The 56,518-nt window shown below is 65.6% G+C and carries 55 protein-coding genes and 2 pseudogenes (1 of these 57 cut by a window edge); 21 read left to right on the forward strand and 36 right to left on the reverse strand.

Annotated features, from left to right (window positions below; genetic code table 11):
* A pseudogene (locus AAHM41_RS09400) lies at positions 1-241 on the reverse strand (hypothetical protein); the annotation flags it as partial.
* 321 nt (positions 242-562) lie between these two features.
* On the reverse strand, positions 563-1,267 hold the full coding sequence (locus tag AAHM41_RS09405; protein ID WP_342236269.1) for a FadR/GntR family transcriptional regulator: 705 nt from the start codon (positions 1,265-1,267) through the stop codon (positions 563-565).
* A gap of 297 nt (positions 1,268-1,564) precedes the next feature.
* Between AAHM41_RS09405 and AAHM41_RS09410 the strand changes: the two genes are divergently transcribed.
* The 13 genes from AAHM41_RS09410 to AAHM41_RS09470 all read left to right on the forward strand — a co-directional run bounded on the left by AAHM41_RS09410 (position 1,565) and on the right by AAHM41_RS09470 (position 16,149).
* Positions 1,565-3,082 (forward strand): ABC transporter substrate-binding protein, encoded by a 1,518-nt coding sequence (locus tag AAHM41_RS09410; RefSeq protein ID WP_342236270.1) that lies wholly within the window; start codon positions 1,565-1,567, stop codon positions 3,080-3,082.
* Complete coding sequence (locus AAHM41_RS09415) at positions 3,079-4,032, forward strand: ABC transporter permease (RefSeq protein ID WP_342236271.1); 954 nt, start codon at positions 3,079-3,081, stop codon at positions 4,030-4,032. The genes AAHM41_RS09410 and AAHM41_RS09415 overlap by 4 nt, the downstream gene beginning before the upstream one ends.
* Positions 4,029-5,870: a dipeptide/oligopeptide/nickel ABC transporter permease/ATP-binding protein gene (locus AAHM41_RS09420; protein ID WP_342236272.1), complete on the forward strand. Its 1,842-nt coding sequence runs from the start codon at positions 4,029-4,031 to the stop codon at positions 5,868-5,870. Before AAHM41_RS09415 ends, AAHM41_RS09420 begins: the two co-directional genes overlap by 4 nt.
* Positions 5,867-6,850, forward strand: coding sequence for an ABC transporter ATP-binding protein (locus tag AAHM41_RS09425; RefSeq protein ID WP_342236273.1), 984 nt, complete (start codon positions 5,867-5,869; stop codon positions 6,848-6,850). Before AAHM41_RS09420 ends, AAHM41_RS09425 begins: the two co-directional genes overlap by 4 nt.
* 47 nt (positions 6,851-6,897) lie before the next feature.
* Entirely contained in the window at positions 6,898-7,722 is an 825-nt protein-coding gene (locus tag AAHM41_RS09430; RefSeq protein WP_342236274.1) for a creatininase family protein, read from the forward strand.
* A gap of 57 nt (positions 7,723-7,779) precedes the next feature.
* Entirely contained in the window at positions 7,780-8,838 is a 1,059-nt protein-coding gene (locus tag AAHM41_RS09435; RefSeq protein WP_342236275.1) for an extracellular solute-binding protein, read from the forward strand.
* A gap of 4 nt (positions 8,839-8,842) precedes the next feature.
* Complete coding sequence (locus tag AAHM41_RS09440) at positions 8,843-9,898, forward strand: ABC transporter ATP-binding protein (RefSeq protein WP_342236276.1); 1,056 nt, start codon at positions 8,843-8,845, stop codon at positions 9,896-9,898.
* On the forward strand, positions 9,895-10,785 hold the full coding sequence (locus AAHM41_RS09445; protein WP_342236277.1) for an ABC transporter permease: 891 nt from the start codon (positions 9,895-9,897) through the stop codon (positions 10,783-10,785). Before AAHM41_RS09440 ends, AAHM41_RS09445 begins: the two co-directional genes overlap by 4 nt.
* Positions 10,782-11,570 (forward strand): ABC transporter permease, encoded by a 789-nt coding sequence (locus tag AAHM41_RS09450; protein WP_342236278.1) that lies wholly within the window; start codon positions 10,782-10,784, stop codon positions 11,568-11,570. Before AAHM41_RS09445 ends, AAHM41_RS09450 begins: the two co-directional genes overlap by 4 nt.
* Before the next feature lie 10 nt (positions 11,571-11,580).
* Positions 11,581-12,258 carry an RraA family protein gene (locus tag AAHM41_RS09455; protein WP_342236279.1) on the forward strand — a complete coding sequence of 226 codons (678 nt, stop codon included), beginning with the start codon at positions 11,581-11,583 and terminating at the stop codon, positions 12,256-12,258.
* Positions 12,259-12,268: 10 nt separating this feature from the next.
* The gene (gene ggt, locus AAHM41_RS09460) at positions 12,269-13,942 is read left to right on the forward strand and encodes a gamma-glutamyltransferase (RefSeq protein ID WP_342236280.1); all 1,674 of its coding nucleotides are present in this window, start codon (positions 12,269-12,271) and stop codon (positions 13,940-13,942) included.
* Positions 13,943-13,967: 25 nt separating this feature from the next.
* A complete protein-coding gene (locus AAHM41_RS09465) occupies positions 13,968-14,936 on the forward strand; it encodes a 2-hydroxyacid dehydrogenase (RefSeq protein ID WP_342236281.1) in 969 nt (322 codons plus the stop codon).
* A gap of 118 nt (positions 14,937-15,054) precedes the next feature.
* Positions 15,055-16,149 (forward strand): sensor histidine kinase, encoded by a 1,095-nt coding sequence (locus AAHM41_RS09470; protein ID WP_342236282.1) that lies wholly within the window; start codon positions 15,055-15,057, stop codon positions 16,147-16,149.
* Between the two features lie 591 nt (positions 16,150-16,740).
* On the opposite strand, the gene AAHM41_RS09475 is transcribed toward AAHM41_RS09470, so the two are convergent.
* The 21 genes from AAHM41_RS09475 to AAHM41_RS09575 all read right to left on the reverse strand — a co-directional run bounded on the left by AAHM41_RS09475 (position 16,741) and on the right by AAHM41_RS09575 (position 39,410).
* The gene (locus tag AAHM41_RS09475) at positions 16,741-17,409 is read right to left on the reverse strand and encodes a CpaD family pilus assembly lipoprotein (RefSeq protein WP_342236283.1); all 669 of its coding nucleotides are present in this window, start codon (positions 17,407-17,409) and stop codon (positions 16,741-16,743) included.
* 11 nt (positions 17,410-17,420) lie between these two features.
* Positions 17,421-18,695: a type II and III secretion system protein family protein gene (locus tag AAHM41_RS09480; RefSeq protein WP_342236284.1), complete on the reverse strand. Its 1,275-nt coding sequence runs from the start codon at positions 18,693-18,695 to the stop codon at positions 17,421-17,423.
* A 585-nt stretch (positions 18,696-19,280) separates the two neighbouring features.
* The gene (locus tag AAHM41_RS09485; RefSeq protein WP_342236285.1) at positions 19,281-20,582 is read right to left on the reverse strand and encodes a TadE/TadG family type IV pilus assembly protein; all 1,302 of its coding nucleotides are present in this window, start codon (positions 20,580-20,582) and stop codon (positions 19,281-19,283) included.
* Positions 20,583-20,601: 19 nt separating this feature from the next.
* Positions 20,602-21,561 (reverse strand): type II secretion system F family protein, encoded by a 960-nt coding sequence (locus tag AAHM41_RS09490; RefSeq protein WP_342236286.1) that lies wholly within the window; start codon positions 21,559-21,561, stop codon positions 20,602-20,604.
* Between the two features lie 21 nt (positions 21,562-21,582).
* Complete coding sequence (locus AAHM41_RS09495) at positions 21,583-22,581, reverse strand: type II secretion system F family protein (RefSeq protein WP_342236287.1); 999 nt, start codon at positions 22,579-22,581, stop codon at positions 21,583-21,585.
* A gap of 17 nt (positions 22,582-22,598) precedes the next feature.
* Positions 22,599-24,095 (reverse strand): CpaF family protein, encoded by a 1,497-nt coding sequence (locus tag AAHM41_RS09500; RefSeq protein ID WP_342236288.1) that lies wholly within the window; start codon positions 24,093-24,095, stop codon positions 22,599-22,601.
* Between the two features lie 49 nt (positions 24,096-24,144).
* Positions 24,145-24,336 (reverse strand): Flp family type IVb pilin, encoded by a 192-nt coding sequence (locus AAHM41_RS09505; protein ID WP_342236289.1) that lies wholly within the window; start codon positions 24,334-24,336, stop codon positions 24,145-24,147.
* Between the two features lie 126 nt (positions 24,337-24,462).
* Positions 24,463-25,143, reverse strand: coding sequence for a methyltransferase family protein (locus tag AAHM41_RS09510; protein WP_342236290.1), 681 nt, complete (start codon positions 25,141-25,143; stop codon positions 24,463-24,465).
* Positions 25,144-25,336: 193 nt separating this feature from the next.
* Positions 25,337-26,497: a hypothetical protein gene (locus AAHM41_RS09515; protein ID WP_342236291.1), complete on the reverse strand. Its 1,161-nt coding sequence runs from the start codon at positions 26,495-26,497 to the stop codon at positions 25,337-25,339.
* A gap of 114 nt (positions 26,498-26,611) precedes the next feature.
* Positions 26,612-27,970, reverse strand: a complete 1,359-nt coding sequence (locus tag AAHM41_RS09520) for a phosphatase PAP2 family protein (protein WP_342236292.1) — start codon at positions 27,968-27,970, stop codon at positions 26,612-26,614.
* 96 nt (positions 27,971-28,066) lie between these two features.
* Complete coding sequence (locus tag AAHM41_RS09525) at positions 28,067-28,471, reverse strand: TadE/TadG family type IV pilus assembly protein (RefSeq protein WP_342236293.1); 405 nt, start codon at positions 28,469-28,471, stop codon at positions 28,067-28,069.
* Positions 28,468-29,187 (reverse strand): TadE/TadG family type IV pilus assembly protein, encoded by a 720-nt coding sequence (locus AAHM41_RS09530; protein WP_342236294.1) that lies wholly within the window; start codon positions 29,185-29,187, stop codon positions 28,468-28,470. Before AAHM41_RS09530 ends, AAHM41_RS09525 begins: the two co-directional genes overlap by 4 nt.
* Complete coding sequence (locus AAHM41_RS09535; RefSeq protein WP_342236295.1) at positions 29,168-30,517, reverse strand: AAA family ATPase; 1,350 nt, start codon at positions 30,515-30,517, stop codon at positions 29,168-29,170. The genes AAHM41_RS09530 and AAHM41_RS09535 overlap by 20 nt, the downstream gene beginning before the upstream one ends.
* Positions 30,518-30,580: 63 nt before the next feature.
* The gene (cpaB, locus tag AAHM41_RS09540) at positions 30,581-31,357 is read right to left on the reverse strand and encodes a Flp pilus assembly protein CpaB (RefSeq protein ID WP_342236296.1); all 777 of its coding nucleotides are present in this window, start codon (positions 31,355-31,357) and stop codon (positions 30,581-30,583) included.
* A gap of 58 nt (positions 31,358-31,415) precedes the next feature.
* A complete protein-coding gene (locus AAHM41_RS09545) occupies positions 31,416-31,928 on the reverse strand; it encodes an A24 family peptidase (RefSeq protein ID WP_342236297.1) in 513 nt (170 codons plus the stop codon).
* A gap of 93 nt (positions 31,929-32,021) precedes the next feature.
* Positions 32,022-32,204: a Flp family type IVb pilin gene (locus AAHM41_RS09550; protein WP_342236298.1), complete on the reverse strand. Its 183-nt coding sequence runs from the start codon at positions 32,202-32,204 to the stop codon at positions 32,022-32,024.
* Between the two features lie 309 nt (positions 32,205-32,513).
* Complete coding sequence (locus AAHM41_RS09555) at positions 32,514-33,224, reverse strand: response regulator transcription factor (protein ID WP_342236299.1); 711 nt, start codon at positions 33,222-33,224, stop codon at positions 32,514-32,516.
* Positions 33,225-33,400: 176 nt separating this feature from the next.
* The gene (locus AAHM41_RS09560; protein ID WP_342236300.1) at positions 33,401-35,959 is read right to left on the reverse strand and encodes an ATP-binding protein; all 2,559 of its coding nucleotides are present in this window, start codon (positions 35,957-35,959) and stop codon (positions 33,401-33,403) included.
* Positions 35,960-37,011: 1,052 nt separating this feature from the next.
* Positions 37,012-37,785, reverse strand: a complete 774-nt coding sequence (locus AAHM41_RS09565; protein WP_342236301.1) for a tetratricopeptide repeat protein — start codon at positions 37,783-37,785, stop codon at positions 37,012-37,014.
* A 436-nt stretch (positions 37,786-38,221) separates the two neighbouring features.
* Positions 38,222-38,662 carry a hypothetical protein gene (locus AAHM41_RS09570; RefSeq protein WP_342236325.1) on the reverse strand — a complete coding sequence of 147 codons (441 nt, stop codon included), beginning with the start codon at positions 38,660-38,662 and terminating at the stop codon, positions 38,222-38,224.
* Positions 38,556-39,410, reverse strand: coding sequence for a DnaJ domain-containing protein (locus tag AAHM41_RS09575; RefSeq protein WP_342236302.1), 855 nt, complete (start codon positions 39,408-39,410; stop codon positions 38,556-38,558). The genes AAHM41_RS09570 and AAHM41_RS09575 overlap by 107 nt, the downstream gene beginning before the upstream one ends.
* Before the next feature lie 342 nt (positions 39,411-39,752).
* Here AAHM41_RS09575 and AAHM41_RS09580 point away from each other — a divergent pair, with 342 nt between their 5' ends.
* The 3 genes from AAHM41_RS09580 to AAHM41_RS09590 all read left to right on the forward strand — a co-directional run bounded on the left by AAHM41_RS09580 (position 39,753) and on the right by AAHM41_RS09590 (position 41,196).
* Complete coding sequence (locus AAHM41_RS09580; RefSeq protein ID WP_342236303.1) at positions 39,753-40,055, forward strand: hypothetical protein; 303 nt, start codon at positions 39,753-39,755, stop codon at positions 40,053-40,055.
* A gap of 154 nt (positions 40,056-40,209) precedes the next feature.
* A complete protein-coding gene (locus AAHM41_RS09585) occupies positions 40,210-40,518 on the forward strand; it encodes a c-type cytochrome (RefSeq protein WP_342236304.1) in 309 nt (102 codons plus the stop codon).
* A 375-nt stretch (positions 40,519-40,893) separates the two neighbouring features.
* On the forward strand, positions 40,894-41,196 hold the full coding sequence (locus AAHM41_RS09590; protein WP_342236305.1) for a hypothetical protein: 303 nt from the start codon (positions 40,894-40,896) through the stop codon (positions 41,194-41,196).
* A 575-nt stretch (positions 41,197-41,771) separates the two neighbouring features.
* Here AAHM41_RS09590 and AAHM41_RS09595 read toward each other — a convergent pair.
* The 5 genes from AAHM41_RS09595 to AAHM41_RS09615 all read right to left on the reverse strand — a co-directional run bounded on the left by AAHM41_RS09595 (position 41,772) and on the right by AAHM41_RS09615 (position 45,254).
* Positions 41,772-42,023 (reverse strand): ribbon-helix-helix domain-containing protein, encoded by a 252-nt coding sequence (locus AAHM41_RS09595; RefSeq protein ID WP_342236306.1) that lies wholly within the window; start codon positions 42,021-42,023, stop codon positions 41,772-41,774.
* A gap of 180 nt (positions 42,024-42,203) precedes the next feature.
* Positions 42,204-42,752: a hypothetical protein gene (locus AAHM41_RS09600; RefSeq protein WP_342236307.1), complete on the reverse strand. Its 549-nt coding sequence runs from the start codon at positions 42,750-42,752 to the stop codon at positions 42,204-42,206.
* Positions 42,753-43,027: 275 nt separating this feature from the next.
* Positions 43,028-43,231 carry a hypothetical protein gene (locus AAHM41_RS09605; RefSeq protein ID WP_342236308.1) on the reverse strand — a complete coding sequence of 68 codons (204 nt, stop codon included), beginning with the start codon at positions 43,229-43,231 and terminating at the stop codon, positions 43,028-43,030.
* 116 nt (positions 43,232-43,347) lie between these two features.
* A complete protein-coding gene (locus AAHM41_RS09610) occupies positions 43,348-43,764 on the reverse strand; it encodes a phasin family protein (RefSeq protein ID WP_342236309.1) in 417 nt (138 codons plus the stop codon).
* 257 nt (positions 43,765-44,021) lie between these two features.
* On the reverse strand, positions 44,022-45,254 hold the full coding sequence (locus AAHM41_RS09615) for a polyhydroxyalkanoate depolymerase (RefSeq protein WP_342236310.1): 1,233 nt from the start codon (positions 45,252-45,254) through the stop codon (positions 44,022-44,024).
* Between the two features lie 1,001 nt (positions 45,255-46,255).
* On the opposite strand from AAHM41_RS09615, the gene AAHM41_RS09620 reads away from it, so the two are divergent.
* Positions 46,256-46,771, forward strand: coding sequence for a hypothetical protein (locus AAHM41_RS09620; RefSeq protein ID WP_342236311.1), 516 nt, complete (start codon positions 46,256-46,258; stop codon positions 46,769-46,771).
* 57 nt (positions 46,772-46,828) lie between these two features.
* Here the strand turns inward: AAHM41_RS09620 and AAHM41_RS09625 are convergent.
* A pseudogene (locus AAHM41_RS09625) lies at positions 46,829-46,975 on the reverse strand (ISKra4 family transposase); the annotation flags it as partial.
* A gap of 200 nt (positions 46,976-47,175) precedes the next feature.
* Between AAHM41_RS09625 and AAHM41_RS09630 the strand changes: the two are divergent.
* Positions 47,176-47,682 carry a hypothetical protein gene (locus AAHM41_RS09630; RefSeq protein ID WP_342236312.1) on the forward strand — a complete coding sequence of 169 codons (507 nt, stop codon included), beginning with the start codon at positions 47,176-47,178 and terminating at the stop codon, positions 47,680-47,682.
* On the forward strand, positions 47,657-47,914 hold the full coding sequence (locus AAHM41_RS09635; RefSeq protein WP_342236313.1) for a 2OG-Fe(II) oxygenase family protein: 258 nt from the start codon (positions 47,657-47,659) through the stop codon (positions 47,912-47,914). Before AAHM41_RS09630 ends, AAHM41_RS09635 begins: the two co-directional genes overlap by 26 nt.
* A 183-nt stretch (positions 47,915-48,097) precedes the next feature.
* Here the strand turns inward: AAHM41_RS09635 and AAHM41_RS09640 are convergent, their stop codons facing one another.
* Positions 48,098-48,799 (reverse strand): IS6 family transposase, encoded by a 702-nt coding sequence (locus AAHM41_RS09640; RefSeq protein ID WP_342236314.1) that lies wholly within the window; start codon positions 48,797-48,799, stop codon positions 48,098-48,100.
* Positions 48,800-49,216: 417 nt separating this feature from the next.
* Between AAHM41_RS09640 and AAHM41_RS09645 the strand changes: the two genes are divergently transcribed.
* Positions 49,217-49,489, forward strand: coding sequence for a hypothetical protein (locus tag AAHM41_RS09645; RefSeq protein ID WP_342236315.1), 273 nt, complete (start codon positions 49,217-49,219; stop codon positions 49,487-49,489).
* 87 nt (positions 49,490-49,576) lie between these two features.
* Entirely contained in the window at positions 49,577-51,364 is a 1,788-nt protein-coding gene (locus AAHM41_RS09650) for a tetratricopeptide repeat protein (protein ID WP_342236316.1), read from the forward strand.
* A gap of 93 nt (positions 51,365-51,457) precedes the next feature.
* Here the strand turns inward: AAHM41_RS09650 and AAHM41_RS09655 are convergent, their stop codons facing one another.
* From AAHM41_RS09655 to AAHM41_RS09680, 6 genes are all read right to left on the reverse strand, one after another.
* Positions 51,458-52,507 carry an HAD family hydrolase gene (locus AAHM41_RS09655; RefSeq protein WP_342236317.1) on the reverse strand — a complete coding sequence of 350 codons (1,050 nt, stop codon included), beginning with the start codon at positions 52,505-52,507 and terminating at the stop codon, positions 51,458-51,460.
* Positions 52,508-52,622: 115 nt separating this feature from the next.
* Positions 52,623-52,979: a DUF2252 family protein gene (locus tag AAHM41_RS09660; protein WP_342236318.1), complete on the reverse strand. Its 357-nt coding sequence runs from the start codon at positions 52,977-52,979 to the stop codon at positions 52,623-52,625.
* Between the two features lie 163 nt (positions 52,980-53,142).
* Positions 53,143-54,945, reverse strand: a complete 1,803-nt coding sequence (locus tag AAHM41_RS09665; RefSeq protein WP_342236319.1) for an arylsulfatase — start codon at positions 54,943-54,945, stop codon at positions 53,143-53,145.
* Positions 54,946-54,975: 30 nt separating this feature from the next.
* Positions 54,976-55,920 (reverse strand): formylglycine-generating enzyme family protein, encoded by a 945-nt coding sequence (locus AAHM41_RS09670; protein ID WP_342236320.1) that lies wholly within the window; start codon positions 55,918-55,920, stop codon positions 54,976-54,978.
* A gap of 69 nt (positions 55,921-55,989) precedes the next feature.
* Positions 55,990-56,211 (reverse strand): hypothetical protein, encoded by a 222-nt coding sequence (locus AAHM41_RS09675; protein WP_342236321.1) that lies wholly within the window; start codon positions 56,209-56,211, stop codon positions 55,990-55,992.
* 99 nt (positions 56,212-56,310) lie between these two features.
* On the reverse strand, positions 56,311-56,518 hold the 3' portion of the coding sequence (locus AAHM41_RS09680) for a hypothetical protein (protein ID WP_342236322.1). It continues 197 nt past the right edge of the window; 208 of the gene's 405 nt are visible here — the last part of the coding sequence; its start codon lies beyond the right edge, outside the window — the gene reads right to left on this strand; it ends in the stop codon at positions 56,311-56,313.

Below are 56,518 nucleotides of genomic sequence, written 5' to 3' on the forward strand. Positions count from 1 at the left end.
GGGCCCCGGCGCCGGGGCGGGGGGCCCCGCCCGGGGCCACCCGCCGCCGGCCGGGGGGCGCGCACGGGGCGCCCCCGGCGGCGCCCGCGGCCGCCGGCCCCGGACGGGCGACGAAGGCGGCCCGGCCGCGGTCGTAGCGGGCGCCGGTCTCATAGGAAGAGAGATCGTCGGGGGCCGCGAGCAGACCGCGCTCTCCGAGCACCGCCCGCAGGGCTTCCAGATGGCTGGCCGTGTCGTTCACTCGCGCAGGCTCTCCCGGCGCAGGCCCGGGCGGCGACCGGCCTCCCTGCCGGTCGGGCCCGCCCCGCATGGCGGATTCAGGCGACCAGGGCCGCCATCTCCCGACTCTGCGTTGTCACCACCCAACATGTCAACTTATGCTTTTTTCTGGACAAGCCAATCTCTGGCGATCATGCAAAAGACCGCCAACATATTGATTTATATATAAGAAATATCTCCAATATCCTCGCCCGTCGGCCGACCAAGCACCTGACAACCCTCACCGATCGGTATCCTCCAGGCTCCCACTTGTCTGGCACCCCGGTCTCCGGCCTAGGCCGCCCTAGAGGTGGATGCCGTCGAAGACGCGCTCCTGCGCATTGCGGATATGGGCCTGCATCGCCTCGCGCGCCTTGATCGCGTCGCCGTCCCGGATCGCCTCGTAGACCGCCGCGTGCTCGCGCTGGACCATCGCCAAATGCCCGGCCGAATGCAGCACCGAAAAGCTGCGCGCCAGGTCGATGACGTAGTCGAGATGCGGCCGCACGGCGGCAAGCGCCGCCTCGAAATACTGGTTCTGCGTGGCCCGGGCGATCGCGGTGTGGAAATCGCTGTCCTGCTGCACGCCGATGCTGCCGGTCTGGATTGCCTGGTCGATCGCGTCGAGTTCCTTCTTCACCGCGGCCAGCAGCGCCTCGTTCCGGTTCAGGGCGGCGGCGTAGGCCACCTCCCCTTCCAGCGCGATCCGGAATGCGTAGATGCGCCGCACATCCGAGATCGTCTGGATTCCCTGCGCGCCGTTCACCGGCCGCGGCGGCTGCGGCTCGGCGACACCGACGACGAAGCTGCCGGCGCCCTGGCGGGATTGGATCAGCCCCTCCTCGCGCAGGCGGCGCAGCGCCTCGCGCACGATCGGCCGGGACACGCCGAAGCTCTGGCTGAGCTCCTTTTCGGACGGCAGCTTGCCGTCCCCCGGAAACTGGCCGCGCTGGATGCGCCCCAGCATGTCGCCATAGAGGATATCGCTCAGTCTTGGACGTTGGGACACCGGAACCCTTTGCCGTGCTTCGGCCTGATTGTTTGCAGGCAAGATTACACGTTATGCGGAGAAGCTTAAAGCCCGGCCGTTCCGGAAAATGGCACTGCCACGCGACTCTCGGCCATCCCAGCCGCTGCAATCGGACTGCACCGCCCCGCCCACATGTCAGTTGACATGTAATTTTCAGCCAGATAGATGTCAAACCCAAGCCTGGACGACATCGGGCAAAAATCGACATCTCGGCCGCGGACGATGCCGTCCGCGCCCAAAACAGGGGATGGCACCATGGTTGGGGGTAGCCGCTGCATGACCACGACGCGCCGTGCGCTGCTGGGGGCCGGGCTGGCTTTGCCCTTCCTCTCGCTGCCGGGACGGGCCCAATCCGCCGACGGCATCCTGCGCTACGGCCTGTCGGCCTTTCCGCCCAACCTGCAGCCGTGGGTCAGCACCGGCGCCGCCGCCGGCACGGTGAAGCTGATGCTGCACCGCAGCCTGGTCACCTATGACAGCAAGGGCCAGCTGCGCGGCGAGCTGGCGGAATCCTGGTCGGTCGACGACGAGGGCGCCTGGGTCTTCAAGCTGCGCCCGGGCTGCGTCTTCCAGAACGGCGACCCGGTCACCGCCGACGACGTGAAATGGTCGATCGAGCAGATCGCCGGCGAGACCTCGACCGCCTATATGCGCACCCAGTTCCAGGGCATCGAGCGCATCGAGATCCCCGATCCGCAGACCGTCCGCCTGGTGACCAAGACGCCGTTGGCGACGCTGCCGACCTGGTTCGCCAACTACAACACCTTCGTGCTGTCGCGGAACTCGACGCCGAGCGAGCCGATCGGCGCCGGGCCCTTCCGCCTGGCCGGGCAGGAGCGCGGGACCTCGATCGAGCTCGCCGCCTTCGACAAGTTCTACAAGCCCGGCTTCCCCAAGCTGAAGGGCATCCGGTTCACCGTCTACGCCGACGAGAACCTGCGCGTCGCCGCCCTGCAGAGCGGCGATGTCGACATGATCGAATACGTCCCCTGGCAGTCGATGGGCACGGTCGAATCCGACCCGCGGCTCAGGCTCGACACGGTCGAGGGACCGTTCATGTGCGTGCTGTTCAACGCCACCCGGCCGCCTTTCGACGACCCGCGCGTGCGCCGGGCGATCGCCCATGCAGTGAAGCGCGAGGACATCGTCAAGGCCGCCTTCTTCGGCCGGGGCAAGCCGCTGGAAGGGGTGCCGATCACCGCCGGCACGCCCTGGTACGACGACGCGCTGGCGCATGGCTGGGCCTACGACCCCGCCAAGGCCAAGGCGCTGCTGGCCGAGGCCGGGCACGCGGGCGGATTCCAGACCACGCTGATGGCCACCGCCCAGTACGGCATGCACAAGGACACCGCCGAGGTGGTGCAGCAGCATCTCGCCGCCATCGGCATCCAGTGCGAGCTCCAGTTGCCCGACTGGTCGACCCGCGTCGCCCGCGGCACCAAGGGCCAGTACGACCTCGCCATCCACGGCCTGTCGGGGGACAACAACGACCCCGACGGGCTGACGGGCGTGATCGACACCTCGCTGGCGCCCACCCATGGCCGCTCCTTCGGCCTGAAGGCGCCGAAGACCGTTGATGCGCTGGCCCGCGGCCGGGCCGAGTTCGACCCGGCCAAGCGCGCCGAGATCTACAAGGAGATGCAGCGCGCCGCCCTCGAGGAGGTGCCGCTGGCCGGCCTGGCCTGGCGGTCGCAGGGCTACGGCCTGGACCGGCGCGTCGTCGGCTTTACCAACCTCCCCGGCGCCCTGACCACCTCCTCCGGCGCGATGCTCGAGGAGACCACCTTCGGATGATCCGAGCCCTGCTCCGCCGCATCGCGACCTCGCTGGCGCTCGCCTGGATCGTCGCCACGATCGTGTTCCTGGCGCTGCATATGGTGCCCGGCGACCCGGCGGAGCTGCTGCTGTCGACCGGCGGCGTCGCGCCCGACCCGGCCACGGTGGCCGAGCTGCGCGAAAAGCTCGGCCTCGACCGGCCGCTGGCCGACCAGTATCTCGACTTCCTGTCCGGCCTGCCGCGGGGCGACCTGGGCAACTCCCTGGTCGACGACTATCCGGTGGCGCAGGAGATCGCGCTGCGGCTGCCGCGCACGCTGGAGCTGATCGCCGCCGGCGCACTGCTGGCCGTAGTGTTCGGCATCCCGGCCGGGACCTATGCAGCGCTGCACCGCGGCGGCACCTTCGACCGCGTCGCCTCCGGCCTCGCCGCGCTGCTGCTGGCGGTGCCGGTGTTCGTGGTCGGCACCCTGCTGATCCTGCTGATGGCCCAGGCCCTGCGGCTGATGCCGGCCGGCGGCTTCGTGCCGCTGGCCCAGGATCCTGCGAAGCACCTGACCCTGCTGGCCCTGCCGGCGATCGCCATCGCCAAGGGCCTGACCGCGATCGTGTTCCGGATGACCCGGTCCTCGGTGCTCGACGCCCTGTCGCGCGACTTTGTCCGCACCGCCCGGGCCAAAGGCCTGTCCCCCGCCCGCGTGCTGGTGCGCCATGTGGTGCGCAACGCGCTGAGCCCGGTGCTGACCGTGCTCGGCCTGCAGATGGGCACGATGCTGGGCGGCACGGTGCTGGTCGAATACGTCTTCAACTGGCCCGGCCTGTCGACGCCGCTGCTGCACGCGGTCGAGGCGCGCGACTACCCGATGGTGGTCGGCATCGTGCTCACCGTCTCCGGCCTGTTCCTGCTGATCAACCTGGCGATGGACATGCTCTACGCCGTGCTCGATCCGCGGATCCGCGCGGCATGAGGCGCCTGTGGCTCCCCGGCGCGCTGGTCGCGGCCGTCATCCTGCTGGCGCTGCTGGCGCCGTGGCTGGGGCTGGTGGATCCGATCAAGCAGGACATCGCCCAGCGCCTGTCCGGCCCCATGCCGGGATCGCCGCTCGGGCGTGACGAGTTCGGCCGCGACGTCCTGTCCCGGCTGATCTGGGGCGCGCGCACCAGCCTGGGCGTCGCCTTCGCCGCTGCCGCCATCGCCGGCATCCTCGGCACCGCGCTGGGGCTGATCGGCGGCTGGTTCCGCGGCGTCGGCGAGCTGCTGGCGGTGCGCAGCATGGACATCATCCTGTGCTTCCCGCCGGTGCTGCTGGCGCTGCTGGTCGTCACCCTGCTCGGCCCCGGTGCCGGCACGCTGATCCTGGTCCTGTCCGTGCTGTACCTGCCCGGCTTCGCCCGGGTCACCTATGCCGAGGTGCTGTCGGCCCGCAGCCACGACTATGTCGAGGCGGTGCGCGCGCTGGGCGCCCCGACCGGCCGGATCCTGCTGCGCACCGTGCTGCCCAACATCGCCGGGCCGGTGCTGGTGCAGCTGTCGCTCGCCGTCGCCGCCGCCGTGGTGCTGGAGAGCGGCCTGTCCTTCCTCGGCCTCGGCGTGGTGCCGCCCGCCCCATCCTGGGGCCTGATGATCCGCGGCGCCCGCGCCACGATGGAGCAGTCGCCGCTGCTGCTGCTGTGGCCCTGCGCGGCGCTGAGCCTGACCATCCTGGCGATGAATCTGCTGTGCGACGCGCTGCGCGACGCGGTCGACCCGCGCACGCCGGCCGCCCGCCCCCGCTTGCGCCTGATCGACCGGGTCCTGCCCGGGCTGCCGCCGCCGGCGCGGACCGATGCCGTCCTGGACCTCCAAGGCTTGACCGTTGAGATCGCCATCCCGCGCGGAAGAATCCGGCCGGTCGAGGATGTCTCGCTGTCGGTCCGCCCCGGCGAGACCATGGCCATCGTCGGCGAGAGCGGCTCCGGCAAATCCGTCACCGCCACGGCGCTGATGGGGTTGCTGCCACCGGCGGCCCGGCCGGTCGCCGGCGCCGCCTGGCTGGGCGACCGCGACCTGCTGCGGCTGGACGAGCCGGCGCTGCGGGCGCTGCGCGGCGGCGCCATGGCCATGGTGTTCCAGGACCCGATGAGCAGCCTGAACCCGGTGCACCGCGTCGGCGACCAGGTGGCCGAGGCGATCCGGGCCCATCGCCGGATGCCGGCCAAGGCGGCGCGGGCCGAGGCGCTGGGCCTGTTCCGGCGCGTCGGCATCGCCGACCCCGAACGGCGGCTGGACGCCTGGCCGCACGAGCTGTCGGGCGGCATGCGCCAGCGCGTCATGATCGCCATGGCGCTGGCCAACCGCCCGGGCCTGCTGATCGCCGACGAGCCGACCACCGCGCTGGACGTCACCGTCCAGGCCCAGATCCTGGAGCTGCTGGCCGAGCTGCAGCGCGAGACCGGCACGGCGATGATCTTCATCACCCACAGCCTGGGCGTCGTCGCCGAGATCGCCGACCGGGTCACGGTGATGTATGCCGGGCAGGTGGTCGAGCAGGGCGACGCCGCCGCGGTCTTCGCCGCGCCCCTGCACCCCTACACCCGCGCCCTGCTGGCGGCGACGCCGGACGGCGACGGCCAGCCCGCCGGCATCCCCGGCGTGGTGCCGCAGCCCCATGCCTTCCCGGCAGGCTGCCGCTTCGCGCCGCGCTGCAACCACGCCGTCGCGGCCTGCGAAGCGGTGTCGGTGCCGCTCGACGAAGTGCGGCCGGGGCATCGGACCCGCTGCGTCCGCTGGCAGGATCTGGCGAACGGGACGGAGGCCGCGGCATGACCATCCCCTCCGCGACGCCGCTGGTCGAGGCCCGGGGCCTGTCCAAGATCTTCCACACCGGCGGCCTGTTCCGGCGCGGCCGCGCCGTCCAGGCCGTGCGCGCGGTGGATGCCGGCGTGGCCCGCGGCGAGGCGCTGGGCGTCGTCGGCGAATCCGGCTCCGGCAAGAGCACGCTGGGCCGGCTGATGCTCGGGCTGATGCCCGCCAGCGCCGGGACGGTCAGCTTCGACGGCCGGCCGCTCGGCCGGACCTCCGGCCGCGAGTGGCGGGCGTTGCGCCGGCGCATGCAGATCGTGTTCCAGGACCCCTATGGCAGCCTCGACCCGCGCCGCCGCGTCGGCGCGCAGATCGCCGACGGCCTGGCCATCCACCGCGTCGGCGATGCCGGGCAGCGCGCCGATCGCGTGGCCGGGATGCTCGAGCGGGTCGGCCTCGATTCCAGCCATGCGCAGCGCTACCCACACGAGTTCTCGGGCGGCCAGCGCCAGCGCATCGGCCTGGCGCGTGCCCTGGCCAGCGGACCGGACTTCCTGGTGGCCGATGAGCCGGTGTCGGCGCTGGACGTCTCGATCCAGGCCCAGATCGTGCAGCTGCTGGCCGAGCTGCGCCGCGACCTGGGCCTCGCCATGCTGTTCATCAGCCACGACCTGCCGGTGGTGCGCCACCTGTGCGACCGGGTGATGGTGATGTATCTCGGCCGGGTGATGGAGGAAGGCCCGGCCGAGGCCGTGTTCACCAGCCCGGCCCACCCCTACACCCGCGCCCTGATCTCGGCGACCCCGCAGCTGCGCCAGGACCGCCGCATCGGCCGCATCCTGCTGGCCGGCGATCCGCCGAGCCCATCCAACCCACCCTCCGGCTGCGTCTTCCGCACCCGCTGCGCCCATGCGCGCCCGGCCTGCGCCGAGATGGTGCCGGAGCTGCGCCCCCACGGCGAAGCCCGCCGTGTCGCCTGCATCCGGGCCGAGGAGATCGCCTGAATGACGATCCGGCCCGACCACCGACCTGCCGACGAGGAGTAAGAGCTTTGGCCGCGAAGACGGAACCGAAGGTGCATCTGGGCACCATCACGGGCGGCGAGGCCCGCGAGACGCTGGCGCAGAACCCGGTGATCCTGCTGCCGATGGGCAGCCATGAGGACCAGGGCCCGCACGCCCCGATGGGCGACTACCTGCTGGCCGAGAAGATCGCCGAGCTGGCGGCCATCCGCGCCAGCCAGCGCGGCGTCCGGACCCTGGTGGCGCCGGTGCTGCCCTATGGCGGCGTCGACTGGTTCGGCCCGATGATCGGGGGCATCGCCCTGAGCCAGGCGACGCTGACCAGCGTCATCACCGACATGGTCTCGTCGCTGCACAAGACCGGGCTGACCCGACTGGTCGTCATCAACGGCCATGGCGGCAATGTCGGGCCGATCGCCGAGGTGGCGCGCAGCCTGTACCTGCGCGACGGCACGGTGCTGCCCAGCCTGTATCTGTGGCGCATCGGCTACGGCCTCTTGCCCGGCATCGTCGGGGCCGAAAACTCCGCCAAGGTGGCCGGCCACGGCGCCGACCCGCTGACCAGCATCGGCCTGCACCTGTTCCCGGAGCTGATGCGCCCGGAGATGATGCCGACCGATAGGCCGCAGAAGCGCGACCCGGTGCTGGACCTGCCCTTCACCGGGCTCGGCACCGCCAGCTTCGACGGCGCCGAGATCGGCATGCCGAACCAGTATGACGAAGTCTACACGCTCGGCGTCGGCAAGGGCGATCCGCGGCTGTGCTCGGCCGAGACCGGCGCGGCGCTGACCGAGAAGCTGACCGAGATCTGCGCCCGCTTCGTCGCGCATTTCGCCGACAAGGTCGCGGCCTGAGGGCTGCGGGCCGTAATCAATGCCGCCCCGAACGGGGCCAACAATGGGGGCTTCCAGATGCTGACGCGCCGTCTTCTGCTCCAGACCGGGGTCGCGACCCTCGCGGCCCCGGCGATCCTCCGGGCCCAGTCGCCGGCCGGCCAGATCCGGCTGATGGCCTATGCCGACGGCACCTTCCAGGACAATTACGTCAAGACCGTCATCGAGCCGTTCCAGCAGGCCTTCCCGGGCGTCGAGGTCGCCTACGCGCCCGGCGGCACCTCGGCCGAGATGCTGGGCAATATCCGGGCCCAGAAGGCGGATCCGCAGATCGACGTCACCATCATGGACGTCACCGCCTCGAACATCGGCAATGCCGAGGGGCTGTTCGACAAGCTGAGCCCGGCCGAGGTGCCGTCGCTGGAGGAGCTGGTCCCCGAGGCCCGCGCCGCCGGCGGCGAGTTCGGCCCGGCCGTGACCTTCGACCACCTGGTGCTGGTCACCGACGCCGTGAACCTCAAGCCGCCGCTCGCCAGCCTGGCCGAGCTGTGGCGCCCGGACCTCAAGGGGCTGCTGGGGATCAGCGCCCCGCCCAACATCCAGGGCCTGGCCCTGACCGTGATGGTCGAGAAGATGCTGGGCGGCGACTACCGGCAGTCGGTCGATGCGGCGATCAAGAAGCTGGCCGAGCTGGCGCCGTCGGTGAACACCTGGAACCCCAATCCCGACGGCTATTCCCTGATCCAGAACGGTATCGTCCGCGTCGCCACCGGGTGGAACGCGCGGTCGCAGCGCAAGATCGACGAGACCCAGGGCAAGCTCGGCGCGCTGCTGCCGCCGGAAGGATCGGTGTTCCAGATCAACACCATCAACCTCACCGCCGGGTCGAAGAACCGCGCCACGGCCGTCGCCTTCATCAACCACGCCCTGTCGCAACAGGCGCAGAAAGCCTTCACCGAGCGCGTGTTCTACGCGCCGACCAACGGCAAGGCGCAGATCGACCCCAAGGTGCTGGCCCGCACCGCCATCGCGCCGGAGAACCGCAGCCGCATGATCGAGGTCGACTGGAGCGAGATCGTCAAGGTACGCGACAAGTGGAACAACCGCTGGCGCCGCGAAGTGATCTCGGCCGGCTGATCCGATGAGCTATCTCCAGCTGCAGGGCCTGGCCAAGCGCTATGGCGGCTTCGTCGCGGTCGACGACGTCACGCTGAATGTCGGACGGGGCGAGGCGGTGGCGCTGCTCGGCCCGTCCGGCTGCGGCAAGACCACGACGCTGCGGATGCTGGCCGGGCTGATCGAGCCGGATGGCGGCACCATCCGGGTCGACGGCACCGACATCACCCACGAGCCGGCGCACCGGCGCAACATGGGCTATGTGTTCCAGTCCTACGCGCTGTTCCCGCATCTCAGCGTGGCGCGCAATGTCGGCTTCGGGCTGGAGGAGCGGCGGGTGCCGCGCGCCGAGGCCGCCGCCCGGGTCGAGGAGGCGCTGGCCATGGTGCGCCTCGGCGCGCTGGGCGGGCGCCGCCCACGCGAGCTGTCGGGGGGCCAGCAGCAGCGGGTGGCGCTGGCGCGGGCCCTGGTGATCCGCCCCTCGGTGCTGCTGCTCGACGAATCCCTGTCCAACCTCGATGCCAAGCTGCGCGATGCGATGCGGCACGAAATCCGCGACATCCAGCGCTCGCTCGGCATCACCACGCTGTTCGTCACCCATGACCAGGTCGAGGCGCTGACCATGTGCGACCGGATCGCGGTGATGAATCGCGGCCGGGTCGAGCAGGTCGGGTCGCCGGAGGACATCTACGAGCGCCCGGCGACGCGCTTCGTCGCCGATTTCGTCGGCCGCGCCAACATCCTGCCGGCGACCCGAGGCGCCGACGGGCGCATCGCTTTGTGGGGCACGGCGCTGCCGGTCGCGGCCCCGCCGGCCGGCGAGGTCGACATCTTCGTCCGGCCGCAGCGCATCCGCCTGGCCTCGGTCTCCGAGCCGGCGGCCGAGGGCGTGGCCCGCATCCGCGGCCAGGTCTCGCACAGCGTCTTCATCGGCGACCGGATCGAGGTCGTGGTCGAGGGTGCCGGCGGCCAGCTCAGCGTCGAGATGCCGTCCGGCCAGCGCCCGCCGGTCGAGGGCGCCGAGGTCGCGGCGATCTGGCCGGCCGAGGACACGCTGCTGTTCCCGCGCGAGGCGCCGTGACCGACGCCCTGCATCCCCTCACCGCCGAGCGTCCCGCCCTGCCCCGCGGCCGGCGCCTGCCGCTGCCCCTGCTGGTCGCGCCGGCGGCGCTGTTCGTCCTTCTCGTCTATCTATGGCCAACGCTCGGCCTGTTCCGCACCGCTTTCAACGAGGTCGGGCCGACCGGCGCGATGGTCGAGGCCTGGTCGCTGCAGACCGCCAGCGAGGTCTTCGCCGATTCCTTCACCGCCGAGCTGACCCTGAACTCGCTGTGGCTGTCGCTGGTGGCGACCGCCCTGGCGCTGGCGCTGTCCTATCCAGTGGCGCTGTTCCTGTTCCGCACCCGCTCGCGCTTCCGCGGCCTCCTGGCCGTGGTCGCGATCATGCCGATGCTGGTGTCCGGCGTGGTGCGCGTGTTCGGCTGGCTCGCCATCCTCGGCGACCGCGGCCTGGTCAACGGCATCGCCCAGTGGCTCGGGCTGATCAGCACGCCGATGCGGCTGGTGTTCAACTGGACCGGCGTCACCATCGGCCTGGCCGAGAGCATCATGCCTTACATGATCCTGGCGTTGCTGGCCGGGTTCGGCCGGCTCGACCGCACCCTGGAGGAGGCGGCGCGCAGCCTGGGCGCCACGCCGCTGCGCTGCTTCCTGCGCGTCACCCTGCCGCTGAGCCTGCCGGCCATCGCCCTGGCCGCCGGCCTCGGCTTCGTGCTGTCGATGTCGTCCTACATCACGCCGAGGCTGCTGGGCGGCGGCCGCATCTTCGTGCTGGCGACCGAGATCTACGAGCAGGCGACCACCAACACCAATTGGCCGGTGGCCGCGGTGCTGGCGATCTACACGCTGGTGCTGCTGCTGGCGCTGGCCGTCGTCGCCCGGCTCGCGGCGCGGAGGCTGCAGCGATGAACGGCGCCGGCCGCGTCCTCTCCACCCTCGCCGGCATCGTCTACGCCATGATCCTGGCGCCCATCGTCGTGGTGGTGGCGCTGGCCTTCTCGGCCGACGACTTCATCGTCTTCCCGCCCTCGGGCTATTCGCTGCGCTGGTTCCAGGCCCTGGCCGGCAACGGACCGCTCTTGGACGCGCTGCTGCTGAGCGCGCAGATCGCCTGCGTGGTCACGGCGCTGTCGCTGCTGCTGGGCGTGCCGGCGGCGCTGGCCCTGAACAAGGGAACCTTCCCTGGGCGCGAGGCGCTGCAGGGTTTCTTCCTGGCGCCTCTCTTGCTGCCGACGCTGATCATCGGCCTGGCGCTGCTGCTGTTCTTCACGCCGCTGCACCTGACCGCCACCCTGCCCGGCCTGGTGCTCGGCCACATGATCGTGACCCTGCCCTTCGTCATCCGGATGATGACGACCGCCTTCTCGACCCTGCCGGATGACATCGAGGCGGCGGCCGCCACGCTCGGCGCCACGCCCTGGCGGGTGGTGCGCCGGGTCACCCTGCCGCTGGCCGCGCCCGGCCTGGTCGCCTGCGGGGCGCTGTCCTTCCTGCTGTCCTTCGACGAGACCGTGATCTCGCTGTTCATCGCCGGGCCGCGCGCCTCGACCCTGCCGGTCGAGATGGTGCGCTACGTCGAAGGCCGCACCGACCCGCTGGTCGCGGCCCTGTCGGTCGTGCTGATCGCCGCGACCCTCCTCATCGTCATTCTGGTCGAACGTCTCGTCGGCGTCGCGCGCGCCGTCGGCAACTAGGGAAAGCCACATGCCCGATTACCGCATCGCCCCCATGCCCCAGCAGATCCCCGCCGCCCTGGTGGAGAAGCTGCGCCGCGTCGAGACCGCGACCATCGGCCATTCCCAGCATTGGGGCTTCATGGACCGGGGCATCCAGCCGCTGCTGCGCGGCAAGCGCATCGCCGGCGCGGCGGTCACCCTCGCCATCCCGGGCCAGGATTCGACTCTGCTGCACCACACGCTGGGCCTGCTGCGGCCGGGCGACATCCTGGTGGTCGACCGGCTGGGCGACGACAAGCACGCCTGCTGGGGCGGCGGCGTCACCATCGCGGCCAAGGCGGCCGGCGCCGTCGGCGGCATCGTCGACGGGCCATGCACCGACCTGGCCGAGATCGAGGATTCGGACTTCCCGATGTGGTGCCGCGGCATGTCGCCGATCACCACCCGGCTGTACAATCTCGGCGGCACGCTGAACCTGCCGATCTCCTGCGGCAATGTCCCGGTGCGGGCCGGCGACGTGATCCTGGCCGACGAATCCGGCGTGCTGGTGCTGCCGGCGGACCAGGCCGAGGCGATCGCCGACGCCGCGCTGGTGCGGCAGGAGCGCGGCGAGCGCAGCCAGGAGCGGGTCAGGGCCGGCGAAAAGCTGGGCGACATCTCCGGCGCCACCCGTATGGTGCTGGAAGCCCTGAACCAGACCAGCTGAGGCCAGCATCGTGACGGACTCCCGCGCCCCGCGCGTTACCGGTTTCACCTGCGAGAAGCGGCCGGCCACCGGCTCGCGCGGCATGGTCGTGACCAACCATCCGCTGGCCTCCGCCGCGGGGTCGGAGATGCTGCTGGCCGGCGGCAACGCGGTGGACGCGGCGGTGGCGGCGCTGTTCACGCTGACCGTGGTCGAGCCGATGATGGTCGGCGTGCTCGGCGGCGGCGTCGCCCATATCCGGCTGGCGGATGGCCGTCACCTGGTGCTGGACGGGCTGTCGACCGCGCCGGGCCGCGGCAGCGCCACCATGTATCAGCCGGTGTCGGACGAGATCGGCAAGGCCCGGCAGGTCCGCGACCGCGAGAACGAGGTCGGCCCCAAGGCCGTCGCCGTGCCCGGCGCGCTGGCCGGCTGGTGCGCGGCACTGGCGCGCTTCGGCACGCTGCCGCTGGCCGATGTGCTGGCGCCCGCCATCCGGCTCGCGGAACGGGGCTTCGTCGCCAGCCCCTATCTCTCCGACTGCATCACCGACTGCGCCGCGGACCTGGCCCGCGACCCCGGCCTGTCGGCCCTGTTCCTGCCCGGCGGCCGGCCGCTGCAGCCGGGCGACCGGCTGGTGCAGGGCGACTATGCCGGCAGCCTGCGGCTGATCGCCGAGTGCGGGCCCGCCGCGCTGTATGACGGGCCGCTGGGCGCCGCCCTGACCGATTTCATGGCAGCGAAGGGCGGGCTGATCGACCAGGCCGACCTCGCCGCCTTCCGGGTGATCGAGCGCGTGCCGGTGCGCGGCACCTATCGCGGCTTCGAGATCCTGGGGCCGCCGCCGCCCTCCTCCTCCGGCGTGCACATCGTGCAGATGCTGAACATCCTGGAGGGATACGACATCGGCGGGCTGGGCTTCGGCTCGGCCGACGCGGTGCATTTGCTGGCCGAGGCGCTGAAGATCGCCTTCGCCGATAGGGCGGTCGCCACCGCCGACCCGGCCTTCATCGACGTGCCGGTCGACCGCCTCATCGCCAAGGCCTATGCCGCGGAGCGGCGCGTCGGTATCGACCTGCGACAGACAAAGGCCTGGGCCGCCGGGCTGACGGGAGGAGAATCGGCCAACACCACCCATGTCACGGTGGCCGACGCCGCCGGCAACGTCGTCGCCACCACCCAGACCATCAACGGCCTGTTCGGCGCCTGCACCCAGATCCCCGGCACCGGCATGCTGACCAACAACTACATGTACAATTTCGACCCGCATCCCGGCCGCGCCCTGTCGATCGCGCCGGGCAAGCGGGTGTTCACCTCGATGGCGCCGATGATGGCGCTGCGCGACGGCAAGCTGGCCTTCGCTCTGGGCCTGCCCGGTGGCCTGCGCATCTTCCCCTCGGCGCTGCAGGCCATCGTCAACCTGATCGACCACGGCATGAGCCTGCAGGAGGCGGTCGAGGCCCCGCGGGTGTGGACCGAGGGCGGCGTGCTGGAACTCGAGCAGGCCTTCCCCGACGCCGTGGCCGAGGACCTGACCGCCCGCGGCCACCGCATCGCCCGGATGCCGCGCATCGCCGGCGGCATGAACGCGATCGCCTTCGCCCCCGACGGCACCCTGATCGGCGCCGCCTGCTGGCGCGCCGACGGCACGCCCGTCGCCATCTCCGGCGGCCTGGCGCGCGCCGGCGTCCGCTTCACCATCTGACCGCAACCCGACTGGAAGCCCGACCGTGACCGAAACCGTCGTCGTCCTGGACCCGATCAGCGAGGACAGCGTCACCCGCCTCCGCGCCCTGCTGCCGCCCGGCCTCGTCCTCACCCACGGCACCGCCCGCGGCGATGATCACCTGAAGGAGATCATCGCCGGGGCCGAATACGCCATCGCCGGCCAGGTCGGCGTCAGCGGCGAGGTGCTGCGCGCCGCCCCCCGGCTCAAGCTGCTGCACAAATGGGGCGTCGGGGTCGACAACCTCGACCTCGAGACCGCCCGCGCGCTCAACATCCGGGTGGCCCGCACCACCGGCAGCAACGCCGTGCCGGTGGCCGAGTTCACCCTGGGCCTGACGCTGGCGGCGCTGCGCTGCATCGCCTTCGGCCATGCCGAGCTGAAGAAGGGCCATTGGCGCACCGCCACGGCGATGCCGATGCAGACCTTCATGCTGACCGGCAAGACGGTCGGCATCATCGGCTTCGGCGCCATTGGCCAGGCCTTCGCCCGGATCCTCAAGGGCTTCGGCTGCACCATCCTCTATTCCAAGCGCACGCCTCTGCCCGCCGCCGAAGAGGCCGCGCTGGGCGCCCGCTTCGCCACGCTGCCGGAGATGCTGGCGCAGGCCGACGTGATCACCCTGAACTGCCCGCTGACGCCGGAGACCAGGAACCTGATCGACCGCAAGGCCCTGGCGGCGATGAAGCCGACCGCCGTGCTGATCAATGCCGCGCGCGGCGGCGTGGTGGTGGAGTCCGACCTGGTCGACGCCCTGCGGGCGCGCACGATCCATGCCGCCGCCATGGACGTCTACGAGATCGAGCCGCTGCCGCCGGACAGCCCGCTGCTGACCTTGGACAACCTGGTGGTGACGCCGCATCTGGCGGCGATCGCGGCCGACAACTTCGTCAAGACCGTCAACCAGATGTTCGGCAACATCGCCTGCGTCGCCCGGGGCGAGCCGGTGCCGGAGCGCGATCTGGTCGTGTGATTGGACGGGAGCGGGAACCGGCGGAACTTGGTTTGTCGTCCTCGACCAGGACGATCGCAGAGTTCAATACGGTGAGGTTCCGATCGATCTCAGAACGATCGCAGATCGTCTCGGCAGCATGCTGGACGGGGACCTCCGTGCCACCGAGGGTTCTCCGCTGACCTCTCAGATAGCGCGAACACCATCGCCCGCCGGCGAGGTGAAGATCATGTTTGGAGGCCGTCTGCAGACAGAATCATTTGCAGCTTTGCTGTTCGAAAGAATGAAGGTCATCTATCTGCCGTTCCTCGCCTTCACGCTGATCGCCGCGTTCGTGTCGGTGCCGATTCTGGTCAAGCGTGCACTGGCGGGCGTGGATCGGATTACGGACATCGCGGCGAGTATCGACATCGACCGCCGTGGTCAGCGGCTTCCCCTCGAGGACGTTCCTGCGGAAGTTCTTCCACTCGTCAAAGCCGTCAACGCGGCGCTGGCACGGCTGGATCACGGCTACACGCGGCAGAAGCGCTTTCTGGCCGATGCCGCACACGAATTGCGAACTCCCATCGCCATCCTCCATACGAATCTGGAGGCCATGCCGGACAGTCGGCTGCAGCGGAAGCTCTTGAATCACGTCGCGCGTTTGGCGAACACCGCCGAGGAGCTCCTCGACCTGCATCGCCTGGACAACAGCGTGCAGCCCATGCAGCAAGTCGACCTGGTGCCGTTATGCCAATCCGTCGCCGGGGACCTTGCGCCCAGTGCGATTGCCGGAGGGTATGAGCTGTCGTTCTCGGCCGACCGCGATCGAATCCCGGTTCACGGCGATGCCGGCGCGCTCGAGCGGGTGATTTCCAACCTCGTCAGGAACGCGATCGAGCACGGCGGCGGACAGGGACAGATACGGATCATCGCCTCCCACCCGAACGTCATGGAGATCAGTGATGAGGGGCCGGGAATCCCACCCGCTCAGAGGGAGGACGTCTTTGAGCCGTTCTATCGAGTGTTACCAAGGCGGAGCGGCGCCGGCCTTGGATTGAACCTGGTCAGACAGATCGTACAGCGGCATAGCGGCCAGGTGTCCATCGTCCCGAGCGACCGCGGCGCACGCTTTCGGATCAGCCTTCGCCCCGCTGAGGGCGTCGATGTGCCGGGCGCCCCGATTGGTGATCGGGATACGGATGCTGGAGGACGAAAGGCCGGCCCGACGACAGCCTCGGCGCTCGATCGCTGAATCGGATCCGGCCGGTGGAGGAGACCAGCGTCGGCCAGCCTCCGTGCTGGCAGGATTCTGTCCAGGACTCCGGGTTATGGGGCAGAGCCAGTCAGCGCCGCCCAAGCCAGCAACAGCAGCGCACCGGTCGCCGCCATCCACCCGACGAGAGAGTCGAGGTAATCGGCGTTCAAGCGGCGGTCCTGTGCCGGAGCTTGAGGGATCTTGTTTTCATTGGCGATGCTTCTTCGTCTTCGACAAACCTCAGTTGGGCGTACAGCTCCAACCCAAGGCTGGCTTGCGAGATCGGCCAAATGTGAGCTTCGCCGATCGACCGACGACAAAGGCAAGATCAATTTAGATAAAATTGTATACATATTCCGACCTAACCCTTTCGGCCTATATCACGAGGCGCCTGGAGAAATGATCCCGCTACGGCTTCGGCTTAGTGTGTCGGCAGCGACACGGCCTACACCTGCACCTGAAGGCGTCGCCTCTTACCGATCTCGCGCGAGCGGCGTTCGGAGCCGTCCTCGCCAACCTGGCGGCCCACCGAGTGCCGACGACGGGTCCAGGTCGGCTGCATCGAGCTGTGGAACCAGCCGCCGCTACTCAGGGCGAAGTCCCGCTCCCACCCGTCGTGCCTACACTCGGCAGGATTGTTCCCTCTTGGCCACCAGCGCCCTGTCCTTCGCCCGCTCCGCCATCGTCCGTGCCAGGCAATTGCAGATACCGCTCGGCCGCTCGCACAGAAGGATTGGCGAATGCTGGGCCCATTGCCCGCCCGCGGAACAGATCACTCCGGCGCTCGACTTGCTGCGCCAGATTTATGTCGCTGGCGCAGCCGAGCGGCAGGTCCTCCGGCAGCGAGCCGTCCGGATTCAGGCAACGCCGGGGCCACAGAATCTCCCGCCCCGCCGCCGTCACCTGCACTGTGTCGCTTGCCGTCGGATCATTCGCGAATGTGAGATTGTTCCGGCCGGCGCCGCGAAGGACTGCCGCCACCGCCTCCTGCCGCACCTGCGCCTGCGGCCCGCCTGCAGCGATCGTCATGGTCGCCCCGGGGCTCAGGTCGGCGCTGCGGACAAATGTGATCAGGCGGGCGCGCTCGGTAGGGGTTAGGTTTGACGCCTGCGGCGCGAACAGCACCGGATGCATCTCCGGCGGAGATATAGTGGTGTACCCCTCCTCGGGCCAGTCGGGGATCTTGTACTCGCAGGCCGCCAGGAAACCAGCCAGGGCTAGTACTGCCAGTCGGTGCGCTCGGGTCGGGAACGTCATGGCGACGGATCCTATCGGAGCATGAAGCCGGCATTGCCGCCGGTCAACGAGTTGCGCGCCCGTTGAACCGTCGGTGCGGTGGACTGGGCGGGCAGAGCCATCGCATTCGGCGCCGTGGTCGGGTTCATCAAATAAGGCGTGATCAGGATCACGAGTTCGGTCTCGTTCCGCTGATACTGGCTCGACTGAAACAGCTTGCCGAGGATCGGCAGGTCACCGAGCAGCGGGATCTGGTCCGCGGAGTTCGAGACGTTGCGCTGGAACAATCCGGCCATGGCGAAGGTCTGGCCCGATGCCAGCTCGATTGTCGTATCGGCCCGACGGACGGTCAGCGCGGGGATGGAGAAGCCGCTCTCCTGCAGCGCTCCGGCCTCGCTCAGCTGGCTCACTTCCGGCTGCACCCGAATCCCGATCCGGTCGCCCGGCAGCACGGTCGGGGTGAAGGCCAGCGACACGCCGAACTGCTTGTACTCGATCGAGATGGTCTCGTTGCCCTGCGGCACGGGGATCGGGAACTCACCGCCGGCGAGGAAATTCGCAGTCTTTCCGCTGACCGCGGTCAAGGTCGGCTCCGCCAGGATACTGACCAGGCCCTCCTGCTGCAGGGCGTCGAGAACCGCATCGACGCTGGCTTCGCTGCTGTGATAGCCGAACGAGCCGGTGCCCGGCTGGGTGACGAATCCCGGCACGACCCCGGGCGGAAAAGCCCCGCTGACGATACCGAAATTGAAGTTGCCGATGTTGAAGAGCGCGCGCCAGTTGATGCCGAGGTTCTGTATCGCGGTGCGCGATACCTCGGCGAAGCGGACGCGGATCCCGACCTGCTGCGAGCCGGTGATCGTGCTGAGATTCATCGCCTCTCCGGCACCGCCACCGCCGCCACCGCCGGTCCGGCCCGGGCTGACCTGGAGTTGCTGGGCGAGCGCGTCGAGCTTCATGGCGCCACCGAGATTGGATGCCGTTCCCGTGGTTACCGGGCGGTCCTGAATATAGCCGATCTGGCCGCCGCCGGTTGCGGCCACCCGTGCCGCCTCCCGCCGTGCGGCGGCCTCGTCCTGGCTGACCCGGACTGTCGCGGCGGTCAGCACCTGGTCGGCGCTGGTCAGGGCGAACAGATTGGTCGTCCCCGTGGACACGCCATAAATATAGGCCGAGCGGGCGGACACCATCTCCACATCGAGCACGTTTGGATTCGCGACCAGGACGGTTTCCACCGGTTGGGCGAAGGTCAGCATGCTGCCCTGTCCGACCTTGATCTCGAGCTGCCCGCGGCTGGCCGTCATCATCGGCATCGACCGAGTGGTCGGCGTAGCGGGAGCAGTCGGCGACGGTGCCTGACCCTGCGGCCCGCTCCCTTCGCCCTGCGGCGGGGTCGGCGGGACTGGCGGCCGGACGATCTTGGGGCCTCCGGCCCGCCCCCCCTCGATGGCGGCGCCTTGAGCTGCCGGCGCAGGGCTGGCCTCTGCCGGAGCGGTCGGCTCCGCCTCGGCCGGCAGCGGAGTAACCGTCGCGCCTGGAATATTCGTCTGAGCGCGGCCATCTGTCATGGCCCAACTCGCGACGATGAAAACGCTCGCCGAGACAATCAGGCCCAGCCGCTGCCGTGCGCCTCGGCGTCGAGTTTCAATCACCCCCCGCATCCGTATCCCCTTCTCAGGGGACGATAGTGCCGTTTAGGACAGTACCACCGCCCCGGAAGCGTTCCCTATGAAGAAACTCTCACGCAAATAATCGTTCTTGTCCAGAACTGTTAGAACGAATTGTTCGGATTCTATATGAGGATCCTCTGCGAAGGGTCGGGGATCAGGAGCCCTCTCAGAGATCAACGGGCCTGTCTGTGCTGCGCCCCTCTTATGGGAGCGGGGCGCCCGTCATTCCACGAGCGAGACCTGCGGCCCGGTCAGGATATCGCTCGTGCCGTCATCCGAACAGTCGGACTGGAAGTCGGAGTTGCCCGTCAGGGTGATAGTCAGGCCGATGACCTGGGTGCAGCCGCCGGTCGTGGTGGAATTGCCGGTATATTCGACATCCGAGCTCGGAAAGTACACCGCGCCGGTGAAGGTCGAGCCGGAGGTGCCGTTCACCTTGATCGTGTTGGCCGCGAGGGCGCTGTCCCGCTCGCCGAAGAACAGCAGGCCGGAATACGTCTCCAGAATGGGATGCTCGAAGGTGGGGCTGGGGGCGGAGAGATTCAGGACCGAGGTGCCGTTGATCTTCAGATCGCCGCCGTTCTTGAAGTAGAACATGACATGCGACCCGGTCACCACGGCATCGTTGTTGATGGTGAAGGTCCCGCCGTCGATGATGTAGACGCCGGGATCGAAGTGCACGGTGCTCTTGATGGACAGGCCGTTCTTGAAGCACCTCTTCCCTCGGTCCGGGCCGGTGTCCGGGGGGCTCACGGTGCCACCGTTGATGGTGCCGCCGTTCGGGCACGTCGAGGGGCTCTGCGGCTCGGGAACGCCGGCATAGGGATCGGCCGTCGGCAGCTGGTACTGCGAGACGGCGCTGCACTCACTCAGGTGGAGGCCCGATGTCGTGTCCGCGCCGCCCGAGGTGTAGACGCAGTCGGTGGTGATCTGCCCGCTGCCGCCAACATAGAAGGCGTCGGAGGCGGTCGAGTTCGAAGCCACGTCGCAGTTGGTGAGGTTGACGGTCGTCGATCCCGAGATGTTGATGGCGCGGTCCTCCGTGGTCGACAGGGCCAGCATGCAGGCCTTCGAATTGAACTCGACCAGCGCCACCGCCCGGCCGCCCACATCCACATTGCTGCTGAGGAACACCGAGGAGAACAGCGGGGGGAGCGACCGCGACAGCAGGACCTCGACGGCGCCCGGGTTGCCGGCATAGGTGCCGGCGGTGGGCGGCACGTTGACCGCGATGATTCCCGGGGAGAAGCCGGATTGCTGCGCGATGTAGAGCGCCGTGGAGTCGATCTTGGGCTTGGTGTCGCCGGCGGCCTTGCGGACACCGCCGGCATGGGCCGCGACATCGGCCGCTTCCTGCAGGGTGCGCTGGGTGAAGTACCAGTATCCGACCTCGGCCCCCATCCCCATCCCGCCGACCAGGACCGGGAAGGCGATTCCGACGATGATTGCGGTCGCGCCGCGGTCGTCGCGGCGGAACGCGCGCAGCCGGGCCACAGTGGTGTCGAAGATGTGACGGCCGATCATGGCAGGCCTCCTTGGCGGCTCATGGCAGATTGATGATCTGGATCGCCGCCGGGGTGGTGATGACGGCGAACAGGACGGGAAGGAAGAACAGGATCATCGGCACGGTGAGCTTCGGCGGCAGCGCATGCGCCTTCTTCTCGGCGTCGCTCATGCGCATGTCGCGGTTCTCCTGGGCCAGGACGCGCAGGCAGTTGCCGACGGGCGTGCCGTATTTCTCCGACTGGATCAGGCCGGTCATCACCGCCTTCACGCCGTCGAGGTCGGTCCGCTCGCCCAGATTCTCATAGGCCTTGCGGCGGTCCTGGAGATAGGAGAGCTCGGCTGTCGTCAGGCTCAGCTCCTCGGCCAGGTCGACCGATTGCGCGCCGATCTCGCCGGCCACCTTGTGCATGGCGCTTTCGAGGCTCATGCCCGACTCGACGCAGATGAGGAGAAGGTCGAGCGCGTCGGGCCAGGCGCGGCGGATCGACTTCTGCCGCTTCTGGGTCCGGTTCCGCACATAGAGGCCCGGCGCGTAGTAGCCGACACAGGACACGGCGAGCGCCAGCCCCAGCTTCACCACCCAGGGCTGGTCAAGCTGGAGAACCAGGAAGACGTAGAGCGCAGCCAGGATGAACGCGGCCATGGGCACGACCAGCCTCGCCACCAGGAAGGTGACGACCGGGCCGGGGCCGCGATAGCCCGCCCTGCGGAGGATCAGCGCCGTGGCGCCGTCATCGGCGTGCTTGGCGAGGTTCAACCGGTCGGCGATCGCCTTGAACAGCTTGCCCGGCTCCGATCGCAGGGCCAGCGGCTTGCCCTGCGCCCCGAGGCGCGACCGCTCGCGCAGGCGGATGCGCTCCTGCTCATCTCCGATCTGCCGCATCCGCGCCTTCAGCGGATCGGGGCTGAGATAGGGCCAGGTGACCAGGAGAATGGTGCAGAAGGCCGACACGGCCGCGGCCAGGGCGATCAGCGGCCCGGCGTTTTCGGTAAGCATCCACAAGGACATCGTCGCCCCCTAGTAATCGAAATTGACCATCTTCCGGATCACCAGCACGCCGAGCCCCATCCAGACGGCGCAGGCCGCGAGCACCGCCTTTCCGATAAAGGTCGTGAAGAGCAGGCTGATGTAAGCTGGCGTGGTGATGTAGACGAGAAGGGCGACGATCACCGGCAATGCCGAGATGATCGCGGCGGAGGCTTTCGCCTCGGAGCTGACGGCCCTGATCTTCGCCTGCATCTTCTTGCGGTCGCGCAGCACCTTCGCCAGGTTGCCGAGCGCTTCGGAGAGGCTGCCGCCGGTCCTGGACTGGATCGCGACGACGATCGCGAAGAAATTGGCCTCGGGCGTCGGGATGCGCCGGGCGAAGCGGTCCACGGCCTGATCCACCGGCACGCCCAGCGTCTGGTCCTCGACGATCGCCTTGAACTCGCCACGGACGGGCTCCTGCGCCTCGGCGGCGATGATCCTGATGCAGTCGCCCAGCGGCAGCCCCGCCTTGACGCCGCGGACGATGACGTCGACGGCGTTGGGAAACTCGCTCGCGAAGCGCTTGCGGCGGCGCGCGCCGCGGCTGCCGACAAAGAGATGGGGCAGCAGCAGGCCGCAGCTCAGCCCGAAGCCGAGCGAGGGGTAGAGGCCGAGGCCGAGCCCCAGGAGCATGACCAGGAACGCGCCGGCCCCCACCGCGGCGCAGATGGCGAAATAGGTCGCCTTGCTCCAGCCGAGCCCGGCCCGGCGAATGCGCTGCACGAGGGTCGGCTTGCCGCCGCGTCGGACCTTCTGCTTCTCCTCGAGCTCGCGCAGCGTGGCTTCGACCGCCTTCTTGCGTCGCGCGTCGTCGGCCTGGTTGGCCTGCTCATCGACCGCGGCAGGCGTGCCGATCAGCGCCTCGAGGCGGGTCTCGAACGCCGAGCGGGGTGCGAGCCGCCGGTAGAACAGGGCGACGACCAGGCCGCCCGACGCGAGGGCGGTGAGCGCGGCGATCGCGATGGTGGTCAGGGCCGGGGAGAACATGGCGACTCCTGCATCCGTCAGGCCGCCGCCAGCCGGGCGGCATCGAGGGCGGCGGCGAGGCGCTTTTCCTCGCCGTAGTAGCGGGCGCGCTCCCAGAAGGCGGGGTGCCCGACCCCGGTCGCGCGATGGCGGCCGATGATCTTGCCGTTGGCGTCCTCCCCCAGGATCTCGTAGACGAAGATGTCCTGGGTGATCGGCACGTCGCCTTCGAGGCCGAGCACCTCGGTGATATGAGTGATGCGCCGGGAGCCGTCACGCAGCCGCGACACGTGGACGATGACGTCGACCGAAGTGGAGATCATCTCCCGCATCGTCTTCGACGGCAGCCCGAAGCCGCCCATGGTGATCATCGACTCCATGCGCGACAGGGCCTCGCGCGGGCTGTTGGCGTGGAGCGTGCCCATGGAGCCGTCATGGCCCGTGTTCATCGCCTGCAGCAGGTCGAACGCCTCCGACCCGCGCACCTCGCCCACGATGATGCGTTCGGGGCGCATGCGCAGGCAGTTCTTGATCAGGGCCCGCATGGTGATCTCCCCCTCCCCCTCCAGGTTCGGCGGGCGCGTCTCCAGGCGCACCACATGCGGCTGCTGCAGCTGGAGTTCGGCCGCGTCCTCGCAGGTGACGATGCGGTCGCCCTCGTCGATGTACCGGGTCAGGCAGTTCAGGAGCGTGGTCTTGCCGGAGCCGGTGCCGCCGGACACGATCGTGTTGCAGCGGACCCGGCCGATGATGGCCAGGATCTCCGCGCCCTCCGGCGTGATCGTCCCGTACCGCACGAGCTGGTCGAGGGTGAGCCTGTCCTTCTTGAACTTGCGGATGGTCAGGGTAGGCCCGTCGATCGCCAGCGGCGGGGCGATCACGTTGACGCGCGACCCGTCCGGCAGACGGGCGTCGCAGATCGGGCTGGACTCGTCGACCCGCCGGCCGATCTGGCTGACGATGCGCTGGCACACGCTGAGGAGCTGGGCGTTGTCGCGGAACCGGACCTCGGTCTTCTCGATCTTGCCGCTGACCTCGATGTAGACCGAGTCCGCCCCGTTCACCATGATGTCGGCGATGTCGTCCCGGGCCAGCAGCGGCTCGAGCGGGCCGTAGCCGAAGACGTCGTTGGCGATGTCCTCCAGCAGCACCGCCTGCTCCGCCGACGACATCACGGCCTTCTTCGCCGTCAGGATCTCGTCGACGATGCCGCGGATCTCCTGGCGCGCCTGCTGTTGATCCATCCTGGCGAGCTGGGACACGTCGATCGTCTCGATCAGCGCCGCGACCACCTGCGCCTTGAGCTCGTAGTACTCGTCGCTCCGCCGGGCGCTCTGCGGACGTGGCGCGGCGGCGGGAGCCTGGGCCTGGCGGCCCGCTGAGGCAGCGAGCGGCGAGCTGGCGAAGAGAGGCCTCTCGGGGGCCGGCGCGGCGGTGCGCGGCGCCGCCTGGCCCGGCATCGGCTGATCCATCATCGCCAGCGTGCCGGAGTTCCTCTCCCGCGCGTCATTCCCGATATTCTTCCTGCCGAACATCTGTCTATCGTCCCTGCTGTATAGTCGTGGCGATGGCTGATCCGGCCTGTTACGGGCTCGGGCTGGGGCTGCTGCTTGGGAGCGCAGCGGCGAGCGTGACGAAGGAAATGCTCGTCTTGGCGCCGATCGCCGTCGCGCCGGCGATGATGCCGATCGTCGCCAGGGCGATGAGGGCGTATTCGATCGCGGTGGCGCCGCTCTGGTTTCGCGCGAAATGGGAAAGCAGGCTCGGGATGCTCATGATGGTGGCCTTCGAATGTCGTGCTGCGGACTGATTGCAGCGTCCTCATAATCAAATCCGGAATTTGAACCTATGTTGATTAAAGTTTTATCTAATTGAATGGATTCTTCCATTCGACCGGATGGACTAGAACACCCCAGGGAGCAGCCGGTACCGGACCAGACCGGCAAATCGCAGATAGGCTGGGTCCTCGGTCAGGATGCGCTCCTCGGCCAGGAGTCGCCAGAGCTGGAAGCCGAGCCCGACGGCATAGACGCTGAAGTTCCAGAGGCTGGGCTGGTTGAGCAGGAAGCCGATCTGGGTGAGGAGATAGCCCGCATACATCGGATGACGGACGATCCGATACGGGCCATCGACCTTGACGCCCCTGTTCGCGGCCACGATCCCGAAGCTGCGATTGAGCGTCAGCTTGGCGGCGATCTGCATCGCGAATCCGGCAAGCATGAGCAGAGCGCTGACGACGGCAGGGACCATCGCGGCCTCGGCAGTGCCCGTCGGCCTCACCAGGAGCGGTGCGATCGAGCCGGCAACTGCGATCAGCCAGTCGATCGGTCTGAGGGAGACCTCGGTCGTCGTTCGGCGGATCAAGATGAAGAGGACGACCGATCCCTCGGAAACTAGGAGAGCCAGGTCAAGAGGGTTTCCCGACCTCTGGAATCCACGAAGCAAACTGAAGAGCAGGAAGCCGAAGACGATGGTTACCAAGCTGCGCTCGACCATGTCGAGGATGAAAGGAGAGCCGCAGCGTGGAGTGGAGGAAGTTCTCGGGTTCCGCGCGAAACGGGAAAGCAGGTTCGGGATGCTCATGATTGTGGCCTTCGAATGTCCTGCTGCTGTCTCTGCAAAAGACAATGAGGAATTTTCGGATTTCAATCCGAATTGAGTGGAATTCCTTGCACAGACAGACTCACTTCTCAATTCGGCTGAACAGACTAGACCTTTCAACTGATGAGGTGGCGGGCTCGCCGGTCCACGCGATCCCGCCAGCATCGTCGAGCGCCTAGCCAAAAAGGTACCGCCGCGTGTCTGGGTTCTCCCGTCGCCACATGACATTATCCAGGAAATAGTGATGTACATTGATGAATATCCAAAACATGAACAGGAAAACGGACTCACCAAACATGGATTTATCATATGGAACATAAGCATCTAGAAGAATCGGAATCCCCCAAAATCCCAGAAAACCCAGGATACTGCCCAAAACAACAAAGATCGCCATGTTGATATGGTGGTCTTGCTTAATCATCATGCCAAACAGCAACGCGCCAAATTCGCTCTTGGCTTCCTTCCTGTCATGCTCATAGTTCAACTGGAAGCGCCAAACCACAACTAGATATTGAAGTGAATGCAGGACAGGAATGACGAGGAACCAAAGCGGGTCGAACTGCGCGAGTATGAGCCAACTGTACAGGCTCGCCACATAGGCAACCACACCGTTGTAGGGTAAAACTTTCCCGTTGCGCTTCCAGCACACAGCAAAGCGCCATGCGGCCAGCCCAGTCGTCAAGATCGCCAAAATGATAGAGGCATCGAGAGCAATCGAAGGCAACTGAATGGCATAGTACTGAAGTCCCCAAAGTTCATATTCTGACGCCAGATAATTTACTAAAACCCATGAAAGGACCCAGATGGAATAGCTGTTTGCCACAAAAATCCTCTTATCCAGACTCTGAAAGAACTTTCTCTTTAAGGCGGCATCGACCATCAGCATGCCATAGCCCTGCTTCACAAAATGCCACCCGACGACGAAGGCCATCAGATTACCGGCGTAGCCCAGCATCCTGGCACTGCCGAGAAACAGTACAACTGCAAAGAACAGCGCCAACAGCGAAGGCACCACGATCCCGGCGAGCATATATCGCACGCGCAGGGCGCGGCTATAATCTGCGCCAAAGCACTTGGCATGAAAATTTCGGTAAAATATCTGATATGAATGGGCGAAATGTGGATGGTTGATGGCATTCGCCAGCAGCAGCATGACGATCGCAAGCGTTGCCCTATACTCCTCGACCGGCCTCAGAAGTAGCAGGGGCATGAAGGTGAGAGAGCTTCCGCCCATGCATATGAAATCGATTATCGGTCCGAAGAGATAGTTCCTTCTACCACTATTGGAGATCCGATGCGCAGAAGGTGAAATCGCTGTATCGATGTAACCGGACATTGGCGTGCCTCTGTTAAATACCGTCAGAATATCGATAGACGGTCTCTGAGATTGATAGTCCGCTGGCAAGATCTTAGTCCTCGGCTGTCAGTCACAGAGCCGAAATTTGCCGAGTCATTCCGAGAGCAACGGGTCCTTTCGCCCAGCCCCCGGAGGAGGAGCAGCGAGGAATGACTGAGCGCGGCCGTGCGGGACCCCTATGAACCTGTCGCGGCCCCAATCATGACCTGCAGCAGCGGGGCGTCGTTCAAAGCGACGTAGTGCGTCGTCGATCGAGTACCAGACCCGCCGTCTTTGCAGACGCACGGCCATCCACCACGCCGCGAGGGCGACGACAACTCCCATGTAGCCATCGACCGCGTAGTGCCAGCCGAGATGAATGGAGCCCAGAAAGATAGCGACCGCGAAAGCCACAAGAGGCCATCCGATCCGTCGGCTTACGCCGAAGCCGTAGAGGACGAACAGGACCGAGGATGCGACGTGCATGCTGGGCATTGCCGAGATGCCCGCAATAGCGGCGTCACTGCCAGTATAGGCCTGCCAGAGGGTATCCTGTGTTCCAAGCGCCCAGACCGGCACAACATCCGCGAAGCTTCTGAGCGACGCCATAAGAGGTTCAAAGCCGTCTCCAAGTCCGAGTCTTGCAAAATAGGCAGGGCCGGCGGAGGAAAAAATCGTGGCGAGGAGGTTGCCGCCGAGGCTCCATGTCAAAACAAAAGCATACAGGAACGTGCGCTGAAGCGTTGGCCGCGAAGCCGAGAAGGCAACCGTGATGACAATGAAAAATAAAATGAAGAACCAAATATTATAGAGGAAATTGATCGCCGCTGTCACAACCGATCCGCCCAGCAACGGCCATAGCAATTCAAACGGCTGATGGCCGCCATGCAGCACTCGATCAAGATATTCGAAGTACTTGTCCCATGAAAATGGATTTATTGCAGGTATCGATTCTTTGAGAAACGCGAAAGATCCCATAAATACGAGAAGGATCAACAGGACGACTGCACCTCCGGCCAGGCGCTCAACATTGCAGAGGACCTGCCGGACATCGTTCCATAGCCACAAGAGAGGTCGGTTCGGGCGAATGCGGATGACTATGTCCAGACAACGCCAGGCCGAGGCGACGCACAGAAAGGCGGGCATCAGTGTCAAGGCAATGAGGGCACCGTTGGCGACCATCCCGGAGTGATAAGGCCTTCCGATCCAGCCGGCCACGCAGATGGCACTCAACAGATGCAGCGCGACCAGGATCAGAAGCCCCATACGGGCGCGTAGGCTGCGCCCGAAGACCTCGAAGACATTGACGGCAGCGTCTACGGCGCGCTGCAACGTCCCCGGCGCTTTGTCCGCCACTCCACCAAGAGCGTTGCCGCCGATCCGCAAGGTGAAAATGATCGCCGGGCAGGCGGCTTCCGCACCATTGTCGTCGGTGCGCAATTCGCGAAGACGAGACATCTGAATTTTCGACAAGCTCATCTCCTTAGCCCCTTGATTACGCGATTGACACTATTCTAGGACAGAGAAGAACAGGTTCAGTCTCCGATACTCGGCGAGCTCCTACATCAATTAGGGAGTCGGGATCCGCCGCGTCATGCCGAGAGTAGTGCTCGTCCCCGCCAACCCTGGAACAAGGAGCGTCAACGGATAGCTGAGCGCGACCGTGCGGAACGTGATGCCGTCGACCGTCTCGGTCCCGACCGTGACCTGCAGCAGGTCCGGCTCGCTGCCGGTGAAGGCCGCGCGGACCTGGTCCTCGAGCGCGGTGTCGGTCATGTCGGCGTGGACCAGGGCGTTGCGCGCCCCGACATCCACCGCCTGGGCCAGGGCATTGCGGAGGTACAGGCCACGCCCGACCTCGATGAGCCCGAGCATGAGGACGATCAGCGCCATGCCGATGATCGCGAACTCCACCGCAGCCGCACCGGTCTGGTTGCGGAGCAGGCGACCCGCGCTGTGGTTCCGCGGCCTCATCGGACCTGCACCTGCATGGCGGGGTCCAGCACGAAGGCGGGAAGGAAGAGGCCGGCATGGGTCATGCTCGCCGACAGCCGATAGTAGGCATAGGGCAGCGTCGAGGTCGCCGCACAGGGAAGCGAGCAGTCCACGGGCGTTTCCGTGGCGTCCGGACAGCCGCAGTATCGGGTCACCGAAGGGGTCAGCAGCGGCCGGCCCGTGCTGTTGGCCTCCCCCTGCGTCAGGGCGAAGCTGGTCGCGGCCGTGTACTTGATGACATTCTCCACGTCTTCCTCCCCGGGATCGAACATCGCAGCCTGGGCGCCGGCGCGCAGGGCCTGGCCGATCGCCATCCGCTCCTGCGCCGCCATCCCGATGTCGAACATCATGAGAAGGGCGAACACCAGCATCGGGGCGAAGAGCGCGAATTCCACGGCGGCGACGCCGCCCTGCGCCCGGCCGAAGGCCGTGATCCTTCCGAAGGCGGAGGCGAGCACGACATGCTTGCGAGACCTTTTCAGAATTCCCAACATCGTCATTGCGAGCGCAGCGAAGCAATCCAGAGGCCGCACGAACTGAGCCCTGGATTGCTTCGTCGGCTTCGCCTCCTCGCAATGACGGCGAGGGATAGGCGTTTTGAAAAGGTCTCGCTTGCGACCGTCGGCGCCGAGGCGCCGGCCCTCGCCGGATGCCGCGACCGGGCCGCGCCCGCTATCAACGTTTGCCCGTGTCATGCGATTTGCGCCCCAACAGCGACCCGAGAAGGCTGCGCCTCCGCGGCTCCGGTTTCCCCGCCATCGTCACTGCGATCTTGGCGAAAGTCTTGGCGATGCCCTGCCGCGCCGAGACCTCGCCGACCATCTTCCCGTTGTTCCCCGCCGTTCCGAACACCCGGGGGACGAAGGGAATGCAGACGAGCGGTTCGATCCCCAGCGCCTTGGCGAAGGCGGCGGGCCGGATCTCCGGCCGCCTTTCGACGCCGACCTGGTTCAGCACCAGCCGCGGCGGGGCGTCGTGCGGGCGCGCCTGCCGCAGGAACGCGACCAGGTTCTTCGCATTCCGGAGGTTGGCGAGATCCGGCACGGCCGTGATGACGATCTCGTCGGCCGTCACCAGCGTGCGCCTGACCCAGGAGGTCCAGAGATGCGGGAGGTCGAGCACGAGATGCGGGGTGCCCGCCCGCGCCAGCTCCAGCACGGGTTCGAAGCCGAGCTCCTCGACGTCGAAGGGAGTGTCGAGCGTGGCCGGCGCGGTCAGCACGTTGAAATGGTCGCCGCGCTGGACGAGCAGCCGCTCGAGGAACACCTCGTCGACCCGATCGGGCTTGTCGAGCACCTCGCGCAGCCCCTGCGCCTCTTCCAGGTTGAGGTTGAGGCCGGCGGTGCCGAAGGGCAGGTCCATGTCCACGAGGGTGACCGCCGACTGGAACCGCCGCGCGATCGACCAGCCGACATTGTGGGCGATCGTCGATGAGCCGACCCCGCCCTTCACGCCGATGAAGGCATAGGTCTTCCCCAGCTTGGCGGCGACACCGTCGCCATACAGGCGGGAGACGGCGGCGATGAGCTGCGGGGGCGAAATCGGCGCCAGAAGGTATTCGCTGACGCCGCGCCGAAGCAGTTCGCGATAGAACCCGACCTCGTTGACGTGGCCGATCACGAGCAGCCTTGTGCCTGGGTCGCAGACCTCCGCCAGCCGGTCGAGCTCGGCGAGGAAGGCCGGCGCCGACGACCGGCTCTCCACGATCAGCAGGTTCGGGCACGGGGCCTTGCGGTAGAGCCCTTCCGCCTTGCCGAGGCCGCCGCGATGCAGGCTGAGATGGGCCCGCGCCATCAGCCGGTCCGCCGCGGCCGCCTCGACCACACCCACCAGCTCCGCGCTGTCGCAGAAGGCATGGATGGCGATGCGGGGAACCGGGGCCGCTTCACGCAGGGAGGCGGGGTGCGGCTTGGAAGCCGCATCGTGTCCGAGCCGTGTGGCGATGGCTGGGGCCGTCTCCGATCCGGAAGGCTGACCTTCGTGCTGCGGATCACGGGTGTCAGCCAGGAAAGCAAGGTTCACCATGTTCGATCCCAAGGTTGTGCCCGAGCCTCCGGCGATGCAGGAAGTCGCGCGATGGGCGGGGAGTCAGCGAAGGGTGACGATCTCGCGGCGGCCGGCCCGGATGACCACAACCGTCTTGCTGTCCGCGGTAACTGCGCGGGACTGCTCGCGGTTGTCGGCGGCGGAGCGGAGCGCGATCGACAGGCCCCCCTCGGTCTGCGCCGCGGCGAGGACTTCGGCCTGCATGGCATCGAGTTCCAGCGTCGCGGTCTTGCCGAGGACGAAGGTCTCGCCCTTCGTTTCGTTCGCCTTCTGGTCGATCGCGAGCACCCGCACATTCGTCACGACCGTGCGGCTCAGACGCTGGCCGTCTTGATCCGACTGGCGCGCGATGGTCTGGATCACGTCGACATGATCGTTCGGCAGGATGAAGCCGCCCGCCGCACTCTCCGCCGAGACGCGGACGGCGATGGCGCGCTTGCCGGAGGGCAGCTGGGCGGCGAGCCAGCCGGAATCGATGCGCGTCAGCTTGTCCTCACGGATCGGCTCGCCCGCCACGAACGGGCTGCGTGCGACCGAGCCGGACAGGGTGGCGACGGCGTCCGACTGGTCAGCGCGGAGGATGAGGCCGGGATTGACCGCGTCCTTCGGCCAGGCCTGCCAGCGCACGGTGGCCTCGCCGATCGATTGGCCCGGGGTGAGGTCGCCGGCGGCGACCAGTACCTCCTCCATCTTCGGCTGCGACGCCGCGGCCGGCGCCGCGACGACCATCGTATCGTTATTGGGGCGCAGCCCGAGCACGAGCCACCCCGCAAGACCGGCCGCACCGACCGCAACGAACAGAATGATGACGCGGATCATGGCAATCCCTCGGATTCAATGATGAGGCGACATGGAAACTTCGAAGACGAGGACCGGCTCAGAATAGAAGCCGTGCCCAGGACGTTTCGGGGAAGGCGGCGATGGCTGCCAGCCCCAGGGCGACGCCATACGGAATTCCGGCGTCCCGGCGATGCAGTTGCGCGACCCATGCTGTGCCGAGCGCCGCCGGGAGCGGAAGCCTGCGGAACAGCAGGAGGCCGAGTGCCAGGATGCCCCCGAGGAGCGCCGTGGTGCCGAGATAGGCCACGACTTGGTCGGCCCCGAGCCACAGGCTCGCCGCTGCCACGAGCTTGGCGTCGCCGCCGCCGATCCAGCCGCGGGCGAACATCAGGAACGCCCCCGCCAGGATCGCCAGGGCCACCACCACGCTGCGACCGATCTCCCCTGCCCCGAAGCCGGCCAAAGGCGCCAGCACCAGGTAGGCGGCGAGCAGGAAGAGGACGAGCCCGTTCCGGATCGTCATGGAGGTGAGGTCGGTCAGCCCGGCCCACATCATGGCGATGGGGAAGACGGAACTGGCGGCGAACGCCGCAAGGGCTGAGCTGGTCATAGTCATTCCGACGGTGAAGCCGCGAAGCCGCCTACTTTGGAAAGAGAGGGAGGGGGTATGCCCCTCCCTTGGGACGTACCGCTGCTGACGCTCTTACGGAGCGCTATTGGGAAGGCTGGTCGCGATATAGCTGAAGGAGGTCTTCAGATCCGTCCCAATCGTCGTCACGGCGCCGATGATCACGACGGCGACGAGAGCGGCGATGAGGCCGTATTCGATCGCGGTAACGCCCTTCTGGTCGCGGGCGAAACGGGAAATGAGCTTCTTGAAGGTCATGATGGTTTCCTGTTCAAATGTCTTGCTGCCTATGGTTTGCAGCCCCTCCACAGGTCTCCGGCCGGAGATGCAATTCGAACCCGCCGCCTGTGTTGGATAAAGTTTTAGGTTTTTTTTATCCGACGCACTATTCAGCTTGATGGCCTAGTCCCTTACGCCGATGAGCCCGTTAGGCCGTTTGACAGATCACGAGGGATTGGCCGCCGAGCCGGACGGAGCGGTCACTTCGCCGACATCAATCATGTCTCAAAAAGCGCAATGGCGGCCCGGACGACGACAGGACGACTTCGGCCGAGACCAGGCCCGCGATCACTCCGAGCTTTCGGCGGATCCGGGAAGCCGCCCCAGAATGCGTGACCCGAGCACGGCCGCCGCTGCGCGATTGGCCACGCCCAGGTTGCGGAACAGGGCCGCCAGGTGGATCTTGACCGTTCCCTCGCCAAGATCGAGGCTGCGCGCGATCTCCTTGTTCGACCGCCCCTCGACCAGCAGCGTGAGTACATCTCGCTGCCGTGGCGTCAGGTGCGGCAGCGCGGTGGCCGAGGGGGCGAAGCGGGAGGCACCGTCGTCGGGAGGAAGCTCCGCCAGCAGCGCGGGCACATAGATGACGCCATCCATGATCGACCGGATGGCGCGCGCGAGTTCCTCGACCCCCATGGTTTTCGGCATATAGCCGTGCACACCCGCCTCGAGCGCCATGAGGATGTCGGTGCGGCGCCTCGACGCCGAGACGACCGCGACACGTACATGAGGAAAGAGTTCGCGAACGGCCCGCAAGTTTGCGGCACTTCCCATCCCTGGCATGGACAGGTCGAACAGGCCGATGCCGAGGCCGTCACTCTCCTCGTCCATTCGCTCCAGCGCTTCGTCGAACGAAGCTGTCTCGATCACTTCAGACAACCCCAGCCGACCGATCAAGATCGACTTGATCGCAATCCGGAAATATTCATCGTCATCGGCGATTAGAGCCTTGCATCGAAAATCTTCCATCCGGCTCCCCCAGGGCTTGCGCTGCACCATCGCCGGTCTTCGGGCAATCGCGCCGAGGTCGTCGTCTGAACCAACATAGTGCTACAACAACTCAAGATCCTAGGGCTTCGGGCCTGAGCGCAGGACCACAGGCCAGACCCGAAGCGCTAAAACTATCGACCCTGCCTCACGCCTCGGCAAGGGCGAAAGTCGAGCCCCGACTGATCTCAGCTCGATGCCGGCGCCATGGCGTCGAGACGACACAGGGCGTTTCGACAGGCAATGCGAACCGGTTCCAACCATTCATCGAGATCCGAATCCGATCGACAGGCACCCTCCAACTCGGCACAGATGTGGGAAATCCTAAGGAATCCCAGAGGGGCGGCGTGCGACACCAACGCATGGGCGGTCCTCGCGATCGCCTCCCGATCGGGACTGGGCGCATCGAGCAGGGTCTGGAGCGAGCGCAGCCTGACATCGAGGCGGCGCAGCCAGTTCGGCATTTGCACGTCACCAAGGAGCGACCGAAGCTCCTCGAAGGTCTTGCGATCGAACTCCTGCTCTGTTGCCGCGCTGCTCAAAATCCCCGCTGGTCCTGGCACGACACTGGCGGCGCTTCTGAGGCAACGGTCAATCGCTGCGATCAGGGTCGAACGCGTGAGGGGTTTGCCGACATGGTCGTTCAGCCCCGCGTCCTTCATTGCCCGGACCTGTTGCGGCAGGACATTCGCCGTCATCGCGACGATCGGAACCATCCCGGCTGGTGCGGGCAACTGACGTATCCGGCGCGTCGCGGTAATGCCATCGACCTCGCGCATCTGGATGTCCATGAGAACCAGGTCGTAATGCTGGCTGGCCACCGCGTCGATCGCCGATGCCCCATCAGATACCGCATTCACCTCACAGCCGGCTCTGCGGAGCATGGCGCTTGCGATATCGCGATTCATCTCGAGATCGTCGACCACGAGAATTCTTGCCGTTCCGAATGCCGGAACCTCGCCCGGCTCGTTGGGCTCAAGAGCACTGCGCGAAGCACGTGGCAGCGAAACCTCGATCCAGAAGGTCGACCCGCAGCCCTCGTTGCTCTCGAACCCAATGCGCCCGCCCATGAGCTCCACGAGGCTCTTGGAGATGGCGAGGCCTAGCCCTACGCCATGGGTCGCGTCACCCTCCGACTGATGCAGTTGCGAGAAACGCTGGAACAGACGGTGGCGGTGGCGAGCAGGGATGCCGATGCCGGTGTCGGACACCGAAAAGCCGATGCGTTCACCCGCGTCACTGGTGCCACGATGGTCGACCCTGACGACGATCCGCCCCGCCGGTGTGAACTTCACTGCGTTGTTCAGGAGGTTGAGCAGAATTTGCCGCAGGCGCGGCTCATCGCCGAGCACGGCATCCGGAAGGTCGGGATCGAGCTCAAGAGTGATCGGGAGTCTCTTCTTGTCCGCCAGGGCTCGGACAATCGAGACTGCGTTGTCGACGAGCGAGACCAACGAGAACGGCTTGACCTCGATCGTTGTCCGGCCAGCTTCGATCCGGGCGAAATCCAGGAGGTCATTGACCAGCGTGAGAACAGCCGATCCGGCGGCCTCGATGCGTTTCGCATAGAGGCGCTCAGACGGCCTCAGCGGCTCATCCAGCAACAGTTCTGTGTAGCTGATGATTCCGCTCAGGGGCGTACGGATCTCGTGACTCATCGATGCCAGAAAGTCCGTCTTGGCCTCGTTGGCCTGCTCCGCCTGCCGCAGCGCCCCCTCGGCGGCCTGGTTGGCAGCGCGAAGCTCCCTTTCCCGGTCTGCGACCGCTTCGGCCATCCGATCGAACGTCTTTGCGAGAGCGCCGATCTCTCCTCTGGCATGCAGATTTGAGCGAACGGACAGATCGCCGGACTCGATAGCGGCCGCGGCCCTCACCAGCGAACGAAGCGGGGTGAACAACAGAACCTCACCGCCGACGAGCGTCAGCAGCACAGATCCGGCAAAGACCATCGCGATCAAGAGAGACTGTCTTTGGAACTCTTCGTCTTCCGGCCCCACGATGGATTGAAGACCGATGCCCACCATGACCGTTCCAGCCGTCTCGGTGAGCCTCTTGGCCGCGAACAGACGCGCGTGACCCGCTAAGTCCGGCCAGACCTCGACCTTGCTGGACGTCTGACCGGCGATCGGAGCCATCTCCTGCCCATCAAAACGTCGGCCGAGCAATTCTGGGTTTGGGGGATAGACAGCAGCAATATGGCCGCGCCCGTTGATGACGCTTGCCATCACATCGCGGCCCCTGCCGACGTTTGCCGTCTCGACAGCTTCGAACAGCCTGAGATCGACCGCGGCGACGAGCGCCGCCGCAGTGCGGCCTTGGTGAACGATAGGCGCGAATAGCGGAATCCGGACGATGTCGGGGGTGGGGCCAGGTATCGGTTCGCCCGTCACGACCTTTCCAGCAGCCAGCGCGGCTTGCACATCGCTGCTCACCACGAGTTTTTTAGCCTCCTCCGGTATCTCGGCGCAAAAGTCGGTACCATCCGGCCTCACAATGCTGAGTTCGCCCAGCCACAAGTGGTGTTCGCGATCGGCGGCGACCGCGCTGCACGCCGCCTGCGAGGCGAGGAGATCGAGGGACGAGGCCCGCGCCGGCACCATCGTCCTGGCCCGATCCAAAATGCGCCCGCCCCTCTCCACCGAGAGAGAAGTCAGAAATTCCGCCTGTGATCGTGCAATGGTCAGGCTCTGGTCACGATGATCCCGAGCCTGGACAAAAACCACAGCGAGAAGGGGAAGAAAAGCCACCAGTCCCATCATTAGGAACCGGGATCGCAGGCCTAGCGAGCTGACCGCAAGCGATGGCTTGAGGATCCAACCGGCCCACATCTGCCCATTCGAAGCACCGCCCGGCTCGAAAACGTGGCGGCGCAGGTTTCCCGACCCAGGCCTATTTTCTCTGTGGAGGTAAACTCCGAATCTCTGAGCTATCGGATGCACTTGATGACTCGATGAAATTTAAAGTGACTTAGCGGATGGCGAGGTTCTCGCCCGAAGTAAACATAGCGACACATTCAGCCAAGAAGCCGTTCATCTGCTTTTGATTCAGATCAATTGTGAGGAGCATTGCCTCCGCGCGGGAAGGATAGGAACGCCTGTTGCCTATGTGCGTCCAGGCCCGCGAGGTCGCGACGAATGCCTGTTCATGAGTTCAATGCACAGCCGAATAGCGCTCGCCTCCACAAAACCAGAACTCGAAGAGAGCCTGCCGCGCATAATCTGTTATGATTTGTACTACATTCCCTTGCGCCTTCTGGAGAGAATTTCTGAAAAATCTTACCGCGATGCAGTAACCTCAACGTCTGTACTTTGAGGCCAAAACTGATCCATGTTAATTACCCCAGAAGGAGTAGGACCGCTGATCATCGGTAGAGAGCCCCTATATCCGATGGCGCTCCCTTCGACAGCGCTACGGCAATGTGGAGCGATGAAGTCTTGCAGGCCCCCGGTGTGGGCGGGCTAGCATTACTTTGGCAGATCAGGCCGTCCGGCAAGCCATCCTCGGAGCTTTGGCTAACGCCGAAGGCGGTACATCCTCGCACAGCCCCCACCCCGACGATGCCCGCACTGCGATAGACTCGTCGCGGAAACCGCACGGCCAAAAGTACCAAAGTAATGCTAGATGCACGGCAATCGCACCGCTCGGTAAGATCGGCCTCAATACCGCGGCCCATCTTCATCGGGCATGACGTGTACGGACACTCGTGCCGATCTGACTGTCTCGTGAAACACCCGTATGGCACCGAGCGCCCGGGTTCCTCGGATTCCGAAAACTGCCTGCTCTGCCGAAACCGCTCGGCTCAGCCGATCGTTCCCATTGCCCGGGCACGCTGCGCCGGGTCCGTCATTTCCCGAATCCGGCGCCCCGCTTCGATCAGATCACGCGTATCCTGCTCGGAAAGCACCGACGCAGCCACCTGGTTAGCCTCCTTCAACTGGCCGTCAAGAGCCAAGACCAGGGCAAGGTTTCGCCTGTAAACAGGCTGGACGTCCGGCGCTGCGGCCACTTGGCGCATGATGGCTACGGCTTCAGCGGTGTCCCCAGCAAGTGCATAGGACAAAGCGAGGTTGGTCTTCACACTGAGATTTTCGGGCGCCTTGGCCAGGGCTGCCTGATAAAGGGACTGAGCTTCCTTGGGACGCCCGAGCAGGGCGAGAGCCGTCCCCTTTGCCAAGATCGTCGTCACATCGCCCGGCCGCCTGGTCAAAGCTTGGTCGAGCGCCACCAGCGCTTCGCGCGGCTTGCCCAGGGCGAGTTGTGCCTGACCGAGACCGCTCAATGCACCCGGGTCATTCGGCGTTATGTCCAGCGCCGCCTGATAGTAGCCGGCGGCGCGTGCCGGATCGCCAACCTGCGCCAGCGCATCGCCGAGTTTGACCAGTGGTTTGGGGTCACCAGGATCATTGGTCGCCGCTCGCTGGTAGAAACTGATTGCGGTTGCCGGATCACCGGCTTCGCGAATGCGATCTCCCACCCGCAGCAGCGATCCCTGCGAAGCGTCGTGTGACGCCGAGCAGGCTGAAACCATCAGCAACCCGGAGACCGCAAGGAAGCGCGCCATGTAGAGCGACATAATGTGGCCTCCCTGATATGCTGATTCCGGGCCGCAAAGCCCTTCATATGTAGGACTCGAAACTCCTGCGCCCTTTTCCGAGCACCGCGACGCGATGTTACTAGTCCTAGGGCTCTATGCCAACTGATCGAAACCAGGCGAAATTAGCCATCAGATTCTGCAGGCGAAATTAGCCATTAGATTCTGAGGGCGCGTCGAAGGCACGGGCCCGGAAGACAGCGCATTCAGCGGGGATGTCCGTTCCGGAGGGGCCCGACGGCCTGCGTTAGACCCGCATTGGGGACAGATCTACCCTCCAAACAATGGTCCGCTTCCCGGCGCGGATGGGTCAGAAGGAATGTCCGGTTCTGAGGAGCTCGGAAGGCACCCGAACGTCAGCAACGGGAACCAAGCTGTCCTTTAGCCCGCACCCGAGACCAGGACCTCCCGGGCTCGCCTATTCGTCCGCCAGCAGCCTCGCGGTGAAATTCCCCGTCCACAGGCTCTCATGCCGTCGGTAGATCCGCGCCGCGGCGTAGCTGCTCCACCGGCCGTGCTCCATCGCCTTGTCAAGCGGGATCCCGAGCAGGTCGGCCGCGGCCATCATCCCGGCGCGCAGGCTGTGCGCCGAGAAGTCCTCCGGGGCGACGCCGGTGCGGGCGAGGACGCGCTTCACCAGCCGCGCGATGGTTGCCAGGTCGACCGGCAGCAGGCGCCCGCCGACGTCGGCCATCAGGTTGCCGCCGCGGTCGAGCCGGCAGAACAGGGCGCCCGGCCCGTCACCGCGAGCCTCAAGCCAGCGGCGCAGCGCCGTGACGGCGCACAGCGACGAGCCGGGTACCGCCTCGACGCCGACCTTTGGCGCCGTGCCGCCCCTGATCGGCCTTGGAGCGGCCAACGAACCGCACGAGGCCCTCGGCCGAGAACGTGGCGTCGCGCAAGTCAAAGGCGGAGAGCTCGGAGCGGCGGAATCCGCCGGCGAAACCGATCAGCAGCAGCGCCATGTCGCGCAGGGCGCGTCGCCCCCCGCCGGCGAGCTCGGCGCCGGCCAGCTCCGGATGCGACCCCGGGGTCAGCACCAGCGACGCGGCGCGCAGGTTGGGCTCGAGCAGCGCCGCCTTGCGGGTCGGCCGCGCGCCCTTGGTCCGGCGCAGGTCCTTGAGGAAGGCCTCGAACTCGGCGTCGTCGAGCTGCAGAGGTCGCTTCAGCCGCTTGCGGATCGCCACGACCGCGGCGCGGCGCAGCAGGATGGTGTTCAGCGACCGCGTCTCCGACAGGGCGGTCAGGTGCATGACCAGCCAGCGCTCGTCGGCCGCGGCCACCGGATCGGCTCCGGTGGGTCGAGGCCGAAGCCCAGGCACCATTCGCTCCAGGCGCGCCAGGCCTTGCCATAGGCGATGCGCGTGTTCTCGGCGAGCGAGGCTTCGACCAGCTGGTCGGCTTTCGCCGCCAGCGCCTTGATCTCGGCGATCTTCGCCGATCAGGCCGTAGGCGGCCGAGACCTGCTTGAACTGCTCCTCGGCCGCAGGGTCCCCGGGATTGAGATCCGGGTGCAGCTTCCGGGCGAGCCGGCGGTATGCGTTGCGGATCTCTCCCGGCGGAGCGTCGCGTTTCACGTCCAGGATCTCGTACGGATCTTCGTTCACCGCTCCCTCCGTGCTTCAATCCCGCCGACGTGACAAGCCGGGGGCCCTGGAAGATCGCCGCTCGGCAGGGGCACGCACCAAATCGGCCGCCGAACCGCTGCTTAAGGCAGCCGCGCCGAAAGCGCTTTGCGCTGCGTCAAGTCGAGCCATTGATCACGTAGGTGCGCGAGCGACGGCCCAAAATCTTAACCGATTGATCCAGCGCAAAGCCGATCGCTGCAGACCTTGAAAGTATTGCTCGTTGGATTGTCCCCCAATCGGCGCACAGCGAGCGTCATGCGCAATCGAGGCGGACCGGGCCGTCCCGTGCGGCCAGGGCCGGGGAGAACCGAGGGTCGGACCATGATCACCATCGAAGACTGCCTGGCGATGAGCGTGCTGACCGAGGAGGAGATCGAGCTGCTCGCGGAGCATGAGCACCTGCCCGAGATTCTTGCGATCGGCTTGGGCAACTCTTTGGCCCATACGAAGAAGGGCAAGAGCAAGATCCGGCACTGGATCCGCGACGAGATCCACGCTGCGCAGCAAAACGGCGACCGGCTCCGGGTTGCCAAGCTCAAGCTGGTTCTGCGGCACTTCTGCGAGTGCCATCCTGACGCGCACCATCATGCCGGCGGCGGAACTGAAGCGGCGCCAGGCCCTTAGTCTGGCCGCCTCCGCCCCCTCGCTCCGCCGGGCGAGACATGGCCGGCGATGGATGCTTGCTGCCATGCCGCGACAAGCGCAGCATGGCACATTGCTTACGATCCGGAGCGCGCCGTGCCCGCCACGGCGCCTGACTTACGGACGGGAGGGCCGAATGAGGGTTGGCGCATTCATCGCCTTATCGGCCATGTCGGCATTGACACCATGCGCTGCAGGAGCAGCCGGCGACAGCGAAAGAGGACGGACCATTGCCGAAACCTGGTGCGTCTCCTGTCATGCCCGCCAGAGCGATCAAACCGCAATCGATGCAGCGCCCTCGCTGTCGGCAATCCAAGAACGGCCCGATCTCACACCGGATCGCCTCCGGACGTGGCTGGCGGATCCACATCCGCCGATGCCGAACCTCAACCTCACCCGTCAGGAGATCGAGGATCTGGTTGCTTATCTGCGACGACCAGATTAGCCGCCCCGGTCAACTTGGCACAGTGTGACCGTCGCTGGGATACCGGCCATCGTCTGGAATGGCCAGAAACCGCAGCGCAAAACTCCGTTGCCGTGGAAAAAATTTTGACACCAGCGTTTTGTGACAGGCTGCCTATAGTCGGCCCCGGCAGCGGAATCGAGAGTTTGCGCAACATTCGGCGGTCTTCGGCGGAATCTTGCTGTCTGGCGGATCGACCCTTCGGCGAAGGCCGGAATGCTACAATACCTGTTGCCAAAGCCGCCAGACGCTTCGATTGGCCAGATCAACAATTGGCGCGCACAGAGACGCCGAATGTGATATAGTTCCCAAATTCGGTGCTCTTATTTCATAAGAATATTCGCTCAGGAGGCCGCCGTGAAGAAAGCCCAGGTCCGCCATCTCCATATTGAAGATGATCATCGCTGTGTGGTTCCCCCCGCCGCCGACGTCATCGCTCAGCCAATTGGAGGCTCGGGTATTGAATTGACGATGCTCTATGGCGATAGGGACGAATTTGGCGAGCTAATTGCCAAATCCGCAGTGGCGGTTAGCTTTGATGCCGAGCAGGCAATGAAAGTCCTTCGATTTTTGCAATTGGCCCAGAGGTGCTTCGGCTGGTCCGCATCCGAGGCCGGTGTGCAGATCGTGTCGACGTATCAAAGCGGAACACGGCATTAGGCTTTCCGAGCGACCGTGCACGACTGCCTTCGCCCAGTGCGGGCTACAGTGGCATCACCGGGTTCGGACGTGTCACGCTGAGGCTAGAACCGCTCCGCCATCTTGGCGAGATTCGACGCCAGGTGTTGCCCCTCAGCATCGAGCGAGATCAGGCGCTTGCGCGCCGATCTGCGCAGACCGTCCACGCCGATCTACACGTCAATCCCGCCGCGCGGCAACTTGGACCGCTCCTTGCCAGGGTTCGTCGTTGGCGCCATCCCGATGATGCATACGATCTCGTAGCCTTGCTGAGCGAAGGCTTGCTCCAGCTCGCCATCCGTGGGCCAGTGCTCAAGCGGGATAGTGATCGATAGGGACTCAAATGCTCCACGGCTGCCGCTCCCGCGAGCCGATGCCCAGAGTTCAAACCACTGCATCCAAATGTCTCCCGATCATCACTGCAAATCAGTGCGCAAACGCCATTGGCGCCATACGGCAGCGGCATTCTGCACGCCTCGACCCCGAGCCTGCGCGAGATCTTCAGGAGCACGGGGGGTATCCGTGCTGCGAGATGATCCGGCCGCCTGCTCCAACTTTCACCTACTTCTTGTCCTGGATGTGCGACCCCAAAGTACCTCCGATTTCCATCCCAGATCTGGCGGGAGATTAGGCCCCTTCCGTTTGGCTAGAGTATAAAAATAGCTATACACAAACACGCGCACCGCACTTGAGAGATTTCCAAAGCCCGTGATCTTCTTGTCGATTCTCGTCACCAGCTCGCTCATTGTTAGGCTTTCTTTCTCCAGGATCTCTTCTAAAGCGTCCCAAAAGGGTACTTCCAGGCGCATGCTTGATCACATGCCAGAAACTGTAACATTGCGAGTGCGAAGTATTGACGGATGATCGCCCATTAAGTGCCGCACAGTTTCTCTGGAGCCGTCATTTGACACTTCCCAAGCCTCCAGTGTCTTCCTCCGGGACCCGACTGAAGTACTAATTCTAAATCGGCATGGCTTCTTGATGCCGATTCACAAATCGTCGATTCCGCTTCGACTGGAGCATCGGAGGTGTGCCTTGGGCTTGCCGGCGGGTGCCCGAGCGTTGGCGCCATTCCAGCAGGCCCGCCACAGACGATAGGCCTCGCCGTATTCGCTCGCCGGGCTGGTCTCGTTGCCGAAACGGTCGCGGAACGGGTTGATCACACGGTTGCCGCCGTGGTCGAAGCCGTCCTCCGTCGCCGCAGGACCAAAGCTCTCAGCGACGGCATCGTTGCGGAGCCCGCGGAGAAGCGCAAAGGCGTCGAGGCTGCACAGCCCGAGCCACTCGTCGAGCTCCGATGGGACAACGCAGAGCCGGCGCGGACGACGCCAGCGGCCCAGCACGTCCCAAACGAGGGGTGCGGGATCGTCCTCGGCTTCGTGCGGTCGGCCGATGACATGGAGATCGAGGCAATCCGCAAAGCAACCGGTCAGTTGCACCCGCCCCGCCCCCATGCGCACGATTGTCAGCCCCAGCTGTTGGAAATCCTTCAGCGCAGGCTCGGCCGAATTCCGACCCATAAACGGCGGCAGGATCATGCCCTGGCGTGTATCCGGCCTCGGGCTGCTGGTCGAGGCCAGGCGAAGCGTTCTATCGACCATTGAACCCTCCAATGCGGCATGGGGCGCGGTCGCTGACCGTAGCGACGATCAGGTCGATGTTCTCAAGGACGAGGCAGATCTGCTCAAAGCAACCACTGCAGCAGCCCCTGCCTGCCCCGCAGAACCGTCACGCTCATCCCCGGATGTCGCGACACCGCCAGCCGGGCCGGAGTGCCGCGACAGATGCGGCTTGTGGCCGCGCAGCATCCGCATCAGTCAGGCTGGCCGGATGGCGACGCAGAGCGCTCGACACCATAATGCGCACGCAGGGCCACGACCGATCGCGGCTCGATCATGAAATATTGGGCGATCATCTCGTCCGGCAGGCCGAGATCGACCAACGCCGCAAGGGCGGCGCCGCTGATCGGCCAGGCCCCGCCGATGAAACCACCTTTCCGCGACAGCGCGTGGCGCACAACGCCTTCATGATGCGCAGACATGGGCGCTCCTCCCTGGGCTCGCACAGTTTTGCGCGTGCGGCAACGCAGCGGACGGCGCGACGCGGGGCGCCGCGCTCTGCTCCGAGATCGGCCTACTCTGCGGCGATACTCGTGCGGGTGGCCTTCCCACTCCCCTGGGGCGCGCCTTGCCCCAAAGAGGACTGCGCCGTTTCATACAATAGCGCTACGCCATTGCTGGCAGCGTGCCGCGCGATCTCGGCGAGCTTGCCGCCTTCATCGAGATAAGCCCGCATCGAGGCCGTGACCCAATCCTGCTGCAGCTTGATCACGTCCGCGATATTCCGGGATCCGGCGATCGACTTGTGGAGCTCGAGGTCCTCGCGCAACCGCGCGCTGACGAAGCCGACCAACTCCTCCTGCCATTCCAGGCTGGCCTGCACATAGGGCTTTCCGGCCTGGACGACAGCGTTCGTCGCCGAGCTGGTGAATGGGAACAGCGCAGAAAGGGCTACTGCCATGCCGGCCGCGGTGTCGTCCTGCTTGCTCATGGTTGGCCTCCAAATCGGAATCTGTTGAATGAAAGTCAAGCCGCCAAGCTGCGAGCGCCCCCTCAGGGGCCCCGACAGTACGAGACGATTTCCGCAATTATTTTGTTCTTCAGGTCATCCAATCGGCGCCGATTGGATCAAAAAACCTTGGCCCCTATAATATTTCGAGTCAACACTCAATTATTCTTTTGGCCGATGGTAACGATATCAAGTGGGAGTATCGGGAAAATGCTCACGATGTTGTACGGCATTTTTAGTTATTCCCGCATCGCGGCGGATCGGTCGGTCGATCGGATGAGGTCGCGGATCGCCGGATAGATCTGGCTCTGCCAGCGGCGTCCGCTGAACACGCCGTAGTGTCCGACGGCGGCCTGCAGACGGTGCTTCATATCCGGATGGAGACCGGAACAGAGCGCATGGGCGGCAGCGGTCTGGCCAGGGGCGCAGATCTCATCGCGTTCGCCTTCGACGGTCAGCAGCGCGGTCCGGCGGATCGCCCGAGGGTCGACGCGCTCGCCGCGGAAGGTCATAGCCCCGGTCGCCAGCAGTGCCTCCTGGAACACCTTGCGAACGGTATCGAGATAGAATTCCGCTGGCAGATCGGCGACTGAGAAGTACTCGTCGTAGAACGCCTTGATCGTCGCCGCTTTCTCCGTCTCGCCCCGGGTCAGATGGCCGTAGAGATCGCGATGCGCCCGCAGGTGCCGAGCGATATCGAGCGACATGAAGGCGAGGAGCTGGGCGAAGCCGGGATAGACCTTCCGCCCGGCACCCTGGTGAGGTCCGGGGACGGTGGCGATCAAGGTTCTCTCGAACCAGTCGAGTGGCTTGCCGGTCGCAAGTTCGTTCACCTTCGTCGGGTTGACCCGCGCATCGACCGGGCCGGCCATCAGGGTCATGCTCCGTGGCTGGGCGGTATGGCCGGCCGCCGCCATCACCGCCACGGCCGCAAGCACCTCGACGCAAGGTTGACAGACTGCCACGACATGAGCGCCGGGGCCGATCAGCTCGAGGAACCGGATGACATGCTCGACCTGGTCGTCGAAGCCGAAGGATCCGTCCGACACAGCGACGTCGCGGGCGTTGTGCCAGTCGGTGATGAACACATCGTGCTCGGCCAGTAGCGTGCGGACCGTAGGCCGGAGGAGCGTGGCGAAGTGGCCGGACAGCGGCGCCACGATCAGCACCCGCGGCTGGACCGCTTCGACGTCCTTGCGGAAATGAAGGAGCGTACCGAACGGCGTGATCGCGACGGGCGCTTCGGCAATGGTTGCCTCCCGGTTGCCGACGGCAACCCGATCGATGCCGAAGGCCGGCCGGGCGTGGGTCAATTCGGTCCGCGACAACAGCTCCCATGCGGCAGCGGCTGGCCGCAGGCCGAAGGGATCGGCAGTACCGGCCGCGGACCACAATCCGAGGTGGGCCACCTGTGCCATCGCGCGGATCGGTGCACAGAATTCAAAATAGGATTGATAGGCGGAATACAGCACGCTTCAGGGCTTTCGAAAATCCCTGGAAAGGCTAGAGGGTGCGCCGTTCGCCGACGAGATGGTGGATAGGCTGCGTCCCTACGCCAAACGTCGTCGGCGGGGCGCTGAAACGGGTATGGTATCAAGCGACATCCGGAACTGGAACCCCGTGTCAGATTTCCATGTCGCCCGACACTTGGTACGCAGTTGCTCATGCGTTCCGTCTGGTGGCCAGAATCCCAGCGACGCTCACACTACCCCGATTCACGCCGTGGCGGCGGACGTCACCGCTCCGGGGTCGGTCGCGGCGATGAGGCCCCCTCTCCGGTCTAGTGCATGCAGCCTAGTTGGAGGAGGACGCTTCGAGCGTTACCTTTCGTTCCAGCAAGGCGCCAGGTTTTTGCCGTCACAGCATCAATTTGGCATGGACGCCATCGACCGGATCTGGCGACGTCGTCAGCGACGCCAATCCGGTTAACGGCTGATTTTGATCTAGAGCGGTTGAGATGGCCAAGACAGATAACCCACCAGATTGGGCACGCGTCCGAAACACTTTCCCTATTGGCGCGAGTATCGCGACTTCATTGCTGAGCAAGTTCCAATATTATTGCGTCAGCATAGGGGCCGGATGCGGAAGACCGCGGCCCACGCGTCTGTTGACATGATGTTTGCCAAGCGGCACAGATCCGAGCCGCTTGAACGATTTCGCCGATCAGGGTACCGGCGCGTGGGAGACTATTATGGATTGGCGTGGGGATGGGGCGTTCAGTTGCTCACCCATAACGGGATAACCGAACCCGCCCTAGGCAATCCAGACTATGCATTACTGAGCTAGAGACCCGTAGCATTACTGAGCTAGAGGCCCGTAAGTTCTGGTGCCTGATGACCATCACGAGCGCCTGTCGTGTCTGCTTGGGAAATCCGGCGGCGGACACTGGCGACGGAAGACCTGAGTCCCCGCGCTCAAAGCTGACGCGAGGATCTGCATTGATCTGGACGCATTTTGGACGGAACCAATACTCATGACGGAAGTGCTGCATTTTCCATACAAGCCGAGAATCGGATTGATGTGTTTTGGCGCCGTGTTTTTCCTGGCCGGTGGAGTCCTGATGGCGCACAAGGCAGCGACAACGAACAGAGGACTCGTCATCAACCATCTCGTGGAACTCTCGGTTGGAGGCGCCAGAATATTTTATGGCGTCTTTGCCGGCGTGTCCGCTCTGTTCGTGCTGACGTGCTTGTTTGCCCTCGCCGCGGGGCTGTTCAGCCGGCAGTCGGTGGAACTCTCGGACTCTGACTTATCGGTGCCGAAGAACCTCTTTTCTCCCGATCCGATCATTTTGCCGATCTCCGCAATCCGCGAAGTCCGGCTGCAGACGGCCTCACGACAGCGCAGGCTTTCGATCCGACATGCCGGCGGTGTGCTGTACATTAGCGAGACGCTTCTTCCGAGTCGGTCCAGCTTCGAGGCCCTGCAGGCCGCGATTCTCGAGCGCCTACGGCGCTTCAACTACGTCCGCTCGCAAAATTGGCGATGACTCCTTCGGATTTGCATCCGTTGAGGAGTAGGAGAGCCTAACAGAGCGGGGGCTGGCTCAGGCGACCGTTCTGGCAGAGGTGTCGTCATTCGCCGCGAGACCCGGAAACCAGTCCTCGAAATTCGTCCTCAGGACGCCGTCCAGCGTTCGGGTCCGGACCTGCGACAGATGATGCGCGCCACGCTTCGTCCACTGCATCCGCTGGAGAATTGTCACGTTTCAAAGCAATGCTGCACTGAATGATTGGGGCGACGAATCTCTTCACTCGTTCTGTAGAGATGTTCTCAGAAGCCGACGGCAAATCACGCTGGCAGCTGATAGGTCGTGTCTGTCCCATCGGATGGTGTAGGAGTCGGCACCGATAGGAGGGTAAGTAGTTGAAAGCGTCCGATGCGGATAGAGCCATGGAGCAGCCGCCGGAAGCGTCAGCTACGGAGAGGCCACCGTATCCAGGTAGCGAGGCGACTGTTGGACAGTTCATTGGTCTGGCGGACGAATACCTTACGGCGGCGAATTCACTGTTGCCGCAGGTTAATTGCGTAAACTCGGCGTCTTCTGCTCCAGCACGTCTTTGCGCGATTCATGCAGTCGAAATGTACCTGAACGCCTTTCTCGTCTTCCATGACATCAACCACAAACAGGTGCGCGGATTGCAGCACGATCTGGCCCAACGGACAGCTATGGCGAGCCAGAAGGGTCTCTGCCTCAGAGCCAAGACGCAGGCCCATCTTCTGAAAATCCACGATCAGCGCGAGTATCTCGTCGTGCGATACGGTCCAGAGCAGATAGGTGGTCTGTCGGAACTCAACCGAATGTTCGCCACGCTGAAGGAGGTCAGCACGAAGGTAAGGACCGCGATCCTAGATCAACCCTATGATTCGACTGATGCGCGGTTCAAGAAATACTGGTGAGCCACGGCCCGGCCAAGGCTACCTAAGCGGGGCCCATGCTGATTTCGGCTGCTTGACCCTTCTACTCCGGGATGAGGCGGACGGCCTGCAGGCACGTCTGCCGGACGGCACTTGGCACCACATCCCGCCGGCCGAAGGTCATCTCGTCGTGAACTTCGGAGAAATTCTCGAACGCTGGACGAGCGGGCGGATCCTTGCCGCCGAGCACCGCGTGCTGTCACCGGGCCGGTAGCCCTTCTTCGTGTCATTCTTCTACGAGCCGCTTCGGAGAGCGCTGGCGGTCCGGCGAGCGGATCTCCACATCCTTCGCGGAGCCCGCAGTCAACTTCGCCATCGACAAGCGCATTGTCCAAGCGCCAGCGGAGGGCTCGTCACGTTGTTGAGCGTGGCCGCGATTCGGCCGGCATCGCCAGGCTCAGGCCGCGACGCCAGCCGCATCCCGCCATGACACGAACGCCTCAGCGCGGAGGCGGCGGTGCGTTCGGGCGGTGGTGAGATGGCGGCAGACATTGAAGGTGTTGTAGGTCGCGGTATGCATCGACAGGAACTGCTGCGACGAGGCGGCCGATTTGAGCCGTTGCAGCTTGCGCTCCCGCCGGCGAACCGGGACATGCGAGCTTTCGGCCCGGTTGTTCAGCCGCTTGCCCTTGATGTGAACGGCGGCGCCCAGGCCCAGATCGCGAAGCGCCGCGGCGTAGGCCGGGCACCTGTCGGTGACCCAGGCGGTTGGAGTGATGCCCTGCTTCCGGAGGGGCTTGCGCATCAGCTTGCGGGCTGCAGCCGCGTCCCGCCTGGCCTGAACCAGCACGTCGAGCACCTCACCCTCGGCATCGACGGCGCGCCAGAGATACATCTGCTTGCCGCCGATCGGGACGAACATCTCGTCGAGGTGCCAGCGCCGGTGCGGCGCCGGCCGCTGCGCGCGAAGGCGCCTCGCGATCATCGGGCCGAACGCGCTGACCCACCGACGGATCGTCTCGTGCGACACCTCGATCCCGCGTTCGGCGAGCAGGTCCTCGACGTCGCGGTAGCTCAGCGTGAAGCGAAGGTACATCCACACGGCGCGTTGGATCACGTCGGATGGAAAGCGATAACCGGCATAGTCAGGCGGGGTCATGGCCACCGCTATGCCGCTCGCCGGCCCTCCGCAAGGCCGCGAACGTGACAAGCCCCTCCGGCTAAACGGGCGCTTTCGGTCCCAAAACGGACCCGGTTCGGCGATCCGGCGTAACCGTAACATTACCGCTGCAGCCTCGTTTCCGCTGGATGGGGAGGGCATCGTTGAACCTCTCGCACTCCGTTTGAAGTGGATCCCCTTGAGCACCCTGTCATTCGGAGCCGGCCTTGCGCCATCGCTGACCGGTTGAACTGACCAGAGTTCGAACCGAGCCCCGCTTCAAGAGGCGACGGGCCTCACCGCAGGGACAGCGGGATCAGAGGAGGAGTCTGCGCTGACATCGAACCGGGACACGTCTTCCGCCCTCGTACAAGGTGCCATGTTGCAACCGGGCCTTTGGACTGGAGGTCGCTGCCGATGCTGAGCAGATCCGCCCGGCGAGGACTATCACGGCTCATGCTCCGGTGGCCGGCTCGTCGTGCGGTGCTCGCCAACCGCGCCGAGACGAACGACGAGTTCGCTTCACTTTGCGAGATCTATGCCGAAGCGCACGATGCGCTGGAGACGTGGCTGAGGTCCGACCACTCCCTCGCCGACGCTCGCGCTGCCGAGTATCGGGAGCTGGTTGCAGAAATCGAAGGCGAGATTCTGGACAAGCTTGCCGTGTGTTCCGACAAGCCAGGGCTATAGTCCTGAAGTCGCTCTGGCGAAATATTCTACTACTCATATGCCATATTTGATTTTAGAAATGTGATTTTTTCAGTACGATGGTTGAATATGGATGAGAGCGGCGAGGGAAACATGCCAGCCGAGCTCAACGAAACGAATTGCGTCCCGTCCGATTGCAAGGTCGAAAAGGCAGGAATTGACGAGGCCTACATCCGGGAGGCGCTCGCCCGCCTGTTGAGCGACCCGAATTTCCACGCCTCCGATCGCAACCGCCGCTTCCTGCGCTTCACGGTCGAGGAGACCCTCGCCGGCCGCGGCGACCGCGTCAAATCCTACTCGATCGCAATCGACGTGTTCGGCCGCGGTGAGGATTTCGACGGCAGCTCCGACCCGATCGTCCGGATCGAAGCGGCGCGGCTCCGGGCGGCGCTGACGGCCTACTATGCCGGTCCCGGATCCGATGCCTCGATCCGCATCACAATGCCCAAAGGGGGCTACGTCCCGTTCTTCGAGGCTCGACCAGGCGATCGCCCCGCCGAGCCTCCGGAGACGCCACCATCCGCTCCGCAGGCGCCCGAGCCCAAACAGCCACAGCACCCCTTCGCGATCATGGGCAGGTGGAAGGGCCTGGCTGTCGTCGCCGCCTTGATCGCGGCAGTCGCGGTCGGCGCATACCTGTTCCTGCAGCCGCCGGCGGCGTCGCAGAAACCACTCCTGATCGTCGATCCGGTCGCAGTGGCACCAGGTGATCCCGTGAGAACCCAGATGGCGCTCGGCCTGTCCCAGTCCCTGATGATGGCCATGACGCGGTTCCAGGGGATCCGTGTGGTCTATGCGCCGGATGACGCGCGGCGCCAGGTGATCGAAGATCGCCTGGCCGTGGAGGGCGACCGGCGCTCACTCTATGTGCTCGACTCCAGCCTTCGGGAGGACGGTGGTTCGATCCGCTTCTGGTGGCGGCTGAGCGACGTCCGGCGCGGCGAGACGGTCTGGTCGGATGCGATCGATCGGTCGGTCGCCGACGGGACCATGATCCCGATCGAGGATGAGATCGCGCGCGATGTCGCGACGCGCATCGGAGAGCCGACGGGGCTCGTCACCACGCGCGAGACGCATATCGAGATGGTTCTCCCGACCAGCGGCTATGGCTGCGTCCTGCGGGCGCGTGCCTATTACATGGCGATTTCCGAGATCCTGCACCGAGACGTCCGTGCGTGCCTCGAAGCGACGGTCGCGGCGGATGCGACCTATGCAGACGCCTGGTCCATGCTCGCCTTTGTCTATCTCGACGAGGATCGCAACGGCTTCAATCGCATCGGCACGGCGCAGGAATCGGCGACGCGGGCGCTGCAGGCGGCCGAACGGGCCGTGGCGCTGGCTCCGGAGTCCGAGACCGCCCTCGAAGCGCTGATGGACGTCAACCACCGGCTCGGCAATTTCGAGGTGGCAGACCGGGCCGGCCGCCGGGCGATCGAAATCAACCCGAACAATCCCGAGCTGCTGGCGGAACTCGGTATTCGCATCTTCGCCCGTGGCCGGTGGGACGAAGGCGCCGAGATGGTCCGGCGCGCCGCCGAGCGAAGCATGGTTCTGCCGCCGCTGAACCGCTTCACGCTCGCCTTCGACCACTATCGCAAGGACGAGTTCGACGAGGCGCTGACCGAGGCGAAGCAGATCCAGCTGCCGCAGTTCTACGGCACCCACCTGGTGCTGGCGGCGATCTATGGCAAGCTTGGCCGCCAGGCAGAAGCGCAGGCCGCCGTGGCCCGGCTGCTGGAACTGCGCCCGGATTATGCCGCCGAGATGCGGGATGACTTCCGCTCACGACACTACACCGATGCCTTGATCGACATGCTGGCGGACGGCCTCCGCCAGGCGGGCCTCGCAGTCCAATAAGGGAGCGGTGACAAGCCATGGACCAAGCGCCAAGTCGGCGCGGGGATCGGCATGGGTCTCGGGCTCGATTCACGGCCATGCTCTTGGCAGGCACTACTCGAAGGCAAACACCCGCTTCCAGTCCTTCCTGATGCTGATCACGGTCCAGCCACGCGCTTTCGCCTCGCTCATCAGCGTCTCGGAGAAGTTGCCGACCTTCGTTCCTTCCAGGCCACCGGCCGGTCCATACGCATATTCCCGATCGTTGTCGTCGTGACAGACCAGCATCTTCAGTCGTGCACCGCCGCCGGCATCGGTCCATTCGAGCATCTCTCGGTCGCCGTCGGAATTGCCGAAGGCTGCAAGGGGCCTCTTGCCGATGAACAGGTTGATCCCGATCGCCTTCCCATCGCCGTCGTCGATGAAGAACACCTTCGGCATCCGCATCAGCACGGGCACGCCGCCTTCGGCCTCGTACTTGGTCACGATGCTTGAGCCAATGACGTGTTCCGGGGGAATTCCATAGACGCGTTGCGCATAGGCGCGCACGAATTCCTGCCCACCACCCGTTGCGATGTAGATGCGGAACCCATTGGCGCGCAGATGGTCCATCAGCTCGAGCATCGGCTGGTAGACGAGTTCGGTGTAAGGCCGGTTGAAGCGGGGGTGCCTTGCCGTCTCCAACCAACGCTTCACGATCTCCGAGAACGCGTCGTCGCTCATCCCTGCATGCGTGACGCCGATGATCTCGGTCCAATCCTTCTCGCTGAGGGATCCCAACTCGGCGTCGCCCGATAGAACCGACGTGAAGGGCTCCTGCGTCTCCCAGGGTGGATGTTGTGCGGCCAAGACGCGGAGCCGGTCCAGCGCGAACATCGCCTGTGGATACAGGGGATGTTCCACCCACAGGGTCCCGTCCTGGTCGAAGGTGGCGATCCGGTCTTCGGCTGGCACGTGGTTCGGGCCGGCCGTGTCGGTCGCGGCACGCACGAAGTCGAGGATCGCCTGTTTCGCTGGCCCGTCGTTCCAGGACGGCAGCGTGCTGGCCGCCGCCTGTGCCCGCACAGCCGTCGAAAGGAGCAATTGTGGCAGACACGCGAGTGCGGCCGTCGTCGACAGCAGGGCGCGGCGGCTGACGGCGAGTGACGAGAGGGTCGACTTCATGGCCTTTCTCCCTGGTGTCGCCGCAGGCAATTTCCTGCCTGCCGCGAGTTCATTGGGGCCTGGGTTGCGATCCTCGGTTCGCGCCTCGTCCTCAAGGCGCCGGCATTCCGCGGCATCAGTGTTCGAGATCGACATCGACGGTACCCTCGCGCACCGCAATCTTCAGCGCCGCATGATCCCGGCCAGCCTGGTCGGCGCAGGCGAGGGCGAACTTGCCCATGGCCTCGTCGAATTCATCCGTCTTGCCGAGATAGCCGCTGATCGCCCAAGGATCCCCCACCTTCGCATGCGCACGCGCCAGGACCCAGCCGCAGGCGACGGCGTAGATCGACAGCATCTCGGCGTCATAGGTCTCGACCAGCGGCGGCACCTTCACATCACGCAGCCGACGAATGTAGAACCGCTGCCCCTTGTCCCCCGTGACCCAGCCGAGGAACAGGTCCGAGGCCGGCTGCATCAGGCGCTGGCCCATCCTGCAGCCAGTCGGTGCATTTGACGGCGTGTCGCCATCGGGTTCCTCCCGCGACCAAATTCCGCATGGGCTGGAAAGCTGAAAGGCAGGTCTGCTCGGATCTCTCGTTCCGGATAGATAAGGATGGGCAGCCCGCAGGAGCTGCCCATCGCGTCGCTCCTGCCTAGTTGCCGGGCTTGTTCCTGATCGCCTCGTCGATCTGCTTCTTCACGGCATCCAGATTGAACGACGCCGGGTCCTGCATCGGCGGATAGTCGATCGCCGTGAGGGCCAGTTTTGCGACCGTCTCCTGGACGGTGACGAAGCGCCAGAACTCGCGGGCATAGAAGTCATTCATGTAGCCCCCGCCGAGATCGTTGAGGCTCTGGCCGCCGAGCGACGGTGTCCGCTCGAACGGATCCTGGCGGATGTTGACCATGGTGGGCATATCCGTCGTGACCTTCGCTCCAGGCCAACCTCCTGGCTGCTGGTAGAACTGATACTTGAAGTCATCGATGCGAAGCGCGCCCAGGTGAGGGCCGCCGAAGTAGAAGAATTCATGGCGCGCGGACGGCCCCGTGCCCAGCAGCAGATCCAGCTGGTTGTAGCCGTCCAGGTGGTTCTTGTAGGTCCGGTCACCCAGCTGCACGCCCTTCAGGAGCTGGTCGGTGATGTCGGGATTGCCGGCCGCCGCCAGGAGGGTGGGGAACCAATCCAGGGCGGAGAAGATGCCGTTCTCGACCGTGCCCGGCTTCACTTTGCCCGGCCAGCGGATGATCGCCGGGGCGCGGAAGCCGCCTTCAAACACGGTGCCCTTGGTGCCCTTGAACGGGGTCATGCCGCCATCGGGCCAGGTGAACACTTCCGCCCCATTGTCGGTGGTGAAGATGACGATGGTGTTGTCGGCCTCGCCGATATCGTCCAGGTGCTTCATAATCGCGCCGACGCTGTCGTCCATTTGCGCCATGCCGGCTTCCTCGAGGCCGAAGTTGCTCTCGCTGTTCATGAGGGCCTGGTACTTCGGCGACAGGAACGTCCAGACGTGCATGCGCGTCGTGTTGTGCCAGACGAAGAACGGCTTGCCATCCGCCTTGGCCTTGTCCATGAAGTCGGTCGACTCTTTGACCAGTACTTCATCGAAGGTCCCCATGTCGTATTTGGCCTTCGGCGTGATGTCGTGCATGTTCGGCACGTTGGTCATGTCCGGGTACGGCGCCAACGGGCCCTCGTCCACGATCCTCTGCTTGCCGACCTTGCCCCAACGCGGCTCCTCGATCGGATCGTCGGTGTCCGTCGCCCAGCTGTGCACCAGATTGCGCGGGCCGACCTTGTCGCGATAGGCCTGATCATCCGGGAACGAGTACCAGTAGGGGTCCGACATCGCGTCGAGGTGATACAGATACCCGAAGAACTCATCGAAGCCGTGCAGTGTCGGCAGGTACTTGTTCAGATCACCGAGATGGTTCTTGCCGAACTGGCCGGTGGCATAGCCCTGGACCTTGAGGGCGGCGGCGATGGTTGCGGCCTTGTCCGGCATGCCAACATCCGCGCCGGCCTGGCCGACGGTCGTCAGGCCCGTGCGCAACGGGATCTCACCGGTGATGAAGCTCGACCGGCCTGCGGTGCAGCTCGCCTCCGCATAATAGTCGGTGAACATCATGCCCTCGGACGCCAGCTTGTCGAGGTTGGGCGTCTTTCCGGACATCATGCCCCGATGATAGGCGCCGATGTTGAACCAGCCGACATCGTCGCCCATGATGACGACGATGTTGGGTTTCCTGCCCGTGGCCGCCGGCTGGGCCGGCGTCGGCGCGTTCTGGGCCTCGGCCGCCGCGAAGGGCATTGTCACCCCGGCAGCCGCCGCCAGCGCGGTGCCCGAGAGCAGGAGCTTCCGCCGGCTGACACCGGCGCCCGCTCCCGCGGCTGAATCCTGCCGACCCGTGCCGTTGATGTCGGCCGTCTCGGGCGTCCTGTCATTCGCATCCATGTGTCTCATCCTCCTGTTCGACCGATAGTTTCAGGTTGGAGCGGCTGTCCGCCTCACGCAGCGGAAGCCGATATGGCTCATCGAGGTGTCGACCGGCTGGGCGTGACGCGCGGCCGGTCGATAGCGCCGGCAGTAGTTCGGGGCGCAGAGATGGGACCCGCCCTTGACGACACGGCGTGGGATCCGGAAGTGCGCCGTGGCGTGGTCATAGCTGGCCTCCAGGCTGCCGCCGCGCGGGTTCTGCGACACGCAGCACGCCTTCGGCGCATCGGGCTGGCGGCGGTCGGCCCAGAAGTCGCCCGTCCACTCCCAGACATTGCCGATCATGTCGTGCAGGCCGAATCCGTTGGCCGGGAACGCCTCGACCGGCGACGTCCGCGGATAGCCGTCGGCCTCCAGGTTTTCGTGGGGAAACGCGCCCTGCCAGGTGTTCGCCATATGGCGGCCGCCGGGCGTGAATTCGTCGCCCCAGGCGAACTCCGCGCCGTCCAGGCCGCCGCGGGCCGCGAATTCCCATTCGGCTTCGGTGGGGAGATCCTTGCCGGCCCAGGCCGCATAGGCGACGACGTCCTGATACGCCACATGGACCACCGGGTGGTCGTCGAGCCCTTCGATGCCGCTGCCAGGCCCATAAGGGTGGCGCCAATCCGCGCCGCTCCGGAAGTCCCACCATTGCGAACATCTGCGCAGGTCGACCGGATGCGCCGGAGGCGTGAAGACGAGCGAGGCCGCCCTCAGCATCTCGGGCTTCGCGCCGGGATAGTCCTTCGGGTCCGGCGGGACCTCGGCGAAGGTCACGTAGCCAGTCGCCTCGACGAAGGCGCGGAACTGCCGGTTGGTCACCGGTGTCCGGTCCATCCAGAAGCCATCGACCCGAACGCCGTGCACAGGCGCTTCCTCGGGGTAGTGGTGATCGGATCCCATCCGGAAACGGCCGCCGGCAATCCAGATCATGTCCGCACGTTCGGCGTCCATCTGTGCGATCGGAATGGATGCAATTGAGATCATCGAAGCAGCCAATGCATTGCGGCCACGCGGCCGCGGTTAAAACCGGAAGGTGACGCCGAGGATCGGCCCGTAGAGCGCCAGGTCGTCGAGCGGCGCGTGGCCGCCGAAGTCATAGCCGAGGTAGCGGTAGCCGAGGGCGGCCGAGACCGAATTGCTGAACGTGTATTCGACGGCGCCGAGCACCTGCCAGGTGAGGTCGGAGTTGCCGGCGCCGATGTCGGCATAGCCGAGCAGCGAGAACCCGTCGCCCAGTTCCACACTGGCGCGGCCCCCGACGAGGCCATCGACGATCGTGGCGCTGTCGCTGAAGCCGCGCGACAGGCCGAGCCGACCCTGTCCCTTGAAGTCGCTGTCGACCTACAGCCCCAGAATCCGGGCGCCGACCAGGAGATCGATGCCAAGCTTCGGCTCGTCCACCACCCGGGCGGTGGCGCCGACCGTGGCCAGAACGGCTTCCAGATTGGTGTGGTACCGGGTCCTGAAGGGGCCGGACAGATTGCCGTCGACAGTGAGGGATATGTAGTCGAGGTCGACGAGCAGGCCGATCCGTTCGTAGCGGACCGTG

It is taken from the genome of Inquilinus sp. OTU3971, from assembly GCF_038440215.1.

Excerpts from the sequence above, each read along its gene's own strand:
- AAHM41_RS09410 (WP_342236270.1), top strand. The coding sequence starts at position 1,565 with ATGACCACGACGCGCCGTGCGCTGCTGGGGGCCGGGCTGGCTTTGCCC.
- AAHM41_RS09415 (WP_342236271.1), top strand. The coding sequence starts at position 3,079 with ATGATCCGAGCCCTGCTCCGCCGCATCGCGACCTCGCTGGCGCTCGCC.
- AAHM41_RS09420 (WP_342236272.1), top strand. The coding sequence starts at position 4,029 with ATGAGGCGCCTGTGGCTCCCCGGCGCGCTGGTCGCGGCCGTCATCCTG.
- AAHM41_RS09425 (WP_342236273.1), top strand. The coding sequence starts at position 5,867 with ATGACCATCCCCTCCGCGACGCCGCTGGTCGAGGCCCGGGGCCTGTCC.
- AAHM41_RS09435 (WP_342236275.1), top strand. The coding sequence starts at position 7,780 with ATGCTGACGCGCCGTCTTCTGCTCCAGACCGGGGTCGCGACCCTCGCG.
- AAHM41_RS09440 (WP_342236276.1), top strand. The coding sequence starts at position 8,843 with ATGAGCTATCTCCAGCTGCAGGGCCTGGCCAAGCGCTATGGCGGCTTC.
- AAHM41_RS09450 (WP_342236278.1), top strand. The coding sequence starts at position 10,782 with ATGAACGGCGCCGGCCGCGTCCTCTCCACCCTCGCCGGCATCGTCTAC.
- AAHM41_RS09455 (WP_342236279.1), top strand. The coding sequence starts at position 11,581 with ATGCCCGATTACCGCATCGCCCCCATGCCCCAGCAGATCCCCGCCGCC.
- AAHM41_RS09470 (WP_342236282.1), top strand. The coding sequence starts at position 15,055 with ATGCTGGACGGGGACCTCCGTGCCACCGAGGGTTCTCCGCTGACCTCT.
- AAHM41_RS09475 (WP_342236283.1), bottom strand. The coding sequence starts at position 17,409 with ATGACGTTCCCGACCCGAGCGCACCGACTGGCAGTACTAGCCCTGGCT.
- AAHM41_RS09480 (WP_342236284.1), bottom strand. The coding sequence starts at position 18,695 with ATGATGACGGCCAGCCGCGGGCAGCTCGAGATCAAGGTCGGACAGGGC.
- AAHM41_RS09485 (WP_342236285.1), bottom strand. The coding sequence starts at position 20,582 with ATGATCGGCCGTCACATCTTCGACACCACTGTGGCCCGGCTGCGCGCG.
- AAHM41_RS09490 (WP_342236286.1), bottom strand. The coding sequence starts at position 21,561 with ATGCTTACCGAAAACGCCGGGCCGCTGATCGCCCTGGCCGCGGCCGTG.
- AAHM41_RS09495 (WP_342236287.1), bottom strand. The coding sequence starts at position 22,581 with ATGTTCTCCCCGGCCCTGACCACCATCGCGATCGCCGCGCTCACCGCC.
- AAHM41_RS09500 (WP_342236288.1), bottom strand. The coding sequence starts at position 24,095 with ATGTTCGGCAGGAAGAATATCGGGAATGACGCGCGGGAGAGGAACTCC.
- AAHM41_RS09505 (WP_342236289.1), bottom strand. The coding sequence starts at position 24,336 with ATGAGCATCCCGAGCCTGCTTTCCCATTTCGCGCGAAACCAGAGCGGC.
- AAHM41_RS09510 (WP_342236290.1), bottom strand. The coding sequence starts at position 25,143 with ATGAGCATCCCGAACCTGCTTTCCCGTTTCGCGCGGAACCCGAGAACT.
- AAHM41_RS09515 (WP_342236291.1), bottom strand. The coding sequence starts at position 26,497 with ATGTCCGGTTACATCGATACAGCGATTTCACCTTCTGCGCATCGGATC.
- AAHM41_RS09525 (WP_342236293.1), bottom strand. The coding sequence starts at position 28,471 with ATGAGGCCGCGGAACCACAGCGCGGGTCGCCTGCTCCGCAACCAGACC.
- AAHM41_RS09530 (WP_342236294.1), bottom strand. The coding sequence starts at position 29,187 with ATGACACGGGCAAACGTTGATAGCGGGCGCGGCCCGGTCGCGGCATCC.
- AAHM41_RS09535 (WP_342236295.1), bottom strand. The coding sequence starts at position 30,517 with ATGGTGAACCTTGCTTTCCTGGCTGACACCCGTGATCCGCAGCACGAA.
- cpaB (WP_342236296.1), bottom strand. The coding sequence starts at position 31,357 with ATGATCCGCGTCATCATTCTGTTCGTTGCGGTCGGTGCGGCCGGTCTT.
- AAHM41_RS09545 (WP_342236297.1), bottom strand. The coding sequence starts at position 31,928 with ATGACCAGCTCAGCCCTTGCGGCGTTCGCCGCCAGTTCCGTCTTCCCC.
- AAHM41_RS09550 (WP_342236298.1), bottom strand. The coding sequence starts at position 32,204 with ATGACCTTCAAGAAGCTCATTTCCCGTTTCGCCCGCGACCAGAAGGGC.
- AAHM41_RS09555 (WP_342236299.1), bottom strand. The coding sequence starts at position 33,224 with ATGGTGCAGCGCAAGCCCTGGGGGAGCCGGATGGAAGATTTTCGATGC.
- AAHM41_RS09565 (WP_342236301.1), bottom strand. The coding sequence starts at position 37,785 with ATGTCGCTCTACATGGCGCGCTTCCTTGCGGTCTCCGGGTTGCTGATG.
- AAHM41_RS09580 (WP_342236303.1), top strand. The coding sequence starts at position 39,753 with ATGATCACCATCGAAGACTGCCTGGCGATGAGCGTGCTGACCGAGGAG.
- AAHM41_RS09585 (WP_342236304.1), top strand. The coding sequence starts at position 40,210 with ATGAGGGTTGGCGCATTCATCGCCTTATCGGCCATGTCGGCATTGACA.
- AAHM41_RS09595 (WP_342236306.1), bottom strand. The coding sequence starts at position 42,023 with ATGCGCCTGGAAGTACCCTTTTGGGACGCTTTAGAAGAGATCCTGGAG.
- AAHM41_RS09600 (WP_342236307.1), bottom strand. The coding sequence starts at position 42,752 with ATGATCCTGCCGCCGTTTATGGGTCGGAATTCGGCCGAGCCTGCGCTG.
- AAHM41_RS09610 (WP_342236309.1), bottom strand. The coding sequence starts at position 43,764 with ATGAGCAAGCAGGACGACACCGCGGCCGGCATGGCAGTAGCCCTTTCT.
- AAHM41_RS09620 (WP_342236311.1), top strand. The coding sequence starts at position 46,256 with ATGACGGAAGTGCTGCATTTTCCATACAAGCCGAGAATCGGATTGATG.
- AAHM41_RS09630 (WP_342236312.1), top strand. The coding sequence starts at position 47,176 with ATGGAGCAGCCGCCGGAAGCGTCAGCTACGGAGAGGCCACCGTATCCA.
- AAHM41_RS09635 (WP_342236313.1), top strand. The coding sequence starts at position 47,657 with ATGCGCGGTTCAAGAAATACTGGTGAGCCACGGCCCGGCCAAGGCTAC.
- AAHM41_RS09640 (WP_342236314.1), bottom strand. The coding sequence starts at position 48,799 with ATGACCCCGCCTGACTATGCCGGTTATCGCTTTCCATCCGACGTGATC.
- AAHM41_RS09645 (WP_342236315.1), top strand. The coding sequence starts at position 49,217 with ATGCTGAGCAGATCCGCCCGGCGAGGACTATCACGGCTCATGCTCCGG.
- AAHM41_RS09650 (WP_342236316.1), top strand. The coding sequence starts at position 49,577 with ATGGATGAGAGCGGCGAGGGAAACATGCCAGCCGAGCTCAACGAAACG.
- AAHM41_RS09655 (WP_342236317.1), bottom strand. The coding sequence starts at position 52,507 with ATGAAGTCGACCCTCTCGTCACTCGCCGTCAGCCGCCGCGCCCTGCTG.
- AAHM41_RS09660 (WP_342236318.1), bottom strand. The coding sequence starts at position 52,979 with ATGGGCCAGCGCCTGATGCAGCCGGCCTCGGACCTGTTCCTCGGCTGG.
- AAHM41_RS09665 (WP_342236319.1), bottom strand. The coding sequence starts at position 54,945 with ATGGATGCGAATGACAGGACGCCCGAGACGGCCGACATCAACGGCACG.
- AAHM41_RS09670 (WP_342236320.1), bottom strand. The coding sequence starts at position 55,920 with ATGGACGCCGAACGTGCGGACATGATCTGGATTGCCGGCGGCCGTTTC.